Annotated in this window: 51 protein-coding genes, 3 pseudogenes and 1 other annotated feature (2 of these 55 cut by a window edge); of the genes and pseudogenes, 33 read left to right on the forward strand and 21 right to left on the reverse strand. The window is 53.5% G+C overall.

Annotated elements, in window-relative coordinates:
• From dnaN to yidA, 4 genes are all read left to right on the forward strand, one after another.
• Positions 1-957, forward strand: partial view of a DNA polymerase III subunit beta gene (dnaN, locus tag EDF81_RS18310; protein WP_123349603.1) — the 3' portion only. The gene continues 144 nt to the left of window position 1, outside the view; the window shows 957 of its 1101 coding nt (coding positions 145-1101); its start codon lies off the left edge, out of view; its stop codon occupies positions 955-957.
• Positions 957-2030, forward strand: a complete 1074-nt coding sequence (gene recF, locus EDF81_RS18315) for a DNA replication/repair protein RecF (protein WP_123349604.1) — start codon at positions 957-959, stop codon at positions 2028-2030. The genes dnaN and recF overlap by 1 nt, the downstream gene beginning before the upstream one ends.
• Positions 2031-2058: 28 nt before the next feature.
• A complete protein-coding gene (gyrB, locus tag EDF81_RS18320) occupies positions 2059-4470 on the forward strand; it encodes a DNA topoisomerase (ATP-hydrolyzing) subunit B (protein ID WP_123349605.1) in 2412 nt (803 codons plus the stop codon).
• Positions 4471-4626: 156 nt separating this feature from the next.
• Positions 4627-5439 (forward strand): sugar-phosphatase, encoded by an 813-nt coding sequence (gene yidA, locus EDF81_RS18325; RefSeq protein ID WP_123349606.1) that lies wholly within the window; start codon positions 4627-4629, stop codon positions 5437-5439.
• Between the two features lie 22 nt (positions 5440-5461).
• Here the strand turns inward: yidA and EDF81_RS18330 are convergent, their stop codons facing one another.
• The gene (locus tag EDF81_RS18330) at positions 5462-6550 is read right to left on the reverse strand and encodes an FAD-binding protein (RefSeq protein WP_123349607.1); all 1089 of its coding nucleotides are present in this window, start codon (positions 6548-6550) and stop codon (positions 5462-5464) included.
• Between the two features lie 284 nt (positions 6551-6834).
• On the opposite strand from EDF81_RS18330, the gene dgoR reads away from it, so the two are divergent.
• The 6 genes and pseudogenes from dgoR (at position 6835) to EDF81_RS18360 (ending at position 12859) form a co-directional block, all read left to right on the forward strand.
• A complete protein-coding gene (gene dgoR / locus EDF81_RS18335) occupies positions 6835-7524 on the forward strand; it encodes a D-galactonate utilization transcriptional regulator DgoR (protein ID WP_123349608.1) in 690 nt (229 codons plus the stop codon).
• Positions 7521-8399, forward strand: a complete 879-nt coding sequence (locus EDF81_RS18340; RefSeq protein ID WP_123349609.1) for a 2-dehydro-3-deoxygalactonokinase — start codon at positions 7521-7523, stop codon at positions 8397-8399. The genes dgoR and EDF81_RS18340 overlap by 4 nt, the downstream gene beginning before the upstream one ends.
• A complete protein-coding gene (locus EDF81_RS18345) occupies positions 8383-9000 on the forward strand; it encodes a 2-dehydro-3-deoxy-6-phosphogalactonate aldolase (RefSeq protein WP_123349610.1) in 618 nt (205 codons plus the stop codon). The genes EDF81_RS18340 and EDF81_RS18345 overlap by 17 nt, the downstream gene beginning before the upstream one ends.
• The gene (dgoD, locus tag EDF81_RS18350) at positions 8997-10145 is read left to right on the forward strand and encodes a galactonate dehydratase (RefSeq protein WP_123349611.1); all 1149 of its coding nucleotides are present in this window, start codon (positions 8997-8999) and stop codon (positions 10143-10145) included. Before EDF81_RS18345 ends, dgoD begins: the two co-directional genes overlap by 4 nt.
• Positions 10146-10244: 99 nt before the next feature.
• A pseudogene (locus EDF81_RS18355) lies at positions 10245-11581 on the forward strand (MFS transporter).
• Positions 11582-11632: 51 nt separating this feature from the next.
• A complete protein-coding gene (locus tag EDF81_RS18360; RefSeq protein WP_123349613.1) occupies positions 11633-12859 on the forward strand; it encodes a DUF3748 domain-containing protein in 1227 nt (408 codons plus the stop codon).
• Here the strand turns inward: EDF81_RS18360 and EDF81_RS18365 are convergent, their stop codons facing one another.
• Positions 12860-13186, reverse strand: coding sequence for a YceK/YidQ family lipoprotein (locus tag EDF81_RS18365; RefSeq protein ID WP_123349614.1), 327 nt, complete (start codon positions 13184-13186; stop codon positions 12860-12862). It abuts the gene before it with no gap.
• 207 nt (positions 13187-13393) lie between these two features.
• Positions 13394-13467, forward strand: a sequence feature (ROSE (Repression Of Heat Shock gene Expression) occurs in the 5'-region of heat shock genes and acts as an RNA thermometer to modulate expression.).
• On the opposite strand from EDF81_RS18365, the gene ibpA reads away from it, so the two are divergent.
• From ibpA to EDF81_RS18390, 5 genes are all read left to right on the forward strand, one after another.
• A complete protein-coding gene (gene ibpA, locus EDF81_RS18370; protein ID WP_123349615.1) occupies positions 13461-13871 on the forward strand; it encodes a small heat shock chaperone IbpA in 411 nt (136 codons plus the stop codon). (Overlaps the previous feature by 7 nt.)
• An 89-nt stretch (positions 13872-13960) precedes the next feature.
• Positions 13961-14392: a small heat shock chaperone IbpB gene (gene ibpB, locus EDF81_RS18375; protein ID WP_123349616.1), complete on the forward strand. Its 432-nt coding sequence runs from the start codon at positions 13961-13963 to the stop codon at positions 14390-14392.
• Between the two features lie 121 nt (positions 14393-14513).
• Positions 14514-16175, forward strand: coding sequence for a putative transporter (locus EDF81_RS18380; protein WP_123349617.1), 1662 nt, complete (start codon positions 14514-14516; stop codon positions 16173-16175).
• Between the two features lie 65 nt (positions 16176-16240).
• A complete protein-coding gene (locus tag EDF81_RS18385; protein ID WP_123349618.1) occupies positions 16241-16588 on the forward strand; it encodes a YidH family protein in 348 nt (115 codons plus the stop codon).
• Entirely contained in the window at positions 16578-16934 is a 357-nt protein-coding gene (locus EDF81_RS18390) for a DUF202 domain-containing protein (RefSeq protein WP_123349619.1), read from the forward strand. The genes EDF81_RS18385 and EDF81_RS18390 overlap by 11 nt, the downstream gene beginning before the upstream one ends.
• On the opposite strand, the gene dsdA is transcribed toward EDF81_RS18390, so the two are convergent.
• Positions 16931-18259 (reverse strand): D-serine ammonia-lyase, encoded by a 1329-nt coding sequence (dsdA, locus tag EDF81_RS18395; RefSeq protein ID WP_123349620.1) that lies wholly within the window; start codon positions 18257-18259, stop codon positions 16931-16933. The genes EDF81_RS18390 and dsdA overlap by 4 nt on opposite strands.
• A gap of 86 nt (positions 18260-18345) precedes the next feature.
• Positions 18346-19530 (reverse strand): multidrug efflux MFS transporter EmrD, encoded by a 1185-nt coding sequence (gene emrD, locus EDF81_RS18400; protein WP_123349621.1) that lies wholly within the window; start codon positions 19528-19530, stop codon positions 18346-18348.
• Positions 19531-19819: 289 nt separating this feature from the next.
• Here emrD and ivbL point away from each other — a divergent pair, with 289 nt between their 5' ends.
• The 6 genes from ivbL to EDF81_RS18430 all read left to right on the forward strand — a co-directional run bounded on the left by ivbL (position 19820) and on the right by EDF81_RS18430 (position 24340).
• Complete coding sequence (ivbL, locus tag EDF81_RS18405; protein ID WP_123349622.1) at positions 19820-19918, forward strand: ilvB operon leader peptide IvbL; 99 nt, start codon at positions 19820-19822, stop codon at positions 19916-19918.
• Positions 19919-20019: 101 nt separating this feature from the next.
• Entirely contained in the window at positions 20020-21711 is a 1692-nt protein-coding gene (ilvB, locus tag EDF81_RS18410) for an acetolactate synthase large subunit (protein WP_123349623.1), read from the forward strand.
• Positions 21712-21714: 3 nt separating this feature from the next.
• Positions 21715-22005: an acetolactate synthase small subunit gene (ilvN, locus tag EDF81_RS18415; RefSeq protein ID WP_123349624.1), complete on the forward strand. Its 291-nt coding sequence runs from the start codon at positions 21715-21717 to the stop codon at positions 22003-22005.
• An 82-nt stretch (positions 22006-22087) separates the two neighbouring features.
• Positions 22088-22540 carry a DUF1198 domain-containing protein gene (locus EDF81_RS18420; protein ID WP_123349625.1) on the forward strand — a complete coding sequence of 151 codons (453 nt, stop codon included), beginning with the start codon at positions 22088-22090 and terminating at the stop codon, positions 22538-22540.
• A 106-nt stretch (positions 22541-22646) separates the two neighbouring features.
• Positions 22647-23828 (forward strand): purine ribonucleoside efflux pump NepI, encoded by a 1182-nt coding sequence (gene nepI / locus EDF81_RS18425; protein WP_123349626.1) that lies wholly within the window; start codon positions 22647-22649, stop codon positions 23826-23828.
• 170 nt (positions 23829-23998) lie between these two features.
• On the forward strand, positions 23999-24340 hold the full coding sequence (locus EDF81_RS18430) for a hypothetical protein (RefSeq protein ID WP_123349627.1): 342 nt from the start codon (positions 23999-24001) through the stop codon (positions 24338-24340).
• A 2-nt stretch (positions 24341-24342) separates the two neighbouring features.
• On the opposite strand, the gene EDF81_RS18435 is transcribed toward EDF81_RS18430, so the two are convergent.
• From EDF81_RS18435 to EDF81_RS18445, 3 genes are all read right to left on the reverse strand, one after another.
• The gene (locus EDF81_RS18435) at positions 24343-25245 is read right to left on the reverse strand and encodes an EamA family transporter (protein WP_123349628.1); all 903 of its coding nucleotides are present in this window, start codon (positions 25243-25245) and stop codon (positions 24343-24345) included.
• A gap of 106 nt (positions 25246-25351) precedes the next feature.
• The gene (locus EDF81_RS18440) at positions 25352-25672 is read right to left on the reverse strand and encodes a hypothetical protein (protein ID WP_123349629.1); all 321 of its coding nucleotides are present in this window, start codon (positions 25670-25672) and stop codon (positions 25352-25354) included.
• A gap of 196 nt (positions 25673-25868) precedes the next feature.
• Entirely contained in the window at positions 25869-27047 is a 1179-nt protein-coding gene (locus EDF81_RS18445; RefSeq protein WP_123349630.1) for a multidrug effflux MFS transporter, read from the reverse strand.
• Positions 27048-27256: 209 nt separating this feature from the next.
• Between EDF81_RS18445 and EDF81_RS18450 the strand changes: the two genes are divergently transcribed.
• On the forward strand, positions 27257-27700 hold the full coding sequence (locus EDF81_RS18450) for a hypothetical protein (RefSeq protein ID WP_123349631.1): 444 nt from the start codon (positions 27257-27259) through the stop codon (positions 27698-27700).
• A 15-nt stretch (positions 27701-27715) separates the two neighbouring features.
• Complete coding sequence (locus EDF81_RS18455) at positions 27716-28345, forward strand: hypothetical protein (RefSeq protein WP_123349632.1); 630 nt, start codon at positions 27716-27718, stop codon at positions 28343-28345.
• A 101-nt stretch (positions 28346-28446) separates the two neighbouring features.
• Here EDF81_RS18455 and EDF81_RS18460 read toward each other — a convergent pair whose 3' ends face one another.
• From EDF81_RS18460 to EDF81_RS18480, 6 genes and pseudogenes are all read right to left on the reverse strand, one after another.
• Complete coding sequence (locus tag EDF81_RS18460; RefSeq protein ID WP_404851501.1) at positions 28447-29010, reverse strand: Ail/Lom family outer membrane beta-barrel protein; 564 nt, start codon at positions 29008-29010, stop codon at positions 28447-28449.
• Between the two features lie 192 nt (positions 29011-29202).
• Positions 29203-29883, reverse strand: coding sequence for a hypothetical protein (locus EDF81_RS18465; RefSeq protein ID WP_123349633.1), 681 nt, complete (start codon positions 29881-29883; stop codon positions 29203-29205).
• Positions 29884-30001: 118 nt separating this feature from the next.
• Positions 30002-30205: a hypothetical protein gene (locus tag EDF81_RS23970; protein ID WP_148049943.1), complete on the reverse strand. Its 204-nt coding sequence runs from the start codon at positions 30203-30205 to the stop codon at positions 30002-30004.
• Positions 30205-37536, reverse strand: a complete 7332-nt coding sequence (locus EDF81_RS18470; protein WP_123349634.1) for a hemagglutinin repeat-containing protein — start codon at positions 37534-37536, stop codon at positions 30205-30207. Before EDF81_RS18470 ends, EDF81_RS23970 begins: the two co-directional genes overlap by 1 nt.
• 50 nt (positions 37537-37586) lie before the next feature.
• The gene (locus EDF81_RS18475; RefSeq protein WP_184999569.1) at positions 37587-39191 is read right to left on the reverse strand and encodes a ShlB/FhaC/HecB family hemolysin secretion/activation protein; all 1605 of its coding nucleotides are present in this window, start codon (positions 39189-39191) and stop codon (positions 37587-37589) included.
• Positions 39192-39884: 693 nt separating this feature from the next.
• A pseudogene (locus tag EDF81_RS18480) lies at positions 39885-40076 on the reverse strand (SymE family type I addiction module toxin); the annotation flags it as partial.
• 127 nt (positions 40077-40203) lie between these two features.
• On the opposite strand from EDF81_RS18480, the gene EDF81_RS18485 reads away from it, so the two are divergent.
• From EDF81_RS18485 to EDF81_RS18505, 5 genes are all read left to right on the forward strand, one after another.
• Positions 40204-40395 (forward strand): toxin-antitoxin system HicB family antitoxin, encoded by a 192-nt coding sequence (locus tag EDF81_RS18485; RefSeq protein ID WP_123349637.1) that lies wholly within the window; start codon positions 40204-40206, stop codon positions 40393-40395.
• A gap of 51 nt (positions 40396-40446) precedes the next feature.
• A complete protein-coding gene (locus EDF81_RS18490) occupies positions 40447-41283 on the forward strand; it encodes a ParA family protein (protein WP_123349638.1) in 837 nt (278 codons plus the stop codon).
• Positions 41284-41286: 3 nt separating this feature from the next.
• A complete protein-coding gene (locus EDF81_RS18495; RefSeq protein WP_123349639.1) occupies positions 41287-41781 on the forward strand; it encodes a hypothetical protein in 495 nt (164 codons plus the stop codon).
• Positions 41778-42494: a hypothetical protein gene (locus EDF81_RS18500; RefSeq protein ID WP_148049944.1), complete on the forward strand. Its 717-nt coding sequence runs from the start codon at positions 41778-41780 to the stop codon at positions 42492-42494. The genes EDF81_RS18495 and EDF81_RS18500 overlap by 4 nt, the downstream gene beginning before the upstream one ends.
• 118 nt (positions 42495-42612) lie before the next feature.
• Positions 42613-43086 (forward strand): hypothetical protein, encoded by a 474-nt coding sequence (locus EDF81_RS18505; RefSeq protein ID WP_123349641.1) that lies wholly within the window; start codon positions 42613-42615, stop codon positions 43084-43086.
• Between the two features lie 514 nt (positions 43087-43600).
• Here EDF81_RS18505 and EDF81_RS18510 read toward each other — a convergent pair.
• The 8 genes and pseudogenes from EDF81_RS18510 to EDF81_RS18545 all read right to left on the reverse strand — a co-directional run bounded on the left by EDF81_RS18510 (position 43601) and on the right by EDF81_RS18545 (position 49325).
• A complete protein-coding gene (locus EDF81_RS18510) occupies positions 43601-44455 on the reverse strand; it encodes a DUF4942 domain-containing protein (RefSeq protein ID WP_123349933.1) in 855 nt (284 codons plus the stop codon).
• A 229-nt stretch (positions 44456-44684) separates the two neighbouring features.
• The gene (locus tag EDF81_RS18515; RefSeq protein WP_123349642.1) at positions 44685-45053 is read right to left on the reverse strand and encodes a TA system toxin CbtA family protein; all 369 of its coding nucleotides are present in this window, start codon (positions 45051-45053) and stop codon (positions 44685-44687) included.
• 63 nt (positions 45054-45116) lie between these two features.
• Positions 45117-45452 carry a type IV toxin-antitoxin system YeeU family antitoxin gene (locus EDF81_RS18520; RefSeq protein ID WP_123349643.1) on the reverse strand — a complete coding sequence of 112 codons (336 nt, stop codon included), beginning with the start codon at positions 45450-45452 and terminating at the stop codon, positions 45117-45119.
• Positions 45453-45463: 11 nt separating this feature from the next.
• A pseudogene (locus tag EDF81_RS18525) lies at positions 45464-45882 on the reverse strand (JAB domain-containing protein).
• A 181-nt stretch (positions 45883-46063) separates the two neighbouring features.
• On the reverse strand, positions 46064-46684 hold the full coding sequence (locus EDF81_RS18530) for a hypothetical protein (protein WP_123349934.1): 621 nt from the start codon (positions 46682-46684) through the stop codon (positions 46064-46066).
• Positions 46685-46711: 27 nt separating this feature from the next.
• Positions 46712-47266, reverse strand: a complete 555-nt coding sequence (locus tag EDF81_RS18535; protein WP_044030216.1) for a hypothetical protein — start codon at positions 47264-47266, stop codon at positions 46712-46714.
• Between the two features lie 247 nt (positions 47267-47513).
• Positions 47514-48398: a GTPase family protein gene (locus EDF81_RS18540; RefSeq protein ID WP_260232731.1), complete on the reverse strand. Its 885-nt coding sequence runs from the start codon at positions 48396-48398 to the stop codon at positions 47514-47516.
• A gap of 96 nt (positions 48399-48494) precedes the next feature.
• Positions 48495-49325: a hypothetical protein gene (locus tag EDF81_RS18545; RefSeq protein WP_123349644.1), complete on the reverse strand. Its 831-nt coding sequence runs from the start codon at positions 49323-49325 to the stop codon at positions 48495-48497.
• 1103 nt (positions 49326-50428) lie between these two features.
• Between EDF81_RS18545 and EDF81_RS18550 the strand changes: the two genes are divergently transcribed.
• From EDF81_RS18550 to EDF81_RS18570, 5 genes are all read left to right on the forward strand, one after another.
• The gene (locus EDF81_RS18550; protein WP_123349645.1) at positions 50429-51049 is read left to right on the forward strand and encodes an inovirus Gp2 family protein; all 621 of its coding nucleotides are present in this window, start codon (positions 50429-50431) and stop codon (positions 51047-51049) included.
• A 175-nt stretch (positions 51050-51224) separates the two neighbouring features.
• Positions 51225-51440 carry an AlpA family transcriptional regulator gene (locus EDF81_RS18555; protein WP_123349646.1) on the forward strand — a complete coding sequence of 72 codons (216 nt, stop codon included), beginning with the start codon at positions 51225-51227 and terminating at the stop codon, positions 51438-51440.
• A 340-nt stretch (positions 51441-51780) separates the two neighbouring features.
• The gene (gene rdrA, locus EDF81_RS18560; RefSeq protein ID WP_148049945.1) at positions 51781-54525 is read left to right on the forward strand and encodes an antiviral RADAR system adenosine triphosphatase RdrA; all 2745 of its coding nucleotides are present in this window, start codon (positions 51781-51783) and stop codon (positions 54523-54525) included.
• Positions 54525-57320, forward strand: coding sequence for an antiviral RADAR system adenosine deaminase RdrB (gene rdrB, locus EDF81_RS18565; protein WP_260232732.1), 2796 nt, complete (start codon positions 54525-54527; stop codon positions 57318-57320). Before rdrA ends, rdrB begins: the two co-directional genes overlap by 1 nt.
• Positions 57321-57432: 112 nt before the next feature.
• Positions 57433-57671, forward strand: the 5' portion of a protein-coding gene (locus EDF81_RS18570; protein ID WP_123349648.1) for a hypothetical protein. It continues 97 nt past the right edge of the window; only the first 239 of its 336 coding nucleotides appear in the window; it begins with the start codon at positions 57433-57435; its stop codon lies off the right edge, out of view.

A 57671-nucleotide genomic window follows, 5' to 3' on the forward strand; every position in this document is an offset into this window, starting at 1 on the left:
CTGGAAATGGAAATGGTCGCACGTGTGGCGCTGACTCAGCCCCACGAGCCGGGTGCCACCACCGTTCCGGCGCGTAAATTCTTCGATATCTGCCGTGGTCTGCCGGAAGGCGCGGAGATCTCGCTGCAGCTGGAAGGCGAACGTATGCTGGTGCGTTCAGGACGCAGCCGCTTCTCGCTCTCTACCCTGCCCGCCGTGGACTTCCCGAATCTCGATGACTGGCAGAGCGAGGTCGAATTCACCCTGCCGCAGGCCACGATGAAGCGTCTGATTGAGGCGACTCAGTTCTCAATGGCCCATCAGGACGTGCGCTACTACCTGAACGGGATGCTGTTTGAAACCGAAGGCGAAGAGCTGCGCACCGTGGCGACCGACGGCCACCGCCTGGCGGTTTGCTCGATGCCCATTGGTCAGGAGCTGCCTAACCATTCGGTGATCGTACCGCGTAAAGGCGTGATTGAGCTGATGCGTATGCTCGACGGCGGCGATACTCCGCTGCGCGTGCAGATCGGCAGCAACAATATCCGTGCGCACGTCGGCGACTTTATCTTTACCTCCAAGCTGGTTGACGGTCGTTTCCCGGATTATCGTCGCGTATTGCCGAAGAATCCGGATAAAACCCTCGAAGCCGGCTGCGATCTGCTGAAGCAAGCTTTTGCCCGTGCGGCCATTCTCTCCAATGAGAAATTCCGCGGCGTGCGCCTGTTTGTGCATGAGAACCAGATCAAAATCACCGCCAATAACCCGGAGCAGGAAGAAGCGGAAGAGATCCTCGATGTCACCTACGGCGGCACCGAGATGGAAATCGGCTTCAACGTGAGCTACGTGCTGGATGTGCTTAATGCGCTGAAGTGCGAGAACGTGCGTATTCTGCTGACCGACTCTGTGTCGAGCGTACAGATTGAAGATGCGGCCTCTCAAAGTGCTGCGTATGTCGTTATGCCTATGAGACTGTAATGTCGCTCACCCGCCTGTTGATCCGCGACTTTCGCAATATCGAAAGCGCGGATCTTGCTTTATCTCCCGGTTTTAATTTCCTTGTCGGTGCCAACGGCAGCGGCAAAACCAGCGTGCTTGAAGCGCTCTATACCCTCGGCCACGGCCGGGCGTTTCGCAGCCTGCAGATTGGCAGGGTGATCCGCCACGAGCAGGAATCCTTTGTGCTGCACGGCCGACTGCAGGGCTCCGATCGCGAGATTTCCATTGGCCTGACCAAAGATAAGCAGGGTGACAGCACCGTGCGTATCGACGGTAGCGACGGGCACAAAGTGGCCGAGCTGGCGCTGCTGATGCCGATGCAGCTGATCACCCCGGAAGGTTTTACCCTGCTGAACGGCGGGCCGAAATACCGTCGGGCCTTTATCGACTGGGGCTGCTTTCATAACGAAGCCGGTTTCTTTACCGCCTGGAGCAATCTGCGACGCCTGCTGAAGCAGCGTAACGCCGCCCTGCGCCAGGTCAGCCGCTATGCCCAGCTGCGTCCCTGGGATATGGAGCTTATCCCGCTGGCGGAGCAGATCAGCCGCTGGCGCGCCGAGTACAGCGCGGCTATCGCCGATGATATGGCGGACACCTGCAAACAGTTTTTACCCGAATTCAGTCTCAGCTTTGGCTTTCAGCGCGGCTGGGAAAAAGAGACCGACTACGCCGAAGTGCTGGAACGCAGCTTCGAGCGCGATCGGATGCTGACCTACACCGCTCACGGCCCGCACAAGGCGGATTTTCGCATTCGTGCCGACGGTGCGCCGGTGGAGGATACGCTGTCGCGTGGTCAGCTGAAGCTGCTGATGTGCGCGCTGCGTCTGGCGCAGGGCGAGTTTTTAACCCGCGAAAGCGGGCGGCGTTGCCTGTACCTGATAGATGATTTTGCCTCAGAGCTTGATGATACGCGTCGCGGGCTGCTTGCCAGCCGCTTAAAAGCCACGCAGTCGCAGGTTTTTGTTAGCGCCATCAGCGCTGAACACGTTCTGGACATGTCGGACAAAAATTCGAAGATGTTCAGCGTGGAAAAGGGTAAAATAACGGATTAACCCAAGAAAAAATGAGCGAGAAACGTTGATGTCGAATTCTTATGACTCCTCCAGTATCAAAGTCCTCAAAGGGCTGGATGCGGTGCGTAAGCGCCCGGGTATGTATATCGGCGATACGGATGACGGCACCGGTCTGCACCACATGGTATTTGAGGTGGTCGATAACGCTATCGACGAAGCGCTCGCAGGGCACTGTAAAGACATTATTGTCACCATCCATGCCGATAACTCGGTCTCCGTACAGGATGATGGCCGTGGGATCCCGACCGGTATTCACCCGGAAGAGGGCGTTTCCGCAGCCGAAGTGATCATGACCGTTCTGCACGCGGGCGGTAAATTCGACGATAACTCCTATAAAGTTTCCGGCGGTCTGCACGGCGTGGGCGTTTCCGTCGTTAACGCTCTGTCGCAGAAGCTGGAGCTGGTGATTAACCGCGAAGGCAAAACGCATCGTCAGATTTATCAGCACGGCGAGCCGCAGGCACCGCTGGCGGTAACCGGTGACACGGAAAAAACCGGGACCACCGTGCGTTTCTGGCCGAGCCTGGAAACCTTCAGCAACGTTACCGAGTTTGAATACGACATCCTGGCGAAGCGTCTGCGCGAGCTGTCCTTCCTTAACTCCGGCGTCTCTATTCGCCTGAACGATAAGCGCGACGGCAAGCAGGACCACTTCCACTACGAAGGCGGCATCAAGGCGTTTGTTGAGTACCTCAACAAAAACAAAACGCCGATCCACCCGAATGTCTTCTACTTCTCCACCGAAAAAGACGGTATCGGCGTGGAAGTGGCGCTGCAGTGGAACGACGGTTTCCAGGAAAACATCTACTGCTTTACCAACAACATTCCGCAGCGCGACGGCGGTACGCACCTTGTCGGCTTCCGTACGGCGATGACCCGTACCCTGAACGCCTATATGGACAAAGAAGGCTACAGCAAAAAAGCCAAGGTTAGCGCCACCGGCGACGACGCCCGTGAAGGCCTGATTGCCGTTGTCTCCGTGAAGGTACCGGATCCGAAGTTCTCCTCGCAGACCAAAGACAAACTGGTTTCCTCCGAGGTGAAAACGGCGGTAGAGCAGCAGATGAACGAGCTGCTGGCCGAATACCTGCTGGAAAACCCGTCCGACGCGAAAATCGTGGTCGGCAAAATTATCGATGCGGCACGTGCGCGTGAAGCTGCGCGTAAAGCCCGTGAAATGACCCGCCGTAAAGGTGCGCTGGACCTGGCAGGCCTGCCGGGCAAGCTAGCCGACTGTCAGGAACGTGACCCGGCGCTGTCCGAACTCTACCTGGTGGAAGGGGACTCAGCGGGCGGCTCTGCGAAGCAGGGACGTAACCGTAAGAACCAGGCGATCCTGCCACTGAAGGGTAAAATCCTTAACGTTGAGAAGGCGCGCTTCGACAAGATGCTCTCCTCTCAGGAAGTGGCGACGCTGATCACCGCGCTGGGCTGCGGCATTGGCCGCGACGAATACAACCCGGACAAGCTGCGCTATCACAGCATCATTATCATGACCGATGCGGACGTCGACGGCTCGCACATCCGTACCCTGCTGCTGACCTTCTTCTACCGTCAGATGCCGGAAATCGTTGAGCGCGGCCACGTCTATATCGCTCAGCCGCCGCTGTATAAAGTGAAAAAAGGTAAGCAGGAACAGTACATTAAAGATGACGAAGCGATGGATCAGTATCAGATCGCTATCGCTCTCGACGGTGCGACCCTGCATGCCAACGCCGCTGCGCCTGCGCTGGCCGGTGAGCCGCTGGAAAGACTGGTGTCCGAGTACAACGCCGTACAGAAGATGATCGGTCGTATGGAGCGTCGCTTCCCGAAAGCGCTGCTCAAAGAGCTGGTTTATCAGCCGACGCTGAGCGAAACCGACCTGAGCAATGAGCAGACGGTAACCCGCTGGATCAACACCCTGATCAGCGATCTGAACGAGAAAGAAGCGCACGGTAGCCTGTGGCAGCTCGACGTTCGCCAGAACGCGGAGCAGCAATTTGAACCGATCGTTCGCGTGCGTACCCACGGCGTGGATACCGACTATCCGCTCGATCACGAGTTTGTTACCGGTGGCGAATACCGCCGTCTGTGCACCCTCGGCGAGAAGCTGCGCGGCCTGATCGAAGACGATGCCTTTATCGAACGTGGCGAACGCCGTCAGCCGGTGACCAGCTTCGAGCAGGCGCTGGAATGGCTGGTGAAAGAGTCCCGTCGTGGCCTGGCTATCCAGCGCTATAAAGGTCTGGGCGAGATGAACCCGGAGCAGCTGTGGGAAACCACCATGGATCCGGAAAGCCGTCGTATGCTGCGCGTTACCGTTAAAGATGCGATTGCCGCCGACCAGCTGTTCACCACCCTCATGGGCGATGCCGTTGAACCGCGCCGCGCCTTTATCGAAGAAAACGCCCTGAAAGCGGCGAATATCGATATCTAAGTCCTTCCGTGCCTCTTTCCGCTGGAAAGAGGCACGTCTTTATTAAAAGAGGCAGTTCCCGTCTCGTTTTCCTCCCCCTTTTCCCGTCAGGCTGCTGCTGTTTTTTGAGCGGAATCGCGTTAGCATGGGAAAGCACTTACTTCTTTCGGGGACCTCATGGCTATTAAACTTATCGCAATCGATATGGACGGCACGCTGCTGCTGCCCGATCACACTATCTCTGCAGGCGTTAAAAATGCGCTTGATGCCGCGCGTGCACGAGGCGTTAACGTGGTTCTGACCACCGGCCGCCCTTACGCTGGCGTGCATCGCTACCTGAAAGAACTGCATATGGAGCAGGAAGGGGATTACTGCATCACCTATAACGGCGCGCTGGTGCAGAAAGCCAGCGACGGCAGCACCGTCGCCCAGACTGCGCTGAGCTATGACGACTACCGCTATCTGGAAAAACTCTCCCGCGACGTGGGTTCGCACTTCCACGCGCTCGATCGCAATACGCTCTATACCGCCAACCGCGATATCAGCTACTACACCGTGCATGAGGCCTATGTTGCCACCATCCCGCTGGTGTTCTGCGAAGCAGAGAACATGGACCCGAATACCCAGTTCCTGAAAGTGATGATGATCGACGAGCCGGAGATCCTCGATAAAGCCATCGCTCGTATCCCGCAGGAAGTGAAAGAGAAGTACACCGTGCTGAAAAGTGCGCCTTACTTCCTCGAAATGCTGGATAAACGCGTCAATAAAGGTACCGGCGTCAAATCTCTGGCCGACGTGCTGGGCATCAAGCCGGAAGAGATTATGGCGATTGGCGATCAGGAAAACGACATTGCGATGATCGAATACGCCGGCGTTGGCGTGGCGATGGATAACGCCATCGGTGCGGTAAAAGACGCGGCTAACTTTGTCACCAAATCGAACCTGGAAGACGGCGTGGCTTACGCCATTGAGAAGTTCGTTCTGAATTAAACGACTCTGACAGGCAGAGGTACTAAGCCTCTGCCTGTTTGCTCTGTCCTTCCGGCGTCAGAGGGATATTCGCGATCCCGCTTTGCATAATCAGCCTGCGCAGCCACGGCGTGGTTAAGCACTTATTCTTCACGATTTTCCCCAGCAGTTTCACCCGCAGGCCCAGGGTCTTTCTGCGATATACCGCACAGGCATCTTTCGGCGCTGCACACAGAATACCGCTCAGTATCTCCGCGCTGTCCAGAGCGTAGCTAATGCCTTCCAGCGAGCTGGCGCTGATAAACCCCGCCGCTTCACCGATGAGAAACGCATTCTCTTTGCCGCAGACGAAATCGGACCAGTGTGACGGGCAGAGGACCGTGCATTTCTCGCTTTTCAGCGCCTCGCCAAAATGAAAATTCACGCTCTCCAGCCGCGTTTTTAGCGCGGCAAAATTCTCCCGGCTGTGCTTAGGTGCGAACGCCCCACCAAAGATAAAGTAGCCATCTTTACTGATGCTCCAGGCATAGCAGTCGGTGGTGGTGTTATCGAAAATGCAGGAGTAGAACGGCGCGGGGTGGCGATCTTTAAACCACTGCTGCAGCGCCACGTACTGACGGATTTCGTGGCCGGGGTAAAGCACGCGCCGTACCATTGAGTTTGCGCCATCGGCTCCCACCAGGTAGCGGCAGGTAATTTGTGTTTCCTGACCCTCGGCGCTAAAGACCAGGTGCCACAGCCCATCCTCACGCCAGATTTTTCGACACAGCGCATCGTGATGGACGGTGACGGACGGCGGGATCAGCGATTTCATCCATAAATCAAAGGCGTGGCGATCGATATTCAGATAACAGCGCTGATAGTTTCGTTCGATCGCACTTTGCACATCGACGGTCCGCACGCTAAAAATCTGTGGATCGGCCATCACCTGCACCGGAAGCGTAATACCGGCGCGAATAAAGGCGCGCTGGGCATCCGGGGCCAGCAGCCCGCCACAGGGCTTTTTAAATCCCTTGTTGCCGTCCCGCTGTTTCTTATCCAGCGCAATAACGTTCAGGCTACCCGCCAGCTGCCGTGCCAGCGCCGCGCCCGCAGGGCCGAGACCAATAATCGCCACGTCGAAATGCTGCATATCATCCTCCTGTATCAACGGAAGGAAGCGTACGCCGTGGATGTGAAGTCAGGGTGAAGTCGGCGAAGAGGATGCAGACTTGTCATTAACTGCCCACATCATTCCGATAACAATTTACTTACCAGTTGTCGTTTTTGTGATCTGAATTGTAGTACAACTATAATGTATTGTACTACCATCTGGTCACTGGATGATAAAGACCGCTCAGATTTGTACTTCAATGCTGGGGGTTTTTACGTCAACAGGGATACAGTAATGGCGGTAAACCGTTCAAAGGACCTTTTATGACCATTACGAAGACCGACCGCATCATCGTTACCCTCGGGCGACAGATCGTCAGCGGTAAATATGTTCCCGGCGCAGCGCTGCCTTCCGAGGCGGATCTGTGCGAAGAGTTTGAAACGTCGCGCAATATTATTCGCGAAGTCTACCGCTCCCTGATGGCAAAGCGGCTGATTGAGATGAAGCGTTATCGCGGGGCGTTTGTTGCCGCACGCAACCAGTGGAACTACCTCGATACCGAGGTGCTGCAGTGGGTGCTGGAGCATGACTACGATCCGCGCCTGATTAGCGCGATGAGCGAAGTCCGTAACCTGGTGGAACCGGCCATTGCCCGCTGGGCGGCCGAGCGGGCCACCTCCAGCGACCTGGCGCAAATTGAGGCGGCGCTCAATGACATGATCGCCAACAACCAGGACCGGGATGCCTTTAACGAAGCGGATATTCGCTACCACGAGGCGGTGCTGCAGTCGGTGCACAACCCGGTTTTACAGCAGCTGAGCGTGGCGATCAGTTCGCTACAGCGGGCGGTCTTTGAACGCACCTGGATGGGGGATGAGGGCAACATGCCGAAAACCCTGCAGGAACATAAAGCGCTGTTCGATGCGATACGGCATCAGGACGGCAATGCAGCAGAGCAGGCAGCGCTCACGATGATTGCCAGCTCAACCCAAAGGCTAAAGGAAATCACATGACATCACGCTATATCGCTATCGACTGGGGCTCAACCAATCTTCGCGCCTGGCTATACCAGGGCGATGACTGTCTGGACAGCAGGCAGTCCGAAGCGGGCGTCACTCGCCTGAACGGGCGGACATTCGAAGCGGTATTAGCGCAGGTGACCGAGGGCTGGGACGTCGACACCACGCCGGTCGTCATGGCCGGTATGGTCGGCAGCAATGCCGGATGGGTTAACGTTCCTTATTTGCCCTGTCCGGCGCGTCTGAGCGATATCGGTCAACAGCTCACCGCCGTCACCGATAACGTCTGGATTATTCCGGGCCTGTGCGTGGCGCAGGATGATAACCACAACGTGATGCGCGGCGAAGAGACGCAGCTGCTCGGCGCCCGTGAATTACAGCCTTCCTCTCTCTATGTGATGCCGGGCACGCACTGTAAATGGGTGCGCGTCGACGGCGAATCCGTCACCGATTTCCGTACCGTGATGACCGGAGAACTCCATCACGTCCTGCTTAAGCACACCCTGGTGGGTGCCGGATTACCGGAGCAGGTTGCCTCTGCGCAGGCCTTTGAAGCGGGACTAACCCGCGGCCTTGAATCCCCGGACCTTTTGCCTCGTCTGTTTGAAGTCCGCGCCTCGCACGTACTCGGTGCGCTGGCGCGTGAAGAGGTCAGCGAATTTCTCTCCGGTCTGCTGATTGGCAGCGAGGTGGCGAGTATGACCCGTCACGCCAGCCACGAGCAGGCCGTTACTCTTGTCGCCAGTCCCTCTTTGACCGCGCGCTACCAGCAGGCCTTTTTACTGGCCGGGCGAAGCGCATCGGCAATCAGCGGCGACGCGGCATTTCAGGCAGGCATAAGGAGCATCGCTCATGCAGTGGCAAAATAGACTTCCCCTTATCGCGATCCTGCGCGGCATCAAACCCGATGAGGCGCATGCCCACGTCGAGGCGGTGATTGCGGCCGGATTTGAAGCGGTCGAGATCCCGCTTAATTCGCCGAACTGGGAAGTCAGCATTCCCGCAATGGTGAAGGCGTTTGGTGATAAAGCGCTGATTGGCGCAGGTACCGTGCTCAAGCTGGAGCAACTGGAGCAGCTTGCCGCGATGGGCTGCACCCTGATGGTCACGCCCAATATCCAGCCGGCCCTGATTAGCCGCGCGGTGGAGCACGGCATGATGGTTTGCCCGGGCTGCGCAACCGCCACCGAAGCCTTTGATGCCATTAATGCGGGCGCACAGTCGCTGAAAATCTTCCCGTCATCGGCGTTTGGCCCGGACTATATCAAAGCCCTGAAGGCCGTTCTGCCGCCGGAGATCCCGGTGTTTGCCGTGGGCGGCGTCACGCCGGAAAACCTGAAGCAGTGGCTGGACGCGGGCTGTATCGGCGCCGGTCTGGGCAGCGATTTATACCGCGCGGGGCAATCCGTTGAGCGTACCGCGCAGCAGGCAGCCGCATTTGTTAAAGCGTATCGAGAGGCAGTGCAATGAAAATCACCAAACTCACCACTTACCGTTTACCTCCCCGCTGGATGTTCCTCAAAATTGAGACCGACGAAGGCGTTGTGGGCTGGGGCGAGCCGGTTATCGAAGGCCGTGCGCGTACCGTAGAGGCAGCGGTCCATGAACTGGGTGAATACCTGATTGGTCAGGACCCGGCGCGAATTAACGACCTGTGGCAGGTTATGTACCGTGCGGGCTTCTACCGCGGCGGCCCGATCCTGATGAGCGCCATTGCCGGTATTGACCAGGCCCTGTGGGACATCAAAGGTAAGGTGCTGAACGCGCCCGTATGGCAGCTGATGGGCGGCTTGGTACGCGACAAAATCAAAGCCTACAGCTGGGTTGGCGGCGATCGTCCGGCCGATGTGATCGACGGGATTAATACCCTGCGTAAAATCGGTTTTGATACCTTTAAATTAAACGGCTGCGAAGAGTTATCCCTGATCGATAATTCGAAGAAAATTGACGCAGCGGTTAATACCGTGGCGCAAATTCGCGAAACCTTCGGCAATGAGATTGAATTTGGCCTCGACTTCCACGGTCGCGTCAGTGCGCCGATGGCTAAAGTCTTAATTAAAGAGCTGGAACAGTATCGCCCGCTGTTTATTGAAGAGCCGGTGCTGGCCGAGCAGGCGGAATATTATCCGAAGCTGGCTGCGCAAACGCATATTCCGATTGCCGCCGGGGAGCGTATGTTCTCCCGCTTTGAATTTAAACGTGTGCTCGATGCGGGCGGCGTGGCCATTCTGCAGCCGGATCTCTCCCATGCGGGCGGTATTACCGAATGCTATAAAATCGCCGGAATGGCCGAGTCCTATGATGTGGCACTGGCGCCGCACTGCCCGCTGGGTCCGGTTGCGCTGGCGGCCTGTCTGCACGTCGACTTTGTTTCCCACAATGCGGTGTTCCAGGAGCAGAGCATGGGGATTCACTACAACAAAGGCGCGGAACTGCTCGACTTTGTGAAGAACAAAGAAGACTTCAATATGGAAGGTGGGTTCTTTAAACCGTTAATGAAGCCGGGTCTTGGGGTGGAAATTGACGAAGAGAAGGTGATTGAACTCAGTAAGAATGCCCCGGACTGGCGCAACCCATTGTGGCGTCACGAGGACGGAACGGTCGCCGAGTGGTGATGCTTGTCATATTTCACGCCACTGCGGCGTGAAGTATTTAGAGCATTAAAAAAGCTAAAAAAATAAATCTTTAAACACACCCTCTGTAATTTACAGGGCATGGTGAGGCGACTCGCTATGCCCAAAATCTGGAGACAGCCTGGATGGATATTTCAGTTACTGCTGCAAAACCAGGGCGTCGGCGTTATCTGACACTGGTGATGATCTTTATTACCGTTGTTATTTGTTATGTCGACCGTGCCAACCTCGCGGTAGCCTCCGCCCATATTCAGGAAGAGTTTGGTATTACCAAATCAGAAATGGGCTATGTTTTTTCCGCCTTTGCCTGGCTTTATACCCTGTGCCAGATCCCGGGCGGCTGGTTCCTTGACCGCGTGGGATCGCGACTGACCTACTTTATCGCCATTATGGGCTGGTCGGTGGCGACCCTGTTCCAGGGTTTTGCTACCGGTCTGATGTCGCTGATTGGCCTGCGTGCGATCACCGGTATTTTTGAAGCGCCGGCGTTCCCGACCAATAACCGGATGGTGACCAGCTGGTTCCCCGAGCATGAACGTGCCTCGGCGGTCGGTTTTTACACCTCTGGTCAGTTTGTTGGTCTGGCGTTCCTGACCCCGCTGCTGATCTGGATCCAGGAGCTGCTGAGCTGGCACTGGGTGTTTATCGTGACCGGCGGGATCGGCATTATCTGGTCGCTTATCTGGTTTAAAGTCTATCAGCCACCGCGTCTGACCAAAGGCATTACCAAAGCCGAGCTGGACTATATCCGCGACGGCGGCGGTCTGGTGGATGGCGATGCGCCGGTGAAGAAAGAAGAGCGCCAGCCGCTGACCAAAGCCGACTGGAAGCAGGTCTTCCACCGTAAGCTGGTGGGGGTCTATTTAGGGCAGTTCGCGGTTACCTCGACCCTGTGGTTCTTCCTGACCTGGTTCCCGAACTACCTGACCCAGGAAAAGGGCATCACCGCGCTGAAGGCAGGCTTTATGACCACCGTGCCTTTCCTTGCGGCTTTCTTTGGCGTGCTGCTGTCGGGCTGGGTAGCCGACCGTCTGGTGCGTAAGGGCTACTCGCTGGGCGTGGCGCGTAAAACGCCGATTATCTGCGGGCTGCTGATCTCAACCTGCATTATGGGCGCGAACTATACCAACGACCCGATGTGGATCATGGGCCTGATGGCGCTGGCGTTCTTCGGTAACGGCTTCGCATCGATCACCTGGTCTCTGGTGTCGTCTCTGGCCCCGATGCGTCTTATCGGTCTGACTGGCGGGGTATTCAACTTTGTCGGCGGCCTGGGTGGCATTACCGTACCGCTGGTGGTGGGCTATCTGGCGCAGGATTACGGTTTCGGTCCGGCGCTGATCTATATCTCCGTTGTTGCCTTCTTAGGCGCGCTCTCCTACATCCTGCTGGTGGGCGATGTTAAACGGGTAGGCTAACGTCCTGCCTTGCGTTACCCTGAGGCGATTACAGCGCCTCAGGGTCTCCTAATGAAGCAACTCACCTTCGCTCCCCGTCATCATCAGCTTACCAACACCAACGTATGGACACCGGACAGCCATTGGCTGGCCTTTGACGTCCGCCCGTCCGGCGCCTCATTTACCGGCAGAACTATCGAGCGGGTGAATGTCGACAGCGGTGAGGTCGAGGTGCTTTATACCGCACCTGAAGGTGCCCACGTTGGGGTTGTGACGGTCAGCCCTCAGGCCGAGGCCTACGCCTTTATCCACGGCCCGGAAAACCCGGATGCCGACTGGCACTATGATTTCCACCATCGCCGGGGCGTCGTGACCTGCGAAGGGCAGACTCGTAATCTGGATGCGATGGATATCACCGCGCCCTTTACGCCAGGCGCGCTGCGCGGCGGCAGTCATGTGCACGTTTTTAGTCCCGACGGGGAATATGTCAGCTTTACCTACAACGACCACGTCCTGCACGAGCGCGATCCGGCGCTGGATTTACGCAACGTTGGCGTTGCCGTGCCTTACGGTCCGGTCAGCCCGCAGAGCACTCATCCGCGTGAATATGCCGGGAGTCACTGGTGTGTCCTGGTCAGCCGGACCACCCCAACCCCGACGCCAGGCAGCGATGGGATCAATCGCGCCTATGAAGAGGGCTGGGTAGGCAATCACCGTCTGGCCTTTATCGGCGATACGCTGTCGGAAAAGGGCGAGAAGGTGCCCGAGTTGTTTATTGTCGATCTGCCCCGCGATGAGCAGGGCTGGAAGCGGGCCGGGACCGCGCCGCTTGAAGGCACGGAAAGTACCCTGCCTGCACCGCCTGCGGGCGTGGTACAGCGGCGGCTGACCTTTACCCATCATCAACCCTGGCCGGGACTGGCGACCACGCCGCGTCACTGGGTGCGCGCTAACCCGCAGGCGACGGAAATTGCGTTTCTGATGCGCGATAGTGCGGGCGTGGTGCAGCTGTGGTTGATTGCCGCCGACGGTGGCGAGCCGCGCCAGCTGACCCGCACCGCCACCGGTATCCAGTCGGTGTTTAACTGGCACCCTTCAGGCCGGGCACTGGGCTTTGTGCTGGATAACCGCATTGCCTGCTGCGATGCGCAGAGCGGCGAGATTCGTTTTCTGACGGTCGATCATGCAAACCCGCCGTCGGCGGATGCGGTGGTCTTTTCGCCGGACGGAACCCGTATTGCCTGGATGGAAGAGGTGGACGGTTTCCGCCAGCTGTGGCAGGCGGAAACAGGAGAGTAATCAGGGCATCGGGGCCGGTGGGATGGCGGCGTTTACCGCCTGGGTTTCCATTTCGCTCTTCTCAACCCGCGATTTGACCGAGCTGTCCGTGCGGTAGAAATCCCAGGGCAGCAGCAGGGTGTCGAGAAGGGCCGTAAAGGGGAAATCCAGCACCACCAGTGATTTGGTGCCCCAGCCATTTTCATCATCCGACATCATCTCGGCGCTGGCACGGGTGCCGGGCCAGGTGCCTTCCTTGCCGCCGGTGTGCGACATCACGCTTGAGCAGCCGCACAGAAGAATCATCCCACTGAATACCATCGTCTTAAAAAGAACGTTTATCATCATGATTTAATCATCGCTGTGGGTATCGGTGCGGCTGCTGACTTCTGTCGCCCGTAGCGGCAGTCGCAATTTAACAATTCATGCTGTCCCCCCAGTCTAAGCAATTAAGCAAAAACTGCAAAAAAAAAGTCGAATATCGCCCCTTGAAAGCCCCGGGAGAAGACCCATTTTAGGAAGGTAACCCGATAAAACAGCACGCCTGCGGGGTGTTGAGGGAACATCTGACCTGTCCATTATGGAAGGTTACTCTTTCTCGCTGATTTCAGGAGTCATGTAAATGCGTAACTTTGATCTTTCTCCGCTTTATCGTTCTGCCATTGGTTTCGACCGCCTGTTCAACCTGCTGGAAAACAATCAAAACCAGGGTGGCGGCTACCCTCCTTACAACGTTGAGCTGGTGGATGAAAACCACTATCGCATCGCCATTGCGGTCGCGGGCTTTGCCGAGAGCGAGCTGGACATTACCGCCCAGGATAACCTGCTGGTGGTAAAAGGCTCCCACGTCGCCGAGCAGAAAGAACGTACCTATCTCTACCAGGGTATCGCCGAGCGTAACTTCGAGCGCAAATTCCAGCTGGCGGAAAACATTCACGTTCGCGGCGCAAATCTGGTCAACGGCCTGCTCTATGTCGAGCTGGAGCGCGTGGTGCCGGAAGCCAACAAACCGCGTCGTATCGAAATTAACTAATTCTGTCGGATCTGCCCGCCGTAATGGGGGCTATTTAGCAAACCCTGAAGGTTTGCCGCTAACACTCGCTTCTCAGAAGGAGAAACACTATGCGTAACTACGATTTATCCCCGCTTCTTCGTCAATGGATCGGTTTCGATAAACTGGCCAGCACCCTGCAGGGTGCCGGTGGTGAAAGCCAGACTTTCCCGCCCTACAACATCGAAAAAAGCGACGATAACCACTATCGGATCTCTCTTGCACTGGCCGGTTTTAGCCAGCAGGAGCTCGATATCCAGCGTGAAGGCACGCGCCTGACCGTTAAAGGTACGCCAGCGAAACCGGACACCGAAACCCAGTGGCTGCATCAGGGCCTGGTGACCCAGCCGTTCACCCTGAGCTTTACCCTGGCGGATCATATGGAGGTGGCCGGTGCGACCTTTACCAACGGCCTGCTGCATATTGATATGGTGCGCAACGTGCCGGAGGCGATGGCCCCGCAGCGTATCGCCATTAGCGAACGCCCGGCGCTCAACAGCTAAACGCTGAAGCCTGAAGAAGCCCCGCTACGACGGGGCTTTTTTGTGCGCGATCGCCCATACATCCGCCTTCACCTCTGCCAAAATCCACACGGTTATTCCAGTTATTAACAGGGATGCGGCTATGAGTGATATAGCGTTGACGGTCAGCGTGCTCGCGCTGGTTGCCGTTGTCGGTTTGTGGATCGGCAATATCAAAATACGCGGTGTCGGCTTCGGGATCGGCGGCGTGTTATTTGGCGGTATTATCGTGGGCCATTTTGCCGACCAGGCAGGGATCGCATTAAGCAGCACGATGCTGCATTTTATCCAGGAATTTGGTCTGATCCTCTTCGTCTACACCATCGGGATTCAGGTCGGACCGGGGTTCTTCGCCTCGCTGCGCGTATCGGGCCTGCGGCTTAACCTGTTCGCCATTCTGATCGTGGTCCTCGGCGGGCTTATCACCACTCTGCTACACAAAATCTTTGCCATCCCGCTGCCGGTGGTGCTGGGGATTTTCTCCGGGGCCGTCACTAACACGCCCGCGCTGGGCGCGGGACAGCAGATTCTGCGCGATCTGGGCGTGCCTTTCGAGACGGTGGATCAGATGGGGATGAGCTACGCGATGGCCTATCCCTTTGGTATCTGCGGCATCCTGCTGACGATGTGGCTGCTGCGGCTTATTTTCCGCGTCAACGTTGATAGCGAGGCGGAGCAGTTTGATGCCAACAGCGGCAACGGCCAGGCGCATCTGCAGACCATCAACCTGCGGGTAGAAAACCCTAACCTGAACGACCTGGCGATCCAGGACGTCCCGGTGCTCAACAGCGATAAAATTATTTGCTCCCGGCTCAAGCGCGACGACATGCTGATGGTTCCGGCCCCCATGACTCTCCTCAAGCAAGGCGACCTGCTGCACCTGGTCGGGCAGCCGGACGATTTGCACAATGCGCAACTGGTGATCGGTAAAGAGGTGGAGACCTCCCTGTCGACGCGGGGCACCGATCTGCACGTCGAGCGGGTGGTGGTCACCAATGAAAAGGTGCTGGGCAAGAAAATCCGCGATCTCAACTTTAAGCAGCGCTATGACGTGGTGATTTCGCGCCTGAACCGTGCGGGCGTTGAGCTGGTGGCCAGCAGCCATGCCAGCCTGCAGTTTGGCGATATCCTTAACCTGGTCGGGCGGCAGGCCTCCATTGATGCGGTAGCCGCCGAAGTCGGCAACGCGCAGCAAAAGCTTCAGCAGGTGCAGATGCTGCCGGTGTTTATCGGCATTGGTCTGGGCGTTCTGCTCGGCTCGGTGCCTCTGTTTATTCCAGGGTTTCCGGTGGCGCTGAAGCTGGGTCTGGCGGGCGGGCCGCTGATTATGGCCCTGATCCTGGGCCGTATTGGCAGCATCGGCAAGCTCTACTGGTTTATGCCGCCCAGCGCTAACCTTGCCCTGCGCGAGCTGGGCATCGTGCTATTTCTGTCGGTGGTGGGGCTTAAATCGGGCGGTGATTTCGTGCAGACCCTGACCCAGGGCGACGGCGTGAGCTGGATTGGCTACGGGATCCTGATCACCGCCATTCCACTGCTGACCGTCGGCGTGCTGGCCCGACTGCTGGTGGGGATGAACTATCTGACCCTCTGCGGGATGCTGGCCGGGTCGATGACCGATCCGCCCGCGCTGGCCTTTGCCAACGGCCTGCACGGCACCAGCGGCGCGGCGGCGCTCTCTTACGCCACGGTCTACCCGCTGGTGATGTTCCTGCGCATTATTACTCCGCAGCTGCTGACGGTGCTGTTCTGGGGGTTGAGCTAGTCTTGCAATCGTAGAGTGCCATTACCGATAATGGCACCCTCATGCAGACTATCCCAGGAGAAAAGATGAAACTGTCCCGCCTCGGCGAAGCGCCGGATTACCGTTTTTCTCTGGCTAATGAACGTACTTTTCTGGCATGGATCCGCACCGCGCTGGGTTTTCTGGCCGCGGGCGTCGGTCTTGATCAGCTGGCGCCTGACTTTGCCACGCCGCTGGTTCGTGAAGTGCTGGCGCTGTTGCTCTGCCTCTTTTCCGGTGGGCTGGCGATTTACGGCTATCTGCGCTGGTTGCGTAATGAAAAAGCCATGCGTCTGAAAGACGATTTACCCTACACGCCCGGCCTGCTCATTATCGGTCTGCTACTGCTGGCGGTGTCACTGGTGGTGATGGTGCTGGTGTTCTATGCCGGATAGCCGTAAGGCCCGACGCTTGACGGACCCCGGCCTGCAGCCGGAACGCACGTCGCTTGCCTGGCTGCGCACCCTGCTGGGCTACGGTGCACTGATCGCGCTGGCCATCAAACATAACTGGCAACAGTCAGGGACTCCATTCTGGATTTCGCTCGCGGTTCTGGCGTTGGCGGCGATGATTCTGTGGCGCTATACCCGCAGCCGTACGAGGATGGATATCGCCAATAGTGATTTTTTACTGCCCTCGTCGGTGCGCGATAAATTTTTGATTGCCCTGGCTGTTCTGTCTCTGTCGCTACTTTTTGCCGTCAACCATCTTAGGGTGCTTCTGCTCCTGTTTACCGGTTAACGGCTTTTTGCCAGATACTGCGCCATTTCGATTTCCGGTACCATGCCGCCGCCGGTGGCCCAGACCAGATGCGTGGCGTTGTGCAGCTGCGCCGCCGTCAGCTCCTGCATTTGCTGATAGCCTGCGTCGGTCGTGGTGTACAGCGGTCCGGCCATGCCCGCCAGCGCCGACGGCTCCAGCTGAATGTGCTCTTCCTGCGCCAGCCAGCCGAGCATGTCGTACAGGCTCTGGTCATCGAGGGTATAAACGCCGTCCAGCAGTCGTGCCATCGCCCGACCGACAAAACCGGATGCGCGGCCCACCGCCAGACCGTCGGCGGCGGTCAGGTTATCAATCCCTAAATCCTGCACCGCAATACCGTCATGTCGCCCGGTATACAGGCCCAGCAGCATGCAGGGCGAGTGGGTCGGTTCAGCAAACAGGCAGCGTACATGATCGCCGAAGGCCAGCTTGAGGCCGAAAGCAACCCCGCCCGGTCCGCCGCCGACGCCGCAGGGCAGATAGACAAACAGCGGGTGATCGGCGTCCACCACGCGCCCCTGTTTTTCCATCTGCGCTTTCAGCCGCTTCCCGGCGGTGGCGTAGCCCAGAAACAGGGTGCGGGAGTTTTCATCGTCAATAAAGAAACAGTTCGGGTCCGCCTCTGCCGCTTTCCGGCCCTGCTCCACCGCCACGCCGTAATCCTGGGCGTACTCCACCACCTCTACGCCGTGCTCGCGCAGCTTCGCCTTTTTCCATTCGCGGGCGTCGGCGGACATATGCACCGTCACCTTAAACCCGAGGCGGGCGCTGATAATGCCGATAGAGAGTCCGAGATTACCGGTCGAGCCGACGGCGATGCTGTAGCCACCGAAAAATGCCCGGAAGTCGGGCGACATCAGCCTGGTGTAGTCATCCTCTGTGGTCAGCCTGCCTGCGGCCAGGGCCAGCTTCTCCGCGTGGGTGAGCACTTCATAAATACCGCCCCGGGCTTTAATCGACCCCGATATCGGCAGGTGACCGTCTTTTTTCAGCAGCAGGCTGCCGGGGATCGGCTGGTTAAATTCGCGCTCCAGCCGCTGCTGCATGGCCGGGATCGCCACCAGGTCTGACTCAATCAGCCCGCCAGAAGCGGCAGTTTCCGGAAACGCCTGTGCCAGCCAGGGGGCAAAACGGGCGAGGCGGGCATGGGCATCCTCTACGTCTTCCTGCGTCAGCCCCACGTAAGGCAGGCCTTCTGCCAGCAAAGTGGTGTAAGGGTTAAACCAGCGGGTTTCTTTCAGGGCGATAAGATCGTTCAGCAGGGGGAAGTTTTTTACTAACGCGTTGATTTCTGATGGAGTCATAGCGCGATCCGGTTCATTTCAGCGGCAGATTCAGGCTGTTCAGTGTAAACAGCCTGTCGCAAAATGTCTCTGCGGGAAGCCGGATTTTATGCCGCCTGAGGATGGCGAGGAAGACGTGACGCCAGCGGCAGCCAGCAGAGCAGGATCAGCAGTCCCATCAGGGTCATCAGCAGGCCAATGCTCGACTGGCCGGTTTGCGGCAGCATCGCTGAGAAGCCTGCCAGCAGGCCGGAGCCGATATTCTGCAGGCCGCCCACCAGCGCCCCGGCGGTACCGGCGAGGAACGGGAACGGCTCCATCGCGCCGCTGGTCGCCAGCGGAAACAGCATGCCTGCGCCGAAGAAGAACAGGGCGGCAGGAACCAGCAGGGTCCAGACGTTCATGATGCCCAGCAGGCCGGGGATTAGCATCATCAGGCCCGCCAGCAGGCAGCTGATCACCGATTGCCACATCAGGGTTGAGACGCGCCGTGACGGGCGTCCGGCGAACCAGGCCCCGAAAAACGCCGCCGGAATGGGCAGAATAAACAGGATACTGACCGTCATACTGCTCAGGCCCAGCACCGAGCCCATCAGCACCCCGGAGCAGGCTTCAAACACGGCAATCCCGGCCAGGCCGCCGATCAGCATCAGCAGATAGCAGTTAAAGTCGCCGTGGCCAAACAGCGTTTTATAGCTGGTGAGAAGCCGGGTGCGCGGGGCATCCTGCGGACGGGTTTCCGGCATCCAGCGGGCCATGCTGAAGGTGACGCCGATGCACAGCACCAGCAGGAAAGCGTAACAGGCGCGCCAGTTCCACACCGTATCGAGCACGCCGCCGATCAGCGGTGCCAGCAGCGGGCTGACCAGAATGCCCATATTCAGCAGGCTGTTCGCGTGGCGCAGTTGAGTACCCTGATATAAATCTCGCGGCAGCGTGCGGGCCATAACGCCGCCCACGCCGGTCCCCATCCCCTGCAGGGCGCTGGCGGTAATCAGCATCGTCAGGCTATGGGTGGTAATGGCCAGCAGGGTTGCCAGCATAAACACCGTCATTCCGAAGAGGATCACCGGGCGGCGTCCCAGTCGGTCGGCCAGCGGGCCGTACACCAGCTGGGACAGACCATAGGTCAGCAAATAGGCCGCCATCACGTGCTGAATTTCACCCTCGCGGACGTGAAAGTCTGCCGCCATGCCGTTCATCGCCGGGATCCAGATGGTTTGCGCCATCTGGCCGACGGCCACCAGCAGTACCAGCATTAACAGCAGCGAGAAATTCTTATGTCTTTTCATGATTTGCCGGTACGTCTTCAGGATGCGTTGAAGGATAAATTTCTGGTCAATTGCGAAAAAGCCAGAGGAATCTACCATGTAAAGAAGACATGGCAATGTTATGTGGCGTGAAAGGCGGGCTGTGGGAGGCAGGTTTTCTAAACAAGGCCCGGCAACAATTGTTGCCAGCGCGTAATGGCTTAATGTGATCGCCAGCGCATTTCTTCGCGATCGGACACAAACTGGTTGTCTGCGGTGAAAAGCTGTGTTTGTATAAATCCGGTTACTAACACAACAAAACAGGCCCCTAATGCACGCTACCCGTTCCGCACTGACCCTACTAAAAACCGCGCACAATGCCGCGGTGGTCGTCGTGCGTGTGGTGGTCGTCGTCGGCAATGCGCCGTAGGGTCCGGAACAACACGATTCCAAACCCCGCCGGCGCAAACCGGCGGGGTTTCTTGTTTTAGCCCCCCGGAAAGTCGGCCCAGAATAAAAAAGGACTGGAGCATGGCAAGTTCGGGCACAATCTCACAACCCACGCGCTATACCGGCGCAGAGTTAATCGTTCGCTTACTGGAACGGCAGGGCATCACCCAGGTTAGCGGTATTCCGGGCGGCACGGTACTGCCGCTGTATGACGCCTTAAGTCAGAGCCAGCAAATTCGTCATATCCTTGCCCGCCATGAGCAGGGCGCCGGGTTTATTGCCCAGGGGATGGCGCGCACCGACGGCAAACCGGCGGTCTGTATCGCCTGTAGCGGCCCGGGTGCGACCAATCTGGTGACGGCGATTGCCGATGCGCGTCTCGACTCTATCCCGCTGGTGTGCATCACCGGCCAGGTGCCCGCATCGATGATCGGTACCGATGCCTTCCAGGAAGTGGACACCTACGGCATCGCCATCCCGGTGACCAAACATAACTATCTGGTCCGCGATATCAGCGAGCTGCCGCAGGTGATCGTTGACGCCTTCCGCATTGCCCAGTCCGGCCGTCCCGGCCCGGTGTGGATCGATATTCCCAAAGATGTACAGAACGCAGAGATTGAGCTGAGTGAGCTGCCTGCGCCGGGCGAAAAAACGCCCGCCCCGGCATGCGACCCGCAGTCCGTTGCGGCGGCGGCGGCGATGATTAACGCCGCTAAACGCCCGGTGCTCTACCTGGGCGGCGGGGTGATCAATGCCGCCGAGCCGGTCCGCCAGCTGGCGGAAAAAGCCCACCTGCCCACCACCATGACCCTGATGGCCCTAGGCGTCCTGCCGAAGCGGCATCCGCTGTCGCTGGGCATGCTGGGGATGCACGGGGCGCGCAGCACTAACTTTATCCTCCAGGAAGCCGATTTGCTGGTGGTGCTGGGCGCGCGTTTTGATGACCGGGCGATTGGCAAAACCGCTGAATTCTGCCCGAATGCCAAAATTATCCATGTGGATATCGACCGCGCCGAGCTGGGTAAAATCAAACAGCCGCATATCGCCATTCAGGCGGATGTTGCCGACGTGCTGGCGGCTTTAACCCCGCAGCTGGATGCGAATCCGCGTGAGGAGTGGCACCAGCTGGTGGCCGATCTGCAGCGTGAATTCCCCGGCGCGATCCCCGAGGAAGCCGACCCGCTCAGCCACTACGGGCTGATTAACGCGGTAGCCGCCTGCGTCGATGACGAGGCGATTATCACCACCGACGTGGGTCAGCATCAGATGTGGACCGCTCAGGCCTATCCGCTGAACCGTCCGCGCCAGTGGCTGACCTCCGGCGGTCTGGGCACCATGGGCTTCGGCTTACCGGCGGCGATAGGTGCGGCGCTGGCGAACCCGCAGCGCAAGGTGCTGTGCTTCTCCGGTGACGGCAGCCTGATGATGAATATCCAGGAGATGGCGACGGCGTCCGAGCATAATCTCGATGTAAAAATCATCCTGATGAACAACGAAGCGCTGGGGCTGGTGCATCAGCAGCAAAGTCTGTTCTACTCCCAGGGCGTCTTCTCCGCCAGCTGGGCGGGAAGCCGCATTAACTTTATGCAGATTGCCGCCGGGTTTGGCCTGCACGCCTGCGATCTGAACGCTGCGGAGGATCCGCATGCGGCCCTGCAGGAGGCGATTTCGCGTCCGGGCCCTGCGCTGATCCACGTGCGCATCGACCCGCAGGAAAAAGTGTATCCGATGGTGCCGCCGGGCGCGGCCAATACTGAAATGGTGGGGGAATAAGCCATGCAACTACCGACTCATGACAACGTTATTCTGGAACTCACCGTGCGCAACCACCCGGGCGTAATGACCCACGTGTGCGGCCTGTTCGCCCGCCGCGCCTTTAACGTTGAGGGCATTCTCTGTCTGCCGCTGCAGAACACCGACCAGAGCCGTATCTGGTTACTGGTTAATAACGACCAGCGTCTGGAGCAGATGATCAGCCAGATCGACAAGCTGGAAGACGTGGTCCAGGTGATCCGTCACCAGACCGATCCTGGCGTCTTTAACAAGCTGGGGCTGTTTTTCGAATAATTGATCGGAGCGCGTCTTCCGCCTCTCGACAAGGCCCGGTTTACCATTATGATGGACGGCCTGAACGGTGGCGGGAGCGCACATGATTTGGTTAATACTGGCAACGCTGGTGGTGGTCTTTGCGATAGGATTTCGGGTGTTAACGTCGGGTTCACGGCGGGCTATTCGTCGTCTGAGTGAACGTCTGGGCGTCACGCCCATGCCGGTAGAATCGATGATCGATCAGATGGGGAAAGCCTCAGGCCACGAGTTTATTCGCTACCTTGAACGCCCTGACGAGGCGCATCTGCTGAATGCTGCGCAGGTCCTGCTGATCTGGCAGGTAGGGATTGTTGATGGCAGCGAGCAGAATCTGCAGTACTGGCACCGGTTGCTCAGCAAAGCCCGACTCTCGGCACCCTTAACCGATGGTCATATTCGGCAGGCCTTTGGTTTTTTGCGCGAGCTGGAGCCGGATATCCAGGAGTTAAACGCTTTTCAGCAGCGCTATAACACGCTTTTTATGCCTGAAGAGGGCGTTTACTGGCTGCACTGAGAAATAGCCACATTACCCTTTATAGTTGCCAAAATGTTAAGCATGTCACAATGGGAATGATACACTTCGCGACCGTACTGCAAGTTAATCACGCCAGGTGACAAATATGACGACCAATCCTCCTCCCGCTTTTGCGCAGGCACCCACCCGACCTAACTGGTCTGCGGTATTTGCCGTTGCGTTCTGCGTCGCCTGCCTGATCACCGTGGAGTTTCTGCCCGTCAGCCTGCTGACGCCGATGGCGCAGGATTTGGGCATTTCCGAAGGGCTGGCCGGGCAGTCGGTGACCGTTACCGCCTTTGTGGCCATGTTTGCCAGCCTGTTTATCACCACCGCGATCCGGACGACCGATCGCCGCTATGTGGTGATTATTTTTTCCATTCTGCTGACCCTCTCCTGTCTGCTGGTCTCCTTTGCCAACAGTTTTGCGCTGCTGCTGGTCGGTCGCGCTTTTCTGGGACTTGCTCTCGGTGGATTCTGGGCGATGTCCGCCTCGCTGACCATGCGTCTGGTGCCGGCCCGCTCGGTGCCAAAAGCGCTGTCGGTGATTTTTGGTGCGGTTTCGATTGCGCTGGTGATCGCGGCCCCGTTAGGCAGCTTCCTCGGCGGCATTATCGGCTGGCGACACGTCTTTAACGGTGCGGCGGTGATGGGCGTGCTCTGTATTTTCTGGGTCTGGCGGGCGCTGCCCTCGATGCCTGGCGAAGCGGCCCATCAGCAGCAAAATATGCTGGGGCTGCTGAAGCGCCCGGGCGTGCTGGCGGGGATGATCGCCATTTTTATGTCCTTTGCCGGGCAGTTCGCCTTCTTCACCTATATTCGCCCCATCTTTATGACCCTGGCGAACTTCAGCGTGGATGGCCTGACCCTGGTCCTGCTGAGCTTTGGTATCGCCAGCTTTATCGGCACCTCTCTGTCGGCGATGGTGATGCGTTACTCCGTCCAGGCGGCGCTGGCCTGCGCCCCGTTGGTTCTGGCGATCAGCGCCCTGGTGCTGGCGCTGTGGGGGCAGGATAAAATTGTCGCCTCGGCGATTGCGGTGATCTGGGGGCTGTCATTTGCCCTGGTGCCGGTGGGCTGGTCCACGTGGATCACCCGAACTCTGGCCGATCAGGCGGAAAAAGCCGGGTCTATTCAGGTGGCGGTGATCCAGCTGGCGAACACCTGTGGCGCGGCGGTGGGCGGCTATGCGCTCGACAACCTTGGCCTGCTGTCGCCTCTGGTGCTCTCCGGCATCCTGATGCTGCTGACCGCGATGCTGGTCACCTTCAAAGTCCGCGTGAAATAACCCTCTCTTTATCTGCGCGTGCGCTCGTCGCACGCGCCCCTTCGTGCAAAAGCCAGATCCCGACCAGCGGTATTGTGGCGTATGTCCCTACTACATAAGGGGAATATTCCGGGAAGATAATCAGGCGTAAGGTGAAACGCGTTTTCATTTATCCCGAAAAGGAGCCTGCCATGCCCGCCAGCAACCCGTTTACCGCCAAATGGAGCCGGGGAGGTAACCTGCTGTGTCACGGTCACTGGACCATTACCTGGCAGGGCGAGACGCTGACCTTACCGGAATCCCGGCGGGAGAAGGATATGGGAACCTGGGGGATCTATTCGATTATCGACCCGGAAGATGAAACCTTTGCCCAGGGTCTGGAAGAGGATGAGTGGATCATTGATAACGTCGACTGGGTGACCGATTTCTTCTTCGATCACGGTATTGCGCTGGAGAGTGAAAACTACCGCGCGTTTTACCGCGCGGTGAACCGGGACGACTGGCGCTGCACCAGCTGTGCCGGCTGTATGTAAACTCAGACGCGGGTTTTATTGCGCCGTGAATCCATGGCGATCAGCACCACCGAGGAGAGGATACATAGCGTGCCCAGCCAGTCCGGCAGGGTAAAGCTCACGCCCAGCAGCAGTACCGACAACAGTGCGCTGCTCAGCGGCTCGGTACAGCTCAGAATACTGGCCTTCGGGCCACCAATCATTTGTGCGCCCTGCAGGTACAGGCTGAACGTCAGCGCGGTACCGATCACCACCAGGTAGAAGAAGGCCAGCAGCACGTCGCCGCGTATCGCAATCCCCGCGCCCTGACCGGCAAAAAACGGCAGCAGCATAATCCCGGCAAAGGCCATACTCCAGCCCACCACCGGCAATGTCCCGTAGCGGGCAATCAGCGTGGAGGGATACGTGGTATAGAACGCAGCGGCAAAGGCGGAGGCGATCCCCCAGAACAGCGCCGCCGGTGATATAGACAGGGAAGTCGGGTTACCGTGGGTGACCAGCAGGAAGGTGCCGAGCAGCGACGTCAGAATGGCGGTAAATACCAGTGCGCCGGGGCGCTTTTTCAGCCGCAGAGCGAACCAGGCAACGATAATCGTCGGCGACAGAAACTGCAGCACCGTGGCGGTGGCGGCGTTGGATTTTTCGATGGTCACCAGGAAGGTGAGCTGTACGGTCAGGGCACCAAACAGGGAGAAGACCAGCAGGCTAATCGCATCTTTTCGGTTACGCAGGATCGCGAAAATCTTGTCGCCGTGAATCAGCGAGAGGGTCAGCAGAATAAAGCCCGAGAACAGCAGGCGGATCATGGTCAGGAACGAGGCACCGACCTGGCTTTTTTCCATAATAAACTGCGCACAGACGCCGGAGCTGCCCCACAGTACGGCGGCGATCAGAACGTACAGCATCCCTTTCTTGCTGGAACCCATTTTTTCCCCACAGATGTTTATCTTCTCTTTTATCGCGACGCATCATAGCACAGGGAAAGCCCAGGAAAGGCGGCTGCATACAGGTAGGATGAGGGGAAACCGCAGGCTATCGCGTGCGGTGGGTAATAAAACATTCGCTTTGAAACAGCAGGTAATCGAGATCCTTGAGCAGGCTGCGCAGGGCGCTAAAGTAGCTCGACCCGTTGTCGTGACGGCGCAGGCACTCATCGATTTTATTGCGAATATACTGGAAAGCGTGTTCATCCGGGCGAGCATGACAGACGTTTTCAAGAAAGCTCATAATACTGCCGGTTTCAATAAAGCCGTAGGGCTTAACGCGTTCAAGCAGGTCGCCCCGGCTCAGTGAAATTTGACTAAGAATATCTTCGACCGAGGGTCGATGACGAAACCTGCCTGCCGATATCATTCTATCCTCCTGAGTGTACTGTTGCACTGACGGTAGCACATCTATTTATGAGGATAATCAGTTAATTACATTAAATGATTTCTATTTAAAGGGTGTTTTAACTCTCTGCTGAATTATTAAAAAAGCCCTTTCACTGCAACAACAACCGTTCAACTTTTTTGTAAAAAAAGGTCCTGAATGGGTGCCGGGCGCGGCATTATCGCCTTGCCCGGAAGACCATCCCTGCGCTGGCCACCGTGAAGAGCGCGATAATCCACGCCATCGTCCAGGGCGTGCCGTCACTCATCAGCGCCAGCAGCAGAGAAGAGACGATCCCGCTGCCGTACTGCAGGGAGCCGATCAGCGCCGAGGCCGATCCGGCGATGGTCGGCACCTCATCCAGCGCGGCCGCGGTGGAGGTCGCGGCGATAATGCCGTTCATCGAGAAGTAGATAAACACCGTCACCACGATAGCGATAACACCCCCGACCTGAAATTTTACCGCTGCTGCCAGGCTTAGCGCCGCCACAGCCGCGATCAGGGTGGCGTATTTCAGCAGATGCTCCAGAGCATAGCGCTGCACCAGGCGGCGATTGACCACGCTCATCCCCATCACCCCGACAATATTCAGGGCGAACAGCCAGCCGTAGTGCTGAGGGTCGACGCCGTAGTAGCGGATATAGACGAACGGGGATCCGGCAATAAAGGCGTAGGCGGCGACGTAGTAGCACGTCAGACTCAGGGTGTAACGCATAAAGAGCCGGTTGCTGAGCAGCAGACGATAGTTATGGAAGGCACCGCGCAGTGATGCTTTGACGCGTCGTTCCTGCGGCAGCGTTTCCGGCAGCCACAGCAGTGAGAAAAACATCAGCACGCCGATCCCGGCCAGCAGCCAGAAGATAAGGTGCCAGCTGCCGAACCGGACAATCTGCCCGCCAATCAGCGGCCCGGCAATCGGGGCTATCGCCATCACAATCGTCAGAGTAGAGAGCATCTGTGCCGCCCGCGTGCGGCCGAACAGATCCCGGATCATCGCTCTGGCCAACATCGGTCCGGTACAGGCGCCCAGCGCCTGAAAGACGCGCCAGAAGACAATCTCGTTAATGGTGGTGGACCCGGCGCAGCCTACGGAGCCAATCACAAACAGCACCATGCCGATAAACAGCGGCGTCCGTCGTCCCAGATGATCGCTAATCGGACCCCAGATCAGCTGGGCGATAGCAAAGCCGATTAAAAAACCGGTGATGGTCAGCTCCACGTCGCCCTGCAATTCTGTCGCCATCACCGGCATCGCCGGCAGATAAATATCCGTCGACAGCGAGGTAAAGGCCATCAGGGCGCTGAGAATGGCAATAAAAAGCGGGCCGATAGCATCCGCACGGTTAGGGTTAGGCATAATATCCTGGCTGATTAAGAAGGGGAGACGGCAGGGAGTCGAGGCCTTATTTTACCCATCGGGCATCAGGAGAGTATCCAGGCAAAACAGATTGTGGTTATGAGCTGTAGTCATAAATAGAGGTAAAGCGATCCGGCTATTCGCCGATATAATCGTATACGGGAATGAGGGTCAGAGGTTGTGTAGGTTATTTAACCAGGGAAAAGTATATGAAAAGAGGTTATTCGCTGTCCGTTGCTCTGCTCTTCTTGCTCTTTGTTAACCGGGCCTGGGCTGAAGAGGGTGGGACTGCGCCGAATATCATCGAGCAGTCTGATGGCATCATCTGCCATGCGGGGAGCAATGAAGCGGAAGTCGTGTTTGATATAGGCTTTATCGTCACCTGTTTTTATCCTGATAGCGACCTGCTCACGACGTATAAAAAATATCGTGAAGAGTATAAAGAAGACCGCATCCTTAAGCTGTTGAAAGAAGAGATCAGTCCGGGTAAGAATGCACGCGTGGAGATCGCCGCCGATTTTGTTTATACGTATACATGGGCGTCGGAACATGAGCTGGAGGTTGAGATTTTCCAGCCTGGCGGCATCACAACGTTAGAGTTTCAGCAAAAAATGTCCGGTACCACGGTGAAAAACATCTCATCCCCGGACTAACCGGAGCCTGAGATCGTGAAAATAAACATCGCCGTGGGCGGTCTGCTGGCGCTGGCCTCGCTGCCGGGCATGGCCGTACCGCCGGAAACCGATGCAGAGCACCCTGATAATGAACGGTGTGCATGGGTGCTCGATACGCTGGTCTCCACCAGTAGCCTGCCGTTGCTTGTCACATCCGGCATCGACCCGAGTAGCGTCAGGGCTGATATTGACCGGCGCGAAGGGCAGCGACTTATCGCCCAGGTCTCTTTTCCCGTGACGCCCGATCCGGAAACGCCGGGTGCGGGACAGCTCGGCTGGGTGCAGTACGATCCCGACAGCGGCGTACTGGACGATATCACGACCGATCCGAAAAAACCGGAGGCGCTCGATTTTGACCGCCGCTATGTCCAACTCTATGCGGGCTGTCTCGAGCAGAAACCCATGTACAGCGTTATCGGCAAGGGGCGGCTGACGTTCTATCAGAACCCGGAATTAACCAATCCCGTTCCCGGCGTCTTTATCCTTCCCGATGAGCCGGTTCGCTGGCTGGTGGCAAAAGAGAGTGCCGCCCGCGTTCGTTATCAGAGTCGCGACGGACGCATTTACCTGGGCTGGGTGCCGTCATCCCGGCTGAAGGTGATTGATTTTAACCGACAGAAATAACGACGTGACGCGCAATATAATGATAAAAAAATGCCGCTACGGGGTAGCGGCATTTTACGGGCTATTTCACATATCTAAGCCCTGAAACGTTCAGCAGAAAATCAGAAACGGTAGCCAATATTCACGTTGAAACCGTTTATTGCCACGTTGTCATTATATTTTACCTGGGTGCCTTCATATCCGGCACTGACTGACAGGTATTCTGTTGGATTAATAATGACCCCCGCACCATAAGCAAATGAGGTCTTACTTTCGCTGGAACTCTCTGAATACTGCGTGCTCCAGGTTGTTGAGTCTTTCAATTTTGTGTGCGCCAGTCCGGCAAGCGCATAAAGACTGATATAGTCATTAATGCGATAACCCGGGCCCGCCATCAGTGAATAATATTTGACATCGACTTTTCCATTATATTCAGTAGTCATGCCACCATCGTTCGACTCTGAATACGTATCATCGCCTTGCATATAGCTGAATGAGCCGATAACGCTAAGCGGGGAATCCCACTCATAGCGATACTGAACATTAATCCCGCGGATATCCTTAAAATCCTCCACTTTACTCTGCGCATAACCCATTGATACGGTATGGTTATCGGCCAGTGCGTAAGTGCTTGCTAACAGGCCTGTACACAGTAACGCGGCTGCGGTGATTTTAAATTTCATCATTTTCTTGTTCCCTTTTTAATATATAAATTTCCTGCGACTCTACGCAGGGTTTTACTACCTTTATCTAAACCAGGAATCGCTGGTGCGCTTCCTGGTTATTTGGCCGAGGATGACATGACGATGGTCTTAAAAAACATTATTCAGACCCCCTCACAGCCAACTCTATAGCGCTTCCAGACTGGGATTAGTACGCTACTTTATTTCTTCTGGCCCTGACGCATTCAGCAGTCCCAGGCCCTGTTTAAATTTCGTGGTCTTAAGCTGGAAGGACTTTGCGACACCGTGTTCATCAACGGGAATACGCAAAATAGTGACATCAGTAGTCGCACTGCCCGCCAGCCCTTCAATCAGGCCGCCCACATTCGGGATCCAGCCATACTGGCTTCTGCTGGCATCGGCATAGATATAGAGCATGACCCGATCACCCTGTGCATCCCAGGTATTGTCATTTGGCTGACCATATTTCTGCTCAATCTGCTGGCGAGTGGTCTGCCCGGCCACGATAACCTTCGCCAGATCTGAATCGGTCAGGCTGCTGACAAAGCTGAAGTCAGTGGTGACCCGGAATCTGAGCACGGTGTGTTTCACCGCAACGTTGTTCTCCACCAGAACGCTCAGCACCGTAGTATCTTTTGTAAAACCGGCGCTCCAGGTGCGATACCAGTTCATTACCGTCCGGCCCTCGGGAAGAGGCTCCACAATGGGTTTATCTTCGTAGATGCTACGTAGCTCGGCCACCGTGGTTTTACCATCAATAATTGAGCGATCGATTTCAGCCAACTCTTTACCCGCCAGCGGTCCGGCGCTGGGGAATAACGAACAGCCGGAAAGGGTCAAGGCTATGAGCAGAAGACAATATTTTAGATGTTTCACAGTAATCCTTTTTGTGGGAACGTGTAATGAAAGGTTTGATCCCTTCCCCTGATGTAGACATGAGCTGGAAGAAGTGTTGCGATATTGGGCGAAGCCATTTAGATATATCAAAATCGACTCAACGTATATTAAATTTATACATAAGCCAAATGGCGGCACCAACACAACCGCCAATTATGCTACCTATCTTAAATCCATCTGCCCATTCTAATTCAGGAATGGACTTATCAGTTAAAATCCATTCTGAGGATATAAATATTAATGAAAATGAGATGCCACAGATAATTACAAGTATAATTAAGTGGTTTAGTGAAACTTTCATTATTGATTCACCTTATTTTTTTCTTGTGTTTTTGTGTCATTTGCGCTTCCGTTACTCTTGTTTTTAATAATATTGCTATTTACTTTGGAACCACTATATTCTAATGTGCCAGAGCCTGCAGCGCTGCCAATAATACCAGGGACTGGGCTGAATTTTGTGCCTTCTGTTATGAAGTCAGAATATCTTGCTTTATCACTGTATTCGTAAGCTTTTTTACTCGCAGGCATCCCAAAATGATTCTTAATTTCGGCCGCTTCCATTCTTCCCGTAATAGTTGATCCTAGCCCGTAACCTATCATGGTTCCAAAACCAGCTCCAACCATGGCAGCTTCGGAGTTTTGCCCTGTAACATTGCTTGTAAAATAAGCGCCGCCAACATTAAGCCCCATGTTAGTCTGGAGTGATTTTCCTGTTCCGCCCCAACCTGTAACACCTGAAGTGAAGAAGTTTAAATAATCAAATTTATCGCCTGTGTTTCCATTAAATATCTGAACACCAGCATTAGCGCTCATGCTTAAACCAGAGCCCATTAATTTAGCGCCAGTTGATATATTGGAGCTTAGTAGAGAACGCCCACCTGCTAATAATCCAAAAAAATTTTCAGGTTCTGCAACAAACGCTCCAAACCGATCCCAGTTGTCTGATTTACTCATACCATATTCGAGATCTTTGTAATTTTCATACAGAACAGCATTTCTGACATCGTCATTGTCTAAAGAGCCATATAGCCATGTCGGTCTTTCTGCAGCCGAAACGCCGCCATCAAGTTTTAACTTTTCATATCCAGCAGTACAACTGAGTGAATTGCTATCACAATCTGCTTTGTATTTATCTGAGTTTGTTTTATTTAATTTAGCGTAATGGTCTATAACTGGTTGACAGTCAGTTCCTGCAGCGTTGCATTTTGTAATTGCTTTATCAAATTCTCTTGCTTCATCAAAGCTAAGATAGTTATTCTCCGCCGTCGTCTTCCCTGCCTGCGCCGCATACACCGCGCTTCCCGTACTGTCCCCGACCAGGCCACCGGCCAGCCCGGAGGACAGGGTGGCCAGAGCGCTCAGGGTCTGTTTCTGAGTTTCGGTCAGGTCAGCGATGGGGGTATCACCGTACAGCTGGTCTTTCAGTATCCCCGCCGTTATCTCGCCGAGTGCCGCGCCGGTCGCGCCTGCGGCAGCGTTCTGCCCCTGAGCCGCCGCCAGCGCTGCCCCGACAATGGCGTGCGCAATCGCTTTGGCTTCGGTGTTATTGTCGATACCCATTTTATGACCGATGACCTCGGCCAGATAGGGCGCTGCCCCGTTAGCAATCGCCGCAGCGATATCGCCGCCAGCCAGACCCTGGACCGCAGCGGTGGCGGCCTGGATACCCTGCTGAACTGCGCCGCCGGTGCCGAGTTTGGTGTCGTTAAAGGCTTTGTCGTAGAAGTTCTGATAGACCTGCTTGTTGAGCGCCTTCTCATCCGGCTCTTTGCCCGGATTGGCCTTTATCCAGTCGGCACGCGCCTTGTCCCGGTCTTCCTGGCTGATATTGCCCATCTTCTCTTTGGCATCTGTCGCTGCGGCGATAGCACCCTGGGTCCGCACAATATCCGATACCTGGGTGCTTAACTCCCCAATCAGCTGCGCCTGCTGAATACGCTTCTGCTCTTTCTCTTTGTCGAATATCTGGTTGATGCTGCCGTTGGCGTTCTCTGCGTCGCGGCTGAGGTTCGCTACGTCCTGAGTTTGTTTATCCTGATCGCGGACAACCAGTGCGCCATCGCTGACGGCGGCTTTGGTGGTGCCGCTGTCGTGGCCGTCTTTGTTGACGCCCGCCAGCATGGTGTTGGCCATATTCCCGGCGAACTGACCGGCGATGCTGCCCCCGGTACTCAGGCCGATACTCTGATGCTCGACCTTATAGTCGGCCTGGTTGTGGATATCGCTGAAGCCGAGAGTGCCGGTATCGAGTTTATTCTTGTCTGCCGTGGCGGTGGAGCCGATGACCGCGCCGTCGAGCTGGGTGTGTTCGCCGACGGTGACGTCGAAGCCGCCTTTGCCGGCGAAGATACCGGTCTGCTCAACCACGCTGTCGTAGTTGCTGTGCATCTTGTCGCGGCTGAGGTTGACGCTGGCGTTAACGGCCATGGAGCCAAAGGTAAAGCTGCCCCCGACGCTGGCGTTCTGCTGTTTCGAGTCGTAGCGGTCGCTGTCCTGCTCGCTGGTCATCGTCAGGTTGCGGCCGACGTCGGCTTTGACCGTCTCGCCGCTGACCTGCGCGCCCGTCAGGGTGGTGTCGCGGCCGCTGACCAGGTTCACCGTCTGCCCGGCGTTCAGCAAGGTTTCGGTATGGGTGGTGCCGTTGCCGCTTTCGTGGCCTTTACCCTTGTTAAGGCTGGCGGAGATGCTGATACCCGTCTGGGAGCCGCCGAAGCCGATACCCACCCCGATGCTGCCGCCGCTGCTCTTGTTGCTGCCGGTCAGCAGGGAGGTGTTCTGAGCCGAGACAAGGTAGATATCGCGGTTAGCGACCAGGTTGAGGTCTTTCCCGGCCTGCACGGTGGTGCCCTGCAGGAGGATATCGCCGTCGGTACCTTTCGCGCCGCTGCCGTTAGCGGTGATGCTGACATTATCCCCGGCGGTCAGACTCCCGCCGCGGGCGGTGACCTGCTCGCTGTGCTGGGTGGACGTCGAGGACTGGCTGCCGTAAGAAAGGCTGACGCCAATGGCGTTGTCCGATGCACCCGGCGTCCCGTACTGCTCGGCAGCAAGCCAGGCCGCTTGTCCGGCCTGCACCCCTGAGAGGGCCGCTTTGGTCTGCTGCAGCGCGGCGATCCGGCTGTCCTGAGTCTCCTGCGCCTGGTTGACGGTCTCTACGGCGGTATTGAGCGCGCTGCCGACGGCGCCGGAGAGGGCGAGGGTAAAGCCGCTCTTCTTCTGCTCGACCTTATGGGTCTGCTCGCTGCTGTCGCTGGCGGCGGTGATGGCGACGTTCTTGCCCTCCAGGCTCATATCCTTCGCGGCGATCAGCTCGGCGCTGTGGGCGGAGAGGTCGTTACCCGCTTCAAGGCTGAGACTGCCCGCGCTGCTGCCGACGGTGCTGATGGCATGGCTGGTACTTTTGCCGTCGTCGGTGGTTTTGATGCTCTGGCTGCCGATGGAGAAGCCGATCCCGCCGGTGCCCATCAGGCCGGATTTGCTCTCTTTGCGCAGATGGTTTTCCTGGCGCTGCTCTTCCGCCGTGTCGAGGGTCAGGTTGTTGCCCGCCGCCAGGCGGACGTCTTTCTCGCCCGCCACGTTGCTGCCGCGTACCGTCATGTCGTTTCCGGCCAGCAGCGTCACGCTGTCGCCGGTAATGTTACTGGCCGTTGCCTGGGTGGCTTCAATCTCGTCGTGGGTCTCCAGCGAACTGCCGGAGAGGAAGCCCTTGCTGGTCTGTTTGCTGTGTTCGGTCAGGTGGTACGCTGACTCCCCGGCGACAATATTGATATTGTTCCCGGCTGCCGCGCTCAGGGCATCGGCGGCATTCACCGAGGCCGCCCGGGCGTTAAGATCGTTGCCCGCCGAAAGCTTCACGCTGCCGCTGCCGGAGATCTCGCTCCCGACTTCGCTGCGCTGGGCCAGGTCGCGGTAGTTATCGCTTCCCCAGTCGCCATGTTCGCTGTGGGTGGTGGTGATTGTGCCGAGGTTTATATTGTTCCCGGCCGCCAGCAGAGTGGTGCTCTCTTTGCCGTTATTCCCCACCAGGGTGGCGTCGAGGTTGATATCGTTCACGCCCTGCAACACCAGCTTGCCGCCGTCGTTCTGGACGTAAATCCCGGCGGTGCGATCCAGGCTGCGGTTGCTCTCATCCCCGCTAAGGGTGCTGGTACTGTTCAGGTTGCGCCCGGCGGTGACCTGCAGGGCATCGTCCGCCAGCAGGGTGCCACCGACGTTATTGAAATCGGTAAGCGCGGCGATATCGATGGTGCCGCCGCGGATCAGACCGCTGTTATTGACGTTGTTTGCCGAAATGGCGGCAATCTCGCGCCCGGCAATGGTGCCGCCGTTGTTGAGGTCGCCTGCGGTCTGCAATGCCACGCGGTTGCCCGCCAGCAGGGAGCCGTTGCCGTTCACGTCGCCCTCTTTCACCCGCACATAGACCTGCGGAACCACCACGCGCTGGCTGCTGCCGTCCGGGAGCTGCACGGTCTGCTCGACCATCCACACCATATCCGAGGTCAGCAGAGCCATCTGATCCGCGCTGAGCGCCACGCCGAGGGTGAGGTTGTGCTCGCGTGAGAAGGCGATCCCCGCATCCATCAGGGCTTTGTACTGGGCGTTATCATCGTCGAAGCCGCTGAGATAGCGCTGGCCGGTCAGGTTCGCGACCTGGCTGCGGATCAGCTGCTGCTCATAGAAACCGTCGCCGAGGCGTTTCAGGACTCTGTCCCCGTTGGGTGACAGGGCGTTCTGCATATAGTCGGAGCCGAGCCAGGTGCGCTCATTGGTAAAGCGCGGATCGGTCTCCACCAGGTAGTGGCTGGTCGATTCGGCGTGCACGGTGTAGAGGCTACCGGAGGGAACGGAGGTGTCCCCGACGCCGGTGCGCACTACTTCACCGGTGCTGTTTTTCGCGCTCTCCCAGGTCTGGCCGGCAGGTAACGCGACCGGGCGATCGCTGCCGCCCTCGGCAGGGTTATTGCCTTCCCATGCCGTCGTGCTGAGGGAGATGGTCTGGGTTACCGGCGAGGGCCGATAGCTCCCGGTATCTCTCCCCTGCGAGGTTTTGGTGCCGCCGACCTTGCGTTTCTTTTTCCTGGCGTACCAGCGGGTCTGGCTGCCAACGTCGGTGATGATTTTTATCCCGTCAGTGGGGTCGTTATTGAGCAGGCGAATCACGCCACCCAGCACCTTCGCCGCGATAACCTGGCTGTCGAGGTTATTCATCCGGTCGCTGTTAATGGTGAGGTTGCCGCCGGAGAGAATTTTTCCCGGCTCGCTCTCTATCACGCGAGTTTCCTGGACGGTGCGGGTGTAGTTATATTCGTAGAATTCGTCGTCGCTGCTGCCGTCCGGCATTCTGGCGGAGTGTACGCCGTACTTGTTCTTCCTGCTGGTATCGACGTCGCTCCAGTCGTAGCGCTGGGTTCTGCCGCTCAGCACCGCTTCATGGCGATTGCTGGTCTCCGTCACCACCACCTGCGTGACCAGATGGTTGTTGAGGTTATGGATGGTATCCATATCAAGGCGCATATCGCCGCCCGACTCCAGGGTGGCGCCGCGGTTGGTCAACACGGCGCCGATCCCGGTTGCGTTCAGATTGGTGTCGAGATCGCCGCCGATAGCCATTGCGCCAGCGCTGTAGATCAGGCCATTGCCGGTGTTGTTCAGTGTTCCGGTGCCGATATCCAGCCGGTCGCGGGCGGCGAGGGTGGCGGCCACGCCGTTCTCTGCGCCGTTATCCAGGGTATTCGCCTTGATGGCGAGATGGTCGCCGTAAATACGTCCGCTGCCCAGGTTGGAAAGGGTGCCGGTTTCAATATGGGTCAGGGAGCCATCGATCAGGCCGCGGTTGGTCAGGGAATCGCGCAGGGTAAGGTGCGTTTCATCTCCACCCAGCTCGGCTTTCTGGCCGTTGGTGGCGCTGGCGGCCTGTACGGTCAGTTTTTTACCCGCCAGCAGTTTGCCCTGGTTGTCGAGACTGCCGCCGCTGGTCAGGGTCAGATCGCCATTGGCCAGAACCTGACTCTGGTTGGTAAAGCCCTGTTGCAGGCTAAGCATCAGGTCGCCTTCGGAGAGGATTTTGCCGTCGCCGCTGACGGCATCAGCCGTGACGTCCATTCTCTGCCCGGCCACAAGGTTGCCCTCGCGGTTTGCGATGCTGCGGGCGTTAAGGTTGACGTTTTTGCCGCTCAGGGTGCCGCCGTCGTTCAGCAGGCTGCCGGTGCTGCGCGCCTCCAGTGTGCCGGTGGCATCCACTCTGGCCTGGCGCAGGTCCAGATCGCCGTCACCGGCATCGAGGGAAGTATTGCCTGTTGCCGTCCGGCTACCGCTGGCATCGATCCCTTTACCTTTGGCGGTCAGGGTGCCGCCTGCGATATTTTGTCCCTGCAGGGTCAGACGGCCGTCGCTGGAGAGGCTGACGTCGCCGTGCTCGCCCGCGCGCCCGTTTTTATCGATACCGGCGGCAAGGGTGCTTTGTGCAGTTGCGGTGATACGGCTTCCGCGCAGGGTCAGGTTGTCGGCGGTGGCGAGGGTACCGCTATGCTCGATTTCGCCCCGGCTGCTGACGTCTGCGCTGCCGCCGGAGTAGAGTTTGCCGCTATTGCTGACGCTGCCTGCGGCGAGCTGCATATCGCCCGTGCTGTTGATGTTGCCGCTGTTCTCAATCCTGCCGTCGGCGGTGACCACCACCGTTCCGGCCTGGGCACCGATATTCCCGGCGTTACGCACGCCAACGCCCGCTTCGGTTCCGGTCAGGCGGATTTTGCCTGCGTACATCCCGCCAAGGCTGGCGACATCCACCGCCAGCTGAGGACGGGTCTCGGCATCACCGGCTTTGGCGACGACGTTTTCATGCGCGGCATCGACGGTGTTGGCTCCGGCGGTGACCTTCAGGTCGTTGGCCCAGAGTCCGGCATTCACTTTGACCGAACGGGCAATAATGTCGGTGTAATCCTGGCGGGAGGTATCCATCCCCTTGCCCTGAATCACGATCTCGCCCCTGCTGACGTCATAGCCGGTCAGGTTGCCGTTATTCATCTGCGCCTGGCCGGTGGTCAGGGTCGCGCGGTTGGCGTTGATAAAGCCGCAGCCGTCGCAGGTAATGCCCGACGGGTTGGCGATCACCACCTGGGCTTTTTTACCGGCCACCTCGACATAGCCATTAAGGCGGCTCGGGTCCCGGGAGTTGACTTCATTGAGGATGATTTTCGCTTCGCCCTTCGTCAGCCACGGGTTGGCGGCCACCATCCCGCCGATCTGGGTCGGGGTATTATTGCGGCTGTTATTGAGGATCACGCCTTTGTTATCGACGTCGAACTGGCTGTAGACGTTGCGGGAGACCCCGCCCTGGCTCGGCGACTGGATATTGACCTGCGTCGTACCGTTGGCGCTGTTGATAATGGTCGGCTGCTGCGAGCCCGGCGCGCTTTTATCGGCGACAACATTGGCCGCTGCCGGTTGCACCGCGCCCAGCGCCAGCAACAGGCCAAAGGCGAGGGCGTTCAGGCGAGTCACGCACTGACGCTGCACGCTTGCGGCCCCGGAAGACGGGCAGGCTACCGCACGACAGCTCCGGGTGATTTCTGCCACCACCACCAGCATACCGCGTACTTTGTTGAACACGATACGATACAGATTTTTGTTCATCCTTAAATCCCAATAATATCCGGAAACCCGTTATTCCGTGAGGTGACGACTCAGTAGCTCCAGTTCAGGCTAAAGCCCAGGGTGTAAGAGCTGGTTTTAAAGCCGTCAGGTCTCGAGAAGGGCACGCCGGCAAAAAGGTCGTACCCGGTATTGAAAGCATTGCCGCGCAGGCCGGCGACGCCGCCCGCCAGATGTTTACCGATCAGCATGCCGGAGCTGCTGGTGCCGCCGACTTCGCCGTAATCCGCACCCAGATAGAACTCCTGCTGCGGCAGCGGCGTGCGCCAGGCGAGATCGTTGCGCACGTACCAGCCGCGGCTGGCGCTGAGGTTGCGCTCGCCGTCAAAGCCGCGCACCGTCCAGCGTCCGCCGATGGAGAACTCATCCTGCGGCGTCAGGGCCATCGAGCTGATTTGCCGCTGATACTGCACGTTGTAGCGCAACGACTCCCCGGCCAGCTCGAAGGGCACATCCAGACCGGCGCTGAGGGTGACGATTTTGCTTTTCGCCGTGGCATCGCCGCTATACTCCTCCGGGGCCGGGATAGCCCCGAACCAGCGGGTGCCGCGCTGATAGCTGATGCCTGCATCCAGCGTGCTCTGGCCGATATAGTGGCGATGGGCGAGCCCCAGCCGCCAGGCGGAGGTTTTACGGTGCTGCACGTCAACTTCGGTATCTTCGATATAGTTGCGTGATTCGCTGGTCAGTACGTCCCAGCTGACGGAGGTTTTCTGCGTGCCGCTGCGGTGCAGGACCCGGCTCAGCTGAAGGTTGAGATTCTTGCGTTTGCCTTTGTAGAGATAATCCTGGTTCAGGCCCGCCACCGTCTGGCGATAGTCGTAATCGCTGGCCGTGGCACCGAACATCCAGTAGCCGAAGGGCACGGAGTAGTGGGCGGTGATGTTTTTACTGCCCTTGTCGCTGCCGGTTTTCAGGCTGCGGGTCCCGGAGATATAAAAGAGATCGCTGAGTGAGAAGGGATTATCCAGCGACAGGGTTGCGCCGCCCTGATAACGCCCGGTGGCGACGGATCCCGCGTCATCCAGCGAGGCCCCCAGACGCCACATTTTTTGCTGCTGCCACTGCACCAGGATATCGCTCTCGCCGGGCTGCTCGCCGGGGACCACTTCCATATTGGCCTGCACCGTCGGCAGACGCTGCAGATTCTCCAGCCCCTGCTCAATGTCCCGCAGATCCAGCAGATTGCCCTCGTGGGCCGGAAACGCGGTATAGAGCGTCAGCCAGCGGTCGCTGTCGGCGGTGTGTTTCACCTCGCGGACATAGCCGGGCAGGATCACCAGCGACAGCGTGCCACGGGTCAGATCCTGATTCGGGGCCAGCACGCGGGAGGTTATATAGCCGTGGTCAATCAGACGGTTTTGCAGGGTGCTCATCAGCAGGTTAATGCCTTTTCCACCAAGACAATTGCCTTCACCCTGACGGGCAAGACGCTGTAGCGGAAGCCAGTGCGGCAGGGCTTCCTGACCGCTCAGTTCGACCTTATCGATCTGGAAACAGGGCGTTTCTTTCTCAAAGGTGATCCGGCCAAAAGAGGATGCGGGCGGGGAAAGACGCACGTCCGGCGTCGGCGGCGTCAGGGTCTCTTCAAGGGCTCTCTGGCGCTGCTGCTGGGACTGAAGGGTCCGGTCGATCATCTCTTTTTCGCCCGCCGGACGCTCAGGCGGCAGGACAGGCGCTGCGGACAGGGAAGCGGAATGTATCAGCGTGACTAATGTAAGCGCTGAAAAAATGAACGGCGTTGTGCCTCGGGTCGTCCCTGTCTGTGTGTTGCGTATCATCCCTGCTACGTCTCTTAGTTTGTGATTGGGTGCTTAAGAAGTAATCAGGCGCGATGATAGGAAAACTGTGAAGATGTGTAAATAAGTGTGAGGTCGGGTAGGGGCGTTTTCCGATTATTCTCAATGAACAGTTAAAAAAATTGCATCTATTGGGCGAAGGGAGCGGTGCTGGGGTGCGGTATCTCGGGTGGTGAGCCTGTTCGTAATGGCGCTGAGTGCATGGTTAAAATTGTCAGAAACATCAGAAAGTAAAGTTATTACAGGCAGGTGAGGATCTTTCCTCGAGTGTTTCACTCGGGTGGATTCACGTACTGAACGCGGTCGTTTTTGCCATAGCTGGCAGTTGTTCGGTAAAACCGAACAACTCGATGTTTATCAGGCTATGCAGCCAGAATAGAGACTTTTTCTGCCGACCTGGCCCGGCCACCATTACGCAAGTCTGGTTCAGCTTTGAGTATCTTCCGACGTTTCATTGTGAACCTGTAAGAAAGCCTTACAGGTTGCGTTGCGGGGCCGATGCTAAGCAGTTGTTAGCGCGCTTACCGGCTCCAGCACAATACGGCCTGCCATCACCTTCACTGTAATACTTGTCCCGGTATCAAACCCTGCTTCGCGCAGCCACTTCCCGGAAAGCTGTAGTTTCGGCGTACTTTTATCCCGGCCCTGCGGGCGGTATCCCACAATTACGCTGCGTTCGGTTTCTGCAATCGGGGCGTCTGAGATAGAATGCGGATTAGCCATAATCAACTCCTTGATCGTTGGTGTGGTTAGACGCTCCGGTCGTGGGCCAACACTGCTGGAGCGTTGTTAGTACAGGATGCCTTTAGGTGGCCTCCTATATATCAGGGATAGTTAAATAGGTGGCCTCATGTCAACAATATCGCGCGAAAAAAAACCAAAAGGTGGAGGCCAGTCTCCGCAGTTCAAAATGCGTATTGATCCAGCATTAAAGGAACAGCTTGATGCTGTTGCGGCGGAAGAAGGTGTTAGCCTCGCCAGCTGGTTGAAGGAACTGGCGAGGGAGGCGCTGCGTAGCAGGGGTATTAGTCCGAACGGGTAGTACATTTCTTACTAATTATTTTCTAAATAATATAATAAATGAGGTGTTTTCATGAAAGTATTAAGCTTGGTAAACATGAAAGGCGGTGTTGCTAAGACGACGTTGGCGGTAAATCTCGCGGATGTATTAAATAGAAGAGAAGGTAAAAGAGTATTACTTATCGATATAGACCCTCAATTTAATGCAACTCAATGTATAATGAATGGCAATAGTTATAAAGAGTATCTCTCAAATAAAGGTTACACTGTTCTTGATGTTTTTAATGATACTCCACTTAGTGTTGTTAGTTCTGTTAATGGGACAACTACCATTCCTCCAAAAAAAATAGAGGAAATAATTCCCTATAATATTAGGAATGGATTTGATCTTCTTCCGGGAGCTTTAGAGTTGCATCGTTTAGAGATGGGGTCTGGACAAGGGAAAGAGATGCGTCTCCGAAACTACATAAATCATTTGCGTACTAATGATTTATTCGACTGGGTAATTATTGACACTCCGCCAACCCCATCGGCATGGATGTCAGCTGCCTTAATTGCATCTGATTACTATTTAACACCAGTTCGTCCGGAACCCCTTTCAGCTACAGGCATTGATTTGCTTAGAGTTGTTGTAAATGGTATTACTTCCAATTACGGATTAAATTTGTCATGCTTGGGTGTTGTTCTCACGATGGCTGAAGAAAATACGATAGTATTTTCTGATGCTGTTGATTTTATTGATAATAATACATATTGGAAAGGCAAGAGAATATCTAAGTCATTGCCTAAAAGAACAGCCATTGCAAGAGGGCAAGGAAACCAATCTTTTATTTTAGATTTGGATGATCATGACTTAAACATATCTATGTCTAGAATTACAAAAGAAGTTATAGAAAGGGCGGAGGCATAATAAATGTTAAAGAGAAATGAAATCATTAGGGTTAAAAAACTTCTTGAAGAGCTATCATGGATTATGTCGGAGTATTCTGCGGCCGATCTTAAGAAGGTCTATAATTTATTAGACTCATCTTTGGTTGATACTAAAGAGATATCAAGTTCTATAGGTTACTCCCCTAAAAATCCTAATAAACATTTTTTGACTGGTGCTTTGCCGACCCTTTTCCTCGATCAAGAGTTGTTTGGAAGTAATGACGAAATTGCTATTTTTTCTGAGGAAATTCTTGGCGTTAAGATACCTAGGCATTATAAGAAATCCAAATATGAGATCATCGGGCATGTAGTTTGTGAAGCTAGTTTTTTAGATGATGTTGGATTGAAAAAATTGGTTATGGCCTTAGAGAAAATTGTATCAGATGAAGGGCGTAAGAAATCAATTTATAATAAAAAAAATAACTCAACTACATTTAGTTGGAATGAAGTCATTCAATCTTTGAATGAGGATTTATGATGCGTGCGATTGCTTTGGATTATTCAGATTTAATGAGATTCATAAGTGAATATAAAATACCTTATTCTGAATCTGATGTTATGTTTAGTAACCTAGTAAAAAAAATGCATAAAAGGTATTACGCGTTTTTATCGTTACATCATGAACTCATTAATGGTAATAATTTTTTACCAACAATTCCTAGTGAAGTTGACGTTATATTTAAATCTAGAATGAATGAAGTGTTGTCAGAGTTAGGGACTGTTTTCTTTATTGCTATTCATGGGTGTTATAAAGCGGCGCGCTTATTAATGAGAAGTTGTATTGAAAATTTTTCGAAAGCAATTGGAAGTTTGATTGATATTAATGTTGTTAATGAAACAAGTGTATATCGAGTGATAGAAATTGCTTTGTCACATAATGTTTTTTTAAAGCAGGCAATAAGTGAAAAGAATTTTATAAGTGAAAAGTATGCCATTCTATGTGCTGATGTGCATACTGCATCTGTGATTAATATGCAACAGATTGATTGTATTGGAAATTTCCCGATATCAAATAATCAACAATTCTCATTGATAGGTGAGCTCTATATTAAGCTTATTAATGTTATCTCCTCCGTAATATTAAAGATTGCTCCAGATGTTTATCATAAAGCCCATCACACTCATAAGGATTTGATTTCTTTGCTTCTTTCGATGGAAGATAAGAGAATCATTCATAAAATTGAGCGATGAATCTTTATTCATTATGTGGATATGATTTTTTTTGGATAATATAAGACGATTGCGATTGATTTTTTGCAGGTGTAAATACTTCTGCTAAATATTTTTAAATAATTCATTAGGAGGTTTTATGATTGAGCGAGATATTATGGAGTCCCTGTTTATCCAGCAAAGGCTGCAGGTTCTTCATATTGGTAAACATCATGGCGAATTTGGAGATGCATACCTTTACGCTTGGGAGTCTGGTGTATATCCGGTGATGAGCGATACAGATGGAAGTGTGCCTCGCAGGCCGCATGAACTTTATGCTGATTTTTTTGTCACCTCTCAATACAAGGTTTCATTTCTGTTAAAACGACTTGATGATGCTTGGCATAAGAAGGAAGATCTTACCTTTTATGGCCTAGAAGATGAGCTGGGCGTAAGGAGTTTTAGTTCTGATGGTTGGGATAGAAGTGACCTTATTCATATTTGCAGATATCTGTATTTAGATGGGTGTTTTGATAAAAACTTTTGGGATACATTGCTTGAGAATGGGAAGTGTCCAAGTGAAGCTTTGAGTCTGGCCTCAGATCTTGATAGGGAATTGTCTATTGATTTTTGAGGACTGCTTTAGTTTTTTAGAAATGGAGAGTTATCTGGGGTCGAGAATGAAGTGAGCTACATAAGTTCTAGATAACTCTCATTCTACTTTTGTATTATCGACAAGGTACTATCACGGTTAAAACTGGAAGTTTATGTAAGTATTATAATGGCGGTCGAATTAAGCAGTGCGACTCTTCGGTTTGAACAAAAGTCATGCGTTATATCCCGTTTTTGGGCTTAACGGAAAATTTGCTTGTTGGTTGTTTGATAAGACGGTTGTCTGTAATCCAATCACAGATGGATTTTTCTAAGAATATTTAGCTGTGAAAAAATGGAGATCACAGGAGTCGCATAAGAACATTAATATCATGATAATAAAAGGATTATTTAATATGGATAATTAAGTAACCCCCATAAGCACCCCCAAATGCTTTTGCTTGCTCCTTTTTGTATAAAAAGCAGTCAACGAATGGCTCGTGGATCTTGCGGATTTTACTCCATTTTTGATGCGGTAAACAGGCTCACTTATCGCTTCAAAATGAATAGAGGGCACGCTCTTCTCGAGCTAACATCCCTGGATAGTGCTTCGCCACGATATCATTCATTTTCTCCACCAGATCCAAGCGTTTGAAAATTACATGCGCGGTACCTTTTTGAAAATAGCGGATACCAAAAAGCTCATCCTCGTAACTCTGTTGACGAGGGTTATCTCGGATATACTCCATTAACCGCACAGAGATATCCCCACGATTGTCAGGAACGGGCTTACCATCCAACAGATACAACATTCGCTCCAAATCAACTAACTGGTCCCGCCGCCAGCCCCAACTTAAGCTAAACCCCCAACGGTTATGCGTGACCAGATTGTTAACAATGATTTTTTTGCCGAACATACAGGGACTGTTTGTTTTATATTCCCATGATAGTCCCCTGAAAATATTGATAACACCGCGCTCAAATACATCCTGTTTATTCAGATGTAGCTGTTCAAAAGTGCTGAGGATATTGTCTTCATTGATAGCTGGTAGGTCGCCCTCTTCCAAATTTTTATACCACTGCTCGCGAGCTTCAGCATCCATGAGAGCCAGCATTCCAGATTTCATCATCAGATCACGCCAAATACTGCGATCGATATTTTGGGTAATCAACTTTATAGCTTTGTCTGGCACTTCCATTAACCAGCAGTCATAGCGGCTTCCTTGTCTCATCGCCCACTCGCCAGCAGTCCCCCCACCAATTGAAGAAGTGAGTGAAGAAATTTCACTAAGCTGATAGATCAGCTGTTCTATCTGTTTCAGAGCGCTATCACGGCCAGCAACGATTCGCGCTACGCTGGTCGAGCAAATCACCTCGCTCTGTTCAACTATGACTTCAGGTTCAGTTTGCATCATCGTAATCCTTACATAAAAGCAAACACGCCTACCAAATCAGTTAGACGTATTATGCAACAGATAAAAAGGGGATAAAGCTCAGGAAAGATAGTGTGGAAAGCGTTTCGCAAAACCTAGATGGCTAATAGCTTTATTGCCTATCGAATGCGAACTTGCCCTCAAAAAAACAAAATCTGCCAATCTGGGTGGACAGGTAATCAGCATGCCAGCAGTAATCCGGATAGGCTCATGTCTGCTTTTCGCCCTGGATAACTGAGGTGATGGTCTGGTAACCCAGACGGGTCATCAGGCCGGTGGCTCGACGGGCACGGAGAATATCGATAGCCGTGATGAAGGGAGATTGTTCCTGGCAGGAGAACCCCCGGCGATCGATGCGAACCAGGTCGAACTTTTCCACCGTGAAATTCAACGCATCAGCCAGAGAGATACCGGCATCAATATGTTCGTGGATCACCGCCTCATCACTGAACTCGGTATCGTTAAGCGCCAATCCGTAATGCTGTTTCAGCAGATACGTGAGCATGAATTGCCAGACAATAACGGGTGATGGGCAAGCGTAAGCCGCCTGTTTCGGAGTGACAGGTAAGATTTGCATGTGGGTTATCTCGTTGTTAGTCAGATGAAAAAAGGGAAAGTGATAGAGATAAAAAACGAAGATTTATGCCGTTGATGAAGGCGTAGGATAAATGGAGAGATACACATAGCCGTGTGATCCCAGGCTATCGGCTTCACAGGTTAGTCCATTGCGGTAAAGCGTGACGCAGTGCTGATAGCGGGGATTGAGTTCACCAGAAAGCAGCATCAGTTCCAGGTGGTTGATGAACTGCGGGAAAGTGTTATCTACATCTCGTAGCTGCGCGTCGCTGAAGGTCCCGCTGATATCGGCACGGTCGGCCAGAAAATGCAGCCGGTCGCCTTCTTGTACCAAGCGGGCACCAAACTGCGGAGTGACGTTGCGTTTAAGTCCCCAGGCTGGGGTAGTGATTGATGGCATCGTGCCTCCCCCTATAACAAGCCGTGCTCAGCAAACGAATACACCGTCATGCCACCGACAATACAGTGATCCAGCATCCTGACCTCAACCAGTGCCAGTGCATCTTTAATCTTGCCGGTGATTTGTCGGTCGGCAACACTGGGCTCAGCGTGGCCGGAGGGATGGCAATGACTTCGGTACTGTTGATACTGCCGGTGAACAACGTTTCGTGGGCTAACAATCGATGCTGATTGTCCAGCCAGAGCACCATAAAGACTTCTCGCTCCAATCTAGCCATCCGCAACCGCAACCAATCGCTGACAGTACCAAGTGACGTGAGTGAGATCCCCGGTTCACGCAGATGTGTCTCCAGCAAGAACAGAGCGCGTTTGATAGTACGCTGCGAACTTAACGGCAGTTCAGTGACTGCCGGGGATAAGGTTAAATTCATGAGGTTATTCCCGTTGTTTTCAGTTATTCATATGCATGATGGCATTGCATTCAGGACTCATTGAGCAGCAATGCGAGAGATTGCTGAAATAGGTCATTTCGGCCCCTAAAATCAAAAAGCCCCGTCGCGATCAGCGACAGGGCTCGAAGTGAGTAACAAACTGATAGCGGTAATCAATCAGCTAAAGGTGATCAACAAGACGCTTGAGTGGTGATAGCCGGCTATTGCCTGATTTGATATCGCATGATGTGGTCTTGGCATCAACCAATGCCTTCCCCAGAGCTGGGGCCAGCAATTTCACCGGGTATTGGAAGCTGTAAGCCAGAGGGACATGATCGAAGCTGCTGTCGTTGTAGTAGAAGTGTAAAACAAAGGTCCCTGTCTTACGCTCCTGCATGGCAGAAACTGCCAGTGACAGGTTAGCCGTCAACAGGCTGTCCATCAGCGTATCGGGATGATCAATACTGATGTCCATTTGATGAGCCCCAGCGGGGTAATACTGCAGAGTCATTCCCGTTGCCCCCTCAGCCTTATCGCCATAGATATCTTTCAGGTAATACAGGATGCCAAGACGTGCTTCGCCAGTATTGCAGGTGAGTCTGAATTTCTCCGTAATATCCCCTTTCCTGCCGGTGATGATAAATTCATCAACTCCATCCATAATACGGTCATGCTCAACCTGTACGTTGTCAGCCACCACATTCCGGTATTCTACCGGCTTGGGATCATACGCCGCTGCGCATACGGCCTGGCTCAACAGAGCGCTGACCAACAGGGTAAACATCATTATCATTTTTTTCATGTTCATCATCTCCTTGATAAAAATCACTTATTCCGAATCCGTTAGCGTGACGTAAATATTACCGCCTGAACGCACTTCTATCGTCAGCGGCTCTTTTGAGCCGGTATTCAACAAAGCCTGAGCCTGATAAAAACGGCCTGCCACCTCCTCTTTAATATCTGTGATACGGATACAGTGCTCCTCTATGCCCTGACGCTGCAGGATTTTAGTGACCACCGGGCAAGCACTTTGCGCAAGCCGTTCGGTACCTGATTGCGTTTTAAAATGATTACCGGCCACGGCTGACAATACGGTACAAATCAGCCATACCTGTAACAAGCGCCAGGGCTTCCCCTGACGCTCGTCACGTTGACGGAGATAAACCATCGGAAGCAAGAACCATCCCATTGAAGGGGGTGTGATCTCCTGCTTCATCAGGTTAAGTCGGTCGAGCAGCACCCAAATAAGCGAGAGCACCATATACAAACCAAGAGCAATCTCTTTAGGAAAGAAAATGGCGAAGGGTATCCAGATAACCGGAAGGCCAATGGATAAACACCAGGCATAGGTGTCTTGCTTAAGAAACGGATAAGGTTTCAACATAGAGAAATATTCCTTTATTAATAAGTAATTAGAAAACGGTGGGATTAAACGACCTCCCCAGCGAGGGGATCGTATCGGGATGTAAAGAGGAGGGATAATCGTTAGTGAAGATCAATAAACCGAAACCGATCGCTGAAATCTATCGATATAAACGATCATTAATTGAAGTTCAATAGTCAAAAACTATGACAAATCTATATTCGATCGGCGAAACAGATCAAACACAAGTCAGGTTTCTCGGCATACGTTAAAAGAAGCGATGCCAGAGCAATTTGGCCAAAGAGAGCAATCGAGAGCGCACCTGTTTTAACCACGTTCTTAATGTATGTGACTCCAGCAGGGCTTCCACGCTTGCGTCAAAGATGTCACCTACAACGCGGCTAAAGCCCTCCTGCGCCGTGGTGGTCACCTTCTCTGTCCGATACTCAGGCTCAAGCTGACGGGCAACCGCACTGCTGGCTTTGTCGGGTAAAACGGTGATGAGGGTTTCGACCCATCGAGGTATGTTAAAACCTTCAGAGGCAGAAACCGCCAAAACAGGATGAACTGGAGAAAATACGGCATCCACCTGAGCCACTTTTTCCTGCAGGTTATCTTGTTGATGTAAAGACGGTTGGTGATTGACGACATCCCATTCCCGACAAGGCTCAATTTTATCTGCCTGGTTCAGGACGAAGATAAACCGGGCCGGATCGGCACCGTGCGACACCAATTGCCTATAACAACGAATATCGTCATTCCAGGCTCGGTCGTCGGCTTTGAGTACCCAGACAATCAGGTCCAGTTTGTTCAGCCAATGTCGGTACAGGCGTGCATACACCGGGTCGAATGCCGGAGATTCGCCAATACCCGGAAAATCCACGATGAACAAGGCATGTGACGCAAGGGAAAAAGGATAGCGCTGTACCTGACGGGTACATGCCTGCACCGCACTGACTGGCGCGGGTGGCGAGGTAAACAGGGCATTGCAGAGGCTGGATTTTCCGGCCCCGCTTTTGCCCATCATACCGATGGTCGGCGCGTAGTTAATACATTGGCGTAATCGTTCAAGGACAGTTTGGGCAAGCGGGCCGGGAAGAAGGGAAATGTGCTGTTTAAGGGTGTGTAAGGCGCGTTCGGTATTGTCGGGCACGGAGACCTCCATAAGATAGCCACAACACGACAGCAACCGCTGTTGTCGTGTTCGCTAAAATGATATCGGTCTGAATATTTTTACACCTGAACAGGCTCAGCCCATACCTAATCCGAAATACCTTTTCCTCTGGGTAGCGTTCATGGCTTTCAGTTTCACTCTGTTCTTATTGAAGGAGATATCCACACCACGAATAGAGAGAGAATTCATCGGCACGCTACCTGATGGAAATGCTCTTGACGTTGCGCGCACAGGGATAAAGAACGCACCAGCGTTATCTTTGGGAGACAGCTCAGCGATTTTACACAGTCCCCTCTGCGTGTGTTTCTCAACTTTTGCGAGATCCTCATATTTAAAATACTTTATATTTTCAAAGTCATACTTGCCATCTAACCTTTCCCATTCTAATTGGGTGATGTGAAGGATTAAGCATCTGGCTGTAAAGATACCCTGGCAATAATCATCTAAATATGCCTCTTCATGATAATGGCAGGTCACCTCAGTTTTCAGGATGATCGAGAAGTCATTATTATCGAGCGCCTTATCCAGGACTTTTGGTTGTAAAAAGCCTTCAGACATAACTTGTTCAACTATGGCCTTGTCAATCTCCTCCATGAGCATCTTTGTTTTTAGTCGTTGTTCAGCTTTTTTTTGGCGACCGAGGCTGGCGGTCGCGAGGGAGGAAAAAGCGACCCGGCCATTAATATCAATTTGCTTCCCGCCGATAAACTGGGGATACAGTTTGATGACCCCGGATTCACCTTTAGCGATGTCTGCGTTACCTGTACTTTCTCGTTCTCTGCTCACTAAAGCATAAAGGTATTGCGAGGCACTTTTCTTACCATTCGGCTTGATGGATTTTTCTGCAAGAAAGCGCTCCATACCCTCGTCAGAATAGTACATCGTCGCTTTGTATTTGTACCCCATGTTATTCCCCTTATATGACTGAACTTACCGAAATGCCTGCTGGCTAAGTCCTGTTGACTGAAGCTGAACCGAACATTACCTGGCCATCTCAGCCTCATCAATCTCAGACCAAAAACAAAAGATATCAATCAACTTTAACCTACTTTATTCATTCACTATAAATTTAAAGTGACCTATAAATCGAAAAAAATCAGATAAGACAGTCTAGTTTTCAAATGACTCAAGAGACAAAAACACCATAAAAAAGTGACCTACTTTTGTTTTTTATCATTAAAATTAGCGTCATAAATAAAAAACCAGCCCGTCTTACGAAAAAGCGCATTGCGTCCATGATGCCTCACGGAGGAGCATCGCAGGGGGCATTGTGGCGACAATCAGTGAAAAAAAACTGCGCATCTTATCGAGTAGATGACCCGCGGTCACCCGTTCGCGTCTCATCAACGCAGAGTACCTGAACCGCTCACGCCAACTCTCTGAGCAGCGGACTCGGAGCCATAGTCAACCGGGTGAGAAGGGAGTGTTATCGCAGGAATCCCCCTTAACGTAAAGCTAGGGACTGCCCTCTGGAAATGGCGATCACCATGAACACGGGTGGGATGGTTTCTCTACTCTTGTTCAGGCTAACGCCAGAGTAAAATTGAGGGGGTGAGAAACCGAATGTCTATCACCCAGGCCTTATTGCTCCAGGGTTACTTTCCCTCACATCAACCAAAATCCTATCGGATATAATAATATATATTTATATATAAATAATAAGGATTATATAAATCAAATTAATACACAAAATTAATTATATTTATTTTAATAAATATTAACCAATCCCATAAACATGACTTGATATGTCACCTGCAATCCTGATAGCCAATAACTCCGTAGTAATACTATGCGAAACCCTAACCCCAAACCCAGCGTGAGAAGCGAAACTCACCCCCCCCACATTTACCGCCAAGCCGCTCCGCCAGAAATGAATAACGCACAACACAGGTTACACCACAGCCCCACTGACCGTGCTTTCCCATATCCGATAACGCGCTCACTCACGCATCCCGTCATTTTCAAGTGAGCTCGTTATTATCTGTAAAATAACAACCCGAGACAGCGCCATGACAAAAAACATCTCTGAGACCCATAACTTCCATTACCTTTTGCGATTCCGTAGCACGCTGAACAATGCCCTGATAACACACCCGAGAACCTTTGCTGTCCGTGTAGACCTGCGTTTTCCGGATGGCTATTGCGTTGATGACAACAAAGCCATTGAAGCCTTTACACCGGCCATCAGGTCTCGCCTAACCGCCTTGTTTAAACGAAAAAAGAAAAAGACCCCTGGTAAGCAAGTCCATGTATCAGACCTGCATTACATCTGGGTGAGAGAGAACAATCAGTGCGGGGAGAAGATCCACTATCACGCGCTGCTGATGTTTAACCGAGATGCCTTCTGGCGGCTGGGGGAGTATCAGAAAAAAGGGAGCCTGGCAGACCTGATTACTCAGGCATGGTTAAGCGCGCTGAAGCTCAAGGGGGATGAATACCGTGCTCTGGTCTCGTTCCCGGAAAACCCTTGTTATCACCTGTTCAGGGCCAAGCTGGGGGCCACCAATGACTGTCAGGCGGTGTTTCAGCGCATTGATTACATGGCCAAGCACCGAACCAAGCAGTACAGCAACAAGGTACGTACATTGGGATGTTCAGTCTCTGCACAAGGAACTTTCGATGAAGACTAAAAACCGTTGGAAAACACTCTGACGAGATTTCAGGTAATGCAGACGCATCACCATTCTGAAAATTAGGATTATCAGTACTTTTTTACACGGCCTTCCATCCACTGAGGAAGGCTGCAACACAAACTTAAAGACAGTCATTCCTCCTTTAACCAATTGACTTAAAGGAGATTTAATCATGAATACCAACACTCCATCCCTTCTAAATGATCAGCTTGTCGATATGGCGTTTATCACGCAGTTCACTGCCTTAAGTGACAAGTGGTTCTACAAACTGATTCAGCTCGGCGAATTCCCTAAGCCCATCAAACTGGGCCGCAGCTCTCGTTGGCTACAGAGTGAGGTAGAAGCTTGGGTTCGAAAACGTATCTCGGATTCACGTGCTACTTTGTAGTGGCGTAGCAAATTTTGCTACTGCCACATATCTTTCGTCCCGACTGAATCTCGGTTTATCTTTAACGTTAGTTCGCTCAGGTCGATTGCACAAAAGACAAACACTCGCATTGACCTTACAAGAAGCCAGAGCAATAGGAAGCCCTACTTATTTCGCGTAGTGCACAATTAGTGACAAAAGCCATGTAATAACATCATTTTTTAAACTTCTATGTAACAAACCCCCATTAGTTAACACATCTCGATGTTAGTAATACCCTCATCTTGTTGGCTTTGTTTGATAGCCATGGCAAGATTGTTTGATTAAAAAAATTAAATTATCCACGAGTAGGGAGCACACAGTGAACGATAACGCTAAGCTATATATCAACGCCGCCCAACAGGAAACAGCTAGTCTGAGTGACCCGAAGACCTTGCTCGCTAGGGATGTTTATGACCGCCTATACACGCTCATTAGTGAGGCTCAGCTCGAAGCAAGTAAAGTGCTAAAGAATTCAAATCAAGATTTTGACAGCCTACGTGCCCACAATGCAGTGCTAATTGATGGCGCTCGTGGGTCAGGGAAATCAACTGTGCTTGTTAACCTTCCCGCCTACTTAAAACAAAGAGCGAATACATCTTACGAAGCTCAGCAAGGAAGTGATCTCCCTCGTACTGGAGCACAGATGAATAGGGATTTACTTGCGCGGGTTCATATACTAAAACCAGTGGATCCAACCCTACTGGAAGAACACGATGATCTATTCCTACACGTGATTGTGGCAGCGGTGCTAAGCGACAACCAAGTACAACAGGCTAAACATGACGACCCCAATTACCGCTCGATGTTAAGATCACTGGAGGATCTGGCTGGCGGGCTTGAAAGCGTTGATGCACAAAAGGATGAGCGTGGATTAGATAAGTTACGCAGTTTTATTGGCAACCGACAGCTCAATAGTAAGGTACATGCTTTCTTCCGTAGTGTGTTAACACTGCTGGGTAGAGATTTGCTAGTGCTACCCATAGACGATGTAGATACTGCACTCGATAGAGCATATGAAAACCTAGAAATTGTTCGCCGCTATCTAAATACTCCATTGTTGCTACCCATAATTAGTGGTGATCTGAATTTGTACTACGAGGTAATCTGGCGTGAATTTCATGGGAAAATTGTGAAACCCACACCGAGATATAAAGAAGAGCAAGCAAATCAATGGGCAATCCAACTGGCAACAGAATACCAGCGTAAAATTCTACCAGTGCCTAACCGTATGCGCATGCCCGATATTGCGGATTACCTGAGTGATTTTCAGATTGAAGTACGTATTCCTAGCACCGATCAGTATGAAGGAACTATTACCTCTCTAGGTGCCTTCCATGCTTGGCTAGAGGGTTTTATTGCTGGCCCAGTCAATTCGCTGGAAAATAGTCAGTTAACTTTACCTATCCCTTCAATCCGCGCTCTGACTCAATTGATTCGACGCTGTGGGCAAGATCACTTGTTAGAAAAACTGCCAAGGGAGTTGAGACAGGCGCAGAGTGGTCTTGCCGCCAAGCGTGCCGGACAATTAGCTCCAGAAATCAACAGTGAAATGGTCGACCGCTTTAATACCAATTATGCAGAAGCTGCACTGGCAAAGGATCGTGACTACAGGCCCGTCTACAAGTCTTTTGCTGACACAGTCCGACAGGCAGAAAATACACGCAGTGAAGACACCATAAAAGAAATGCAGGCGAACGATGCGGTGCTACTAAGTAAACGGCTACGTGAGCAATTTGGTAGTGAGCAGGAGGCTGGCCCAACTTGCTTGGTACTGGAAGCCATACAACATTGGTATGGTAAGAACGAGCCCGGCAGCAGCATCCTCGACACTCCTTTATTCCAACCACTGAATCATACTGAAACATCCTACAAAGATTTTAGTAAACGGGACACATTGGCAAGCTGGTCGCGAGTGCTTGAAAAACAACTACCTCGCTATTGGTTAGAAGAAGTTGGCAAACGAGAAGTACTGCTACCCTATCCGCTACCAGAAAGTGGGCTGTGGGGCCAGCTTCGTTGGGATATCACTCAATCGGCCAAAAGCTCTCAAGGGCGGTTATTACTAAGACTATTGACCCATCACAACTATTATAGCGAGTCTAGCCGAGGCACCAAAATGAATATCGGCCGCCTATTTGAGCTACTGGTGACCAGCTTAGTTCGTGACGTAACGGCTTCGGATGTGGCCAGTCTTCTGGATCGCGCACCATTCTACTCCACCAGCATGTTAGCACCCACTAAAACTCAAGCCTTCATGTCCAATGATCATGAGGAATATGAGGATGTTGCAGACTCAGATCTAGACCCAAAGTCAATCGATGCCATCAATACCCTCGTTGAGGAGATTAGTATTTGGCGAAAAAACCATCAACTAAAGCTGGTACGCTTTTCTCCGTGGTTGATATACAACGTGTTCAATAAGGTTTTCAATCAAGCTTTATTCTTTAATAGTAACCAGCGGATTGATAAGCATGAAAATTATGCTAAAAAGGTCTTCAATACTGGCTTGCATGCTTTTTACTGCATCTGGTCAGCCTGCGGGAGTTTTGAAAAAGGCCCCCTATTCGGTTTACCCGCCAGTATTTCTACGGTTAATCTGATCAAAACCACTTCTTTTGAGAAGAACCCCTTATTCCGGCAGAACATACTCCCATTTTTCCCTCAAGGTGGGGGGATCGATAGTGATGTTGCCTACTATGGCAAGGTAATGCGCGCAATGACATATTACTTAGGGAACCACCCGTTACGAGAATGGTTAGAAACTGCAGACAGACCTCAAGAAAATATTGATACAGCAGTCTCAAATACAGCTCCTGTAGTCATTACCGATGTAGCCAAAGGCGAACATGCCAATCGGTATTTGCGTGAATTACTTGAAATTACCCCCCGTCGTAAAGACAACATATCTGCAAACATCCTAGATAAAGAGCTTAAGAAGTTGAGCCCGGAAAAAGCTCGATTAATTCTCGAGAGGATGCATGAACAATTTCCAGAGACAGAAGCGTTACTTCGGCTAGAAAAAGCATATCGTAAAATTTTCAATGAACAGTCGAGAGAATCCTGATGCTAGAACGTTCTCTTCTTGAACTCGTCGGTGGGCAATGCTTTTCTAGTCATGAGCTGGCAAAAACTTTGCTGGAGTACCTCCGCAGCAAACCTATTAACAACGGAATAAATAATCCTCTGGCTACGTTGCACTCAGACTGTCGTGAAGCTCTATTGCGCTGCATGGAAAAAGATCGACCCAGGCAATTCCGTCGCAATGATCTGCGCCGGCTGATTGATACCATCATCCAAAAGGACCTGTTTATCAGTGGCCAACTACCTTTATTGGAGAAGCTCTCAAATAACTTACTGGTTCGGCATGGTGACTATCTTCATTATCGCGAGACTCAAGTGCAGGTCTACTGCCGACTGGCTGTCGATCTGGACCCTACGCTTTTAGCTGCATGGCATTTCAGTGGTTGGATGGATGAATTACAAGCTCCCAGTGCTGAGAGTCTTCGTAGAGTACTCGACCATCAGAAACCATTTTTTGCCCCACTTCCCAATCCAGACCTTCCATATGCGGAAGGTCATGTGCACTTAGGCGGTATTAGCGCAGCAAAATTAATTCTGGGCGGACAACTGCTTGGTAAGTTACACACAACTAAACACATGGCCGAAGAAAAAACCGTATTGCAACGACTACAAAGAGTTCTAGTCGAGCTACTAAAGTGGTCACCCGCGCATAATGGCGAGAACGTCGGCTACCAAGTTATCCTTCAGAAAGCTTGCAATGATGAACCAGATCTGTCCGGTAAAAAGGATTCGTTTCCCGATTGGGATATCTTAAGAAAATATCATGCACAAGCACTGATAGGCTCGCCAGAATGGTTACTAGCCGAAATCGCACAGCGCGCTAACAAGCCTGATGGGATAGGTAATTGTTGGTTATGGCTGATGGTTTTCTTACTTCGGCGTTACCGTCATCCCGAAAGCCCGCCGACACTACGCGTAGCGATCTTGTATCTGTTGACAGAAACCATGAGCCTGCGCCGCCAACTCATTATGGATGATCTAGGTCTGAGTCGTTTTACACAAGATTATTTTGCTAACAAATTACGAAAAACAGCCACAAACCAACATACTCGCCTTCCTAATCTGCATCACCTAATGGCCAGCCCAAACGATCTGCTGGAAGCCAAAGGCGGCCCAAGTTTTTTCAAACCAAAGGAAATAGCCGAATTTGCGAGGGCGCTCGGCGATACGCTGGGTCAATCTCTTCTTCCCGTTCTCCCACATATGGAGGCGACAACACATACCAAGCCCCTGAATACAGCCGAGCTAAGCTATATCCGAGTATTAGAACAATGGCACTTTTGCGCCCATTTTTCCCGCTCAGCAAAGGATGGCAAAGATGGTCAGAAATCAGCGCCCGATATGGCGAAATTATGGAAGCATGCCGAAGAACTGCAGAACAGCTTGCGGACCACTTCTGATTGGAATCGAGACGAATTTCTTGGCGGCCGAAAGAACCCGAATTTCTCTTTTGAGCCGGCACGGTGGTTGCGTGGGTTAGATGTAGCAGGCAATGAAAATGACTTACGAATCGAATGGTTTGCTCCCCTACTTCGCTGGTTGCGCTTAGGTTCTCATCCTTACAGTCCAGATTCACAAGCATGTAGTGGTTTTCACCTTAGCATTCATGCTGGCGAAGATTATGCCCACCCACTGTCAGGCCTGCGGCATGTGGATGAAACCGTGCGCTTTGCCGAAATGCGCGATGGGGATCGACTGGGTCACGCACTCGCACTAGGTATCAAACCTAAGCACTGGGTTGAACAACATGGCGATATGATTCTACCGGTGGACGAACATTTGGATAATCTGGTATGGGCATGGCACCACGCCTGTCTTCTCAGTCCAAGATTACCATTGGCCGGACAGGTGCTACCATTGTTAGAGCGGCGTATACGTCGCATATGCCGTTATGGCGCTTGGTTGCATTATCCGGAAATTAATGCTGGATCAGGTTCAATATCTGCAGAAGCATCTGAACACCAGGTCGGGAAGACGAATTTTCGCGAGAAATTGCGATACTGGGTTGGCCAGCACGATGAGAACATTACTCCAGAGTTGCTGTTCCAAGCGTGGCTGCTACGCCGTAATTGTTATTTTCAATTCCGTAGAATTGGCGATGGTCAAATCTTGAGTGCCAAGGAAAAATGCTCGGTGCCTGATCTAGTTCGGCTACAACGAGTTAATACTAATGATGGGAGGTTAACACCAGAGGTATTATACAACCAACGCCACCAACACTTGGCCCTCGGTAATGCCTCACCATTTTTGATAGTGGTACGCATGCAACACAAAAATCAATGTCATAGTGAATTGAATCATGCCCCAGAAGAGACCGATGAAGCTCTTCTGCACGATAGCGAAAGCCCTGAAGAACTGCGCTTCATGCATGCTTTGCAGGATTATTTATTGCATGAGTATGATCGCAAGGGCCTAATAATTGAGACGAATCCAACCTCGAATGTGTATATTTCCCGAGTCGGTAAGCACAGTGAGCATCCTATCTTTCGTTGGAACCCACCAGATGAATCCACCTTGGCCAACGGCGCTAAGCATAACCGTTACGGCCTCCGCTGTGGCCCAATCCGTGTGCTGGTAAATACTGACGATCCAGGTATCATGCCGACTACACTGCGTACCGAATTTGCACTACTACGTGAAGCTGCCATTGAGCGAGGGATTTCTCGTACGGTAGCCGAAGATTGGTTGGAACGCTTACGTCGCTATGGTGTAGAGCAATTCCATCGTCATCACCAACCAGTATTCACTCTGAATGCAGCCAATCATCTATTCACATAACTGATATTTTGGATTGATATGAGGATTTTACCTTGGGCTAATGAAACCTAGAACATAAAAACAAACCAATGTAATAATATATTAATGAATAATAACCATATGGAGATGACCCATGAAAGCTGTAACTTCAGGTAAACATTCTTGTTATAAAGCATTAGATATGGGATATGAAAAAACTCCCGATATTAATGCTTACAGTGGTGCTTATTACATCAAAGATGGTAAGAAATGGATCTTTAATATCATCGGGTTAAAGAAGGATCTTGGGGTAACCTCTGATGATGAGCTGCGTAAGGAAAACTATGATGTGGATGTTTATTGGATGATAGAAAAATATCCGGTTAATTCAGG

It is taken from the genome of Enterobacter sp. BIGb0383 (assembly GCF_003751845.1).
GTDB lineage: Bacteria > Pseudomonadota > Gammaproteobacteria > Enterobacterales > Enterobacteriaceae > BIGb0383.

Coding starts and splice junctions, on each gene's coding strand:
- EDF81_RS18475 (WP_184999569.1), bottom strand. CDS start 39,191: ATGATCGACCGGACCCTTCAGTCCCAGCAGCAGCGCCAGAGAGCCCTT.
- EDF81_RS18445 (WP_123349630.1), bottom strand. CDS start 27,047: ATGCCTAACCCTAACCGTGCGGATGCTATCGGCCCGCTTTTTATTGCC.
- EDF81_RS18435 (WP_123349628.1), bottom strand. CDS start 25,245: ATGGGTTCCAGCAAGAAAGGGATGCTGTACGTTCTGATCGCCGCCGTA.
- EDF81_RS18510 (WP_123349933.1), bottom strand. CDS start 44,455: ATGCAAACTGAACCTGAAGTCATAGTTGAACAGAGCGAGGTGATTTGC.
- EDF81_RS18440 (WP_123349629.1), bottom strand. CDS start 25,672: ATGATATCGGCAGGCAGGTTTCGTCATCGACCCTCGGTCGAAGATATT.
- EDF81_RS18340 (WP_123349609.1), top strand. CDS start 7,521: ATGACATCACGCTATATCGCTATCGACTGGGGCTCAACCAATCTTCGC.
- EDF81_RS18550 (WP_123349645.1), top strand. CDS start 50,429: ATGACAAAAAACATCTCTGAGACCCATAACTTCCATTACCTTTTGCGA.
- EDF81_RS18470 (WP_123349634.1), bottom strand. CDS start 37,536: ATGAACAAAAATCTGTATCGTATCGTGTTCAACAAAGTACGCGGTATG.
- dsdA (WP_123349620.1), bottom strand. CDS start 18,259: ATGACTCCATCAGAAATCAACGCGTTAGTAAAAAACTTCCCCCTGCTG.
- EDF81_RS18430 (WP_123349627.1), top strand. CDS start 23,999: ATGCCCGCCAGCAACCCGTTTACCGCCAAATGGAGCCGGGGAGGTAAC.
- EDF81_RS18360 (WP_123349613.1), top strand. CDS start 11,633: ATGAAGCAACTCACCTTCGCTCCCCGTCATCATCAGCTTACCAACACC.
- recF (WP_123349604.1), top strand. CDS start 957: ATGTCGCTCACCCGCCTGTTGATCCGCGACTTTCGCAATATCGAAAGC.
- EDF81_RS18545 (WP_123349644.1), bottom strand. CDS start 49,325: ATGGGGTACAAATACAAAGCGACGATGTACTATTCTGACGAGGGTATG.
- EDF81_RS18500 (WP_148049944.1), top strand. CDS start 41,778: ATGATGCGTGCGATTGCTTTGGATTATTCAGATTTAATGAGATTCATA.
- EDF81_RS23970 (WP_148049943.1), bottom strand. CDS start 30,205: ATGAAAGTTTCACTAAACCACTTAATTATACTTGTAATTATCTGTGGC.
- EDF81_RS18420 (WP_123349625.1), top strand. CDS start 22,088: ATGATTTGGTTAATACTGGCAACGCTGGTGGTGGTCTTTGCGATAGGA.
- ilvB (WP_123349623.1), top strand. CDS start 20,020: ATGGCAAGTTCGGGCACAATCTCACAACCCACGCGCTATACCGGCGCA.
- dgoR (WP_123349608.1), top strand. CDS start 6,835: ATGACCATTACGAAGACCGACCGCATCATCGTTACCCTCGGGCGACAG.
- dgoD (WP_123349611.1), top strand. CDS start 8,997: ATGAAAATCACCAAACTCACCACTTACCGTTTACCTCCCCGCTGGATG.
- ivbL (WP_123349622.1), top strand. CDS start 19,820: ATGCACGCTACCCGTTCCGCACTGACCCTACTAAAAACCGCGCACAAT.
- EDF81_RS18520 (WP_123349643.1), bottom strand. CDS start 45,452: ATGCCATCAATCACTACCCCAGCCTGGGGACTTAAACGCAACGTCACT.
- EDF81_RS18450 (WP_123349631.1), top strand. CDS start 27,257: ATGAAAAGAGGTTATTCGCTGTCCGTTGCTCTGCTCTTCTTGCTCTTT.
- emrD (WP_123349621.1), bottom strand. CDS start 19,530: ATGAAAAGACATAAGAATTTCTCGCTGCTGTTAATGCTGGTACTGCTG.
- EDF81_RS18460 (WP_404851501.1), bottom strand. CDS start 29,010: ATGATGAAATTTAAAATCACCGCAGCCGCGTTACTGTGTACAGGCCTG.
- ibpB (WP_123349616.1), top strand. CDS start 13,961: ATGCGTAACTACGATTTATCCCCGCTTCTTCGTCAATGGATCGGTTTC.
- EDF81_RS18345 (WP_123349610.1), top strand. CDS start 8,383: ATGCAGTGGCAAAATAGACTTCCCCTTATCGCGATCCTGCGCGGCATC.
- EDF81_RS18490 (WP_123349638.1), top strand. CDS start 40,447: ATGAAAGTATTAAGCTTGGTAAACATGAAAGGCGGTGTTGCTAAGACG.
- EDF81_RS18535 (WP_044030216.1), bottom strand. CDS start 47,266: ATGTTGAAACCTTATCCGTTTCTTAAGCAAGACACCTATGCCTGGTGT.
- EDF81_RS18530 (WP_123349934.1), bottom strand. CDS start 46,684: ATGAAAAAAATGATAATGATGTTTACCCTGTTGGTCAGCGCTCTGTTG.
- gyrB (WP_123349605.1), top strand. CDS start 2,059: ATGTCGAATTCTTATGACTCCTCCAGTATCAAAGTCCTCAAAGGGCTG.
- EDF81_RS18485 (WP_123349637.1), top strand. CDS start 40,204: ATGTCAACAATATCGCGCGAAAAAAAACCAAAAGGTGGAGGCCAGTCT.
- EDF81_RS18385 (WP_123349618.1), top strand. CDS start 16,241: ATGAAACTGTCCCGCCTCGGCGAAGCGCCGGATTACCGTTTTTCTCTG.
- EDF81_RS18365 (WP_123349614.1), bottom strand. CDS start 13,186: ATGATGATAAACGTTCTTTTTAAGACGATGGTATTCAGTGGGATGATT.
- EDF81_RS18505 (WP_123349641.1), top strand. CDS start 42,613: ATGATTGAGCGAGATATTATGGAGTCCCTGTTTATCCAGCAAAGGCTG.
- nepI (WP_123349626.1), top strand. CDS start 22,647: ATGACGACCAATCCTCCTCCCGCTTTTGCGCAGGCACCCACCCGACCT.
- yidA (WP_123349606.1), top strand. CDS start 4,627: ATGGCTATTAAACTTATCGCAATCGATATGGACGGCACGCTGCTGCTG.
- ibpA (WP_123349615.1), top strand. CDS start 13,461: ATGCGTAACTTTGATCTTTCTCCGCTTTATCGTTCTGCCATTGGTTTC.
- EDF81_RS18330 (WP_123349607.1), bottom strand. CDS start 6,550: ATGCAGCATTTCGACGTGGCGATTATTGGTCTCGGCCCTGCGGGCGCG.
- EDF81_RS18380 (WP_123349617.1), top strand. CDS start 14,514: ATGAGTGATATAGCGTTGACGGTCAGCGTGCTCGCGCTGGTTGCCGTT.
- EDF81_RS18495 (WP_123349639.1), top strand. CDS start 41,287: ATGTTAAAGAGAAATGAAATCATTAGGGTTAAAAAACTTCTTGAAGAG.
- EDF81_RS18515 (WP_123349642.1), bottom strand. CDS start 45,053: ATGCAAATCTTACCTGTCACTCCGAAACAGGCGGCTTACGCTTGCCCA.
- rdrB (WP_260232732.1), top strand. CDS start 54,525: ATGCTAGAACGTTCTCTTCTTGAACTCGTCGGTGGGCAATGCTTTTCT.
- EDF81_RS18390 (WP_123349619.1), top strand. CDS start 16,578: ATGCCGGATAGCCGTAAGGCCCGACGCTTGACGGACCCCGGCCTGCAG.
- ilvN (WP_123349624.1), top strand. CDS start 21,715: ATGCAACTACCGACTCATGACAACGTTATTCTGGAACTCACCGTGCGC.
- EDF81_RS18555 (WP_123349646.1), top strand. CDS start 51,225: ATGAATACCAACACTCCATCCCTTCTAAATGATCAGCTTGTCGATATG.